The sequence below is a fragment of the Lederbergia sp. B243.17 genome (assembly GCF_057657925.1).
Map to the genome: position 1 here is coordinate 173,015 of NZ_JBWBKF010000085.1, position 57,671 is coordinate 230,685.

The 57,671-nt window shown below is 40.0% G+C and carries 56 protein-coding genes (1 of these 56 cut by a window edge); 16 read left to right on the forward strand and 40 right to left on the reverse strand.

Features of this window, described 5'->3' with window-relative positions; all coding sequences use genetic code 11:
• Together AC0TWI_RS17425 and AC0TWI_RS17430 are read left to right on the forward strand one after the other, a co-directional pair.
• Positions 1-827 carry the 3' portion of a FecCD family ABC transporter permease gene (locus AC0TWI_RS17425; RefSeq protein WP_488127614.1) on the forward strand. 187 nt of this gene lie to the left of the window's left edge, so 827 of the gene's 1,014 nt are visible here — the last part of the coding sequence; the start codon falls outside the window, past its left edge; the stop codon is at positions 825-827.
• Positions 824-1,834 (forward strand): FecCD family ABC transporter permease, encoded by a 1,011-nt coding sequence (locus tag AC0TWI_RS17430; protein ID WP_488127615.1) that lies wholly within the window; start codon positions 824-826, stop codon positions 1,832-1,834. The genes AC0TWI_RS17425 and AC0TWI_RS17430 overlap by 4 nt, the downstream gene beginning before the upstream one ends.
• A 61-nt stretch (positions 1,835-1,895) precedes the next feature.
• On the opposite strand, the gene AC0TWI_RS17435 is transcribed toward AC0TWI_RS17430, so the two are convergent.
• The 3 genes from AC0TWI_RS17435 to AC0TWI_RS17445 all read right to left on the reverse strand — a co-directional run bounded on the left by AC0TWI_RS17435 (position 1,896) and on the right by AC0TWI_RS17445 (position 4,711).
• On the reverse strand, positions 1,896-2,813 hold the full coding sequence (locus AC0TWI_RS17435; protein ID WP_488127616.1) for an FAD:protein FMN transferase: 918 nt from the start codon (positions 2,811-2,813) through the stop codon (positions 1,896-1,898).
• Between the two features lie 80 nt (positions 2,814-2,893).
• Entirely contained in the window at positions 2,894-4,084 is a 1,191-nt protein-coding gene (locus AC0TWI_RS17440) for an NAD(P)H-dependent oxidoreductase (protein ID WP_488127617.1), read from the reverse strand.
• 18 nt (positions 4,085-4,102) lie between these two features.
• Positions 4,103-4,711 carry an NADPH-dependent FMN reductase gene (locus AC0TWI_RS17445; protein WP_488127618.1) on the reverse strand — a complete coding sequence of 203 codons (609 nt, stop codon included), beginning with the start codon at positions 4,709-4,711 and terminating at the stop codon, positions 4,103-4,105.
• A 236-nt stretch (positions 4,712-4,947) separates the two neighbouring features.
• Between AC0TWI_RS17445 and AC0TWI_RS17450 the strand changes: the two genes are divergently transcribed.
• Complete coding sequence (locus tag AC0TWI_RS17450) at positions 4,948-5,697, forward strand: class I SAM-dependent methyltransferase (RefSeq protein WP_488127619.1); 750 nt, start codon at positions 4,948-4,950, stop codon at positions 5,695-5,697.
• Between the two features lie 113 nt (positions 5,698-5,810).
• On the opposite strand, the gene AC0TWI_RS17455 is transcribed toward AC0TWI_RS17450, so the two are convergent.
• The 3 genes from AC0TWI_RS17455 to AC0TWI_RS17465 form a co-directional block, all read right to left on the reverse strand.
• Positions 5,811-6,554 carry an SDR family NAD(P)-dependent oxidoreductase gene (locus AC0TWI_RS17455; RefSeq protein WP_488127620.1) on the reverse strand — a complete coding sequence of 248 codons (744 nt, stop codon included), beginning with the start codon at positions 6,552-6,554 and terminating at the stop codon, positions 5,811-5,813.
• A gap of 228 nt (positions 6,555-6,782) precedes the next feature.
• Positions 6,783-8,273: a serine hydrolase domain-containing protein gene (locus tag AC0TWI_RS17460; protein ID WP_488127621.1), complete on the reverse strand. Its 1,491-nt coding sequence runs from the start codon at positions 8,271-8,273 to the stop codon at positions 6,783-6,785.
• 155 nt (positions 8,274-8,428) lie between these two features.
• Entirely contained in the window at positions 8,429-8,920 is a 492-nt protein-coding gene (locus tag AC0TWI_RS17465; protein ID WP_488127622.1) for a methylated-DNA--[protein]-cysteine S-methyltransferase, read from the reverse strand.
• Between the two features lie 323 nt (positions 8,921-9,243).
• Here AC0TWI_RS17465 and AC0TWI_RS17470 point away from each other — a divergent pair, with 323 nt between their 5' ends.
• Positions 9,244-10,728: an alanine/glycine:cation symporter family protein gene (locus tag AC0TWI_RS17470; RefSeq protein WP_488127623.1), complete on the forward strand. Its 1,485-nt coding sequence runs from the start codon at positions 9,244-9,246 to the stop codon at positions 10,726-10,728.
• Between the two features lie 366 nt (positions 10,729-11,094).
• Here the strand turns inward: AC0TWI_RS17470 and pflA are convergent, their stop codons facing one another.
• The 9 genes from pflA to AC0TWI_RS17515 all read right to left on the reverse strand — a co-directional run bounded on the left by pflA (position 11,095) and on the right by AC0TWI_RS17515 (position 23,078).
• On the reverse strand, positions 11,095-11,823 hold the full coding sequence (gene pflA / locus AC0TWI_RS17475) for a pyruvate formate-lyase-activating protein (RefSeq protein ID WP_488127624.1): 729 nt from the start codon (positions 11,821-11,823) through the stop codon (positions 11,095-11,097).
• 40 nt (positions 11,824-11,863) lie between these two features.
• The gene (gene pflB / locus AC0TWI_RS17480) at positions 11,864-14,092 is read right to left on the reverse strand and encodes a formate C-acetyltransferase (protein WP_488127625.1); all 2,229 of its coding nucleotides are present in this window, start codon (positions 14,090-14,092) and stop codon (positions 11,864-11,866) included.
• Between the two features lie 298 nt (positions 14,093-14,390).
• On the reverse strand, positions 14,391-15,254 hold the full coding sequence (locus tag AC0TWI_RS17485; RefSeq protein WP_488127626.1) for a methyl-accepting chemotaxis protein: 864 nt from the start codon (positions 15,252-15,254) through the stop codon (positions 14,391-14,393).
• A 564-nt stretch (positions 15,255-15,818) separates the two neighbouring features.
• Positions 15,819-17,327: a DUF1846 domain-containing protein gene (locus AC0TWI_RS17490; RefSeq protein ID WP_488127627.1), complete on the reverse strand. Its 1,509-nt coding sequence runs from the start codon at positions 17,325-17,327 to the stop codon at positions 15,819-15,821.
• A gap of 259 nt (positions 17,328-17,586) precedes the next feature.
• Entirely contained in the window at positions 17,587-18,855 is a 1,269-nt protein-coding gene (locus AC0TWI_RS17495; RefSeq protein ID WP_488127628.1) for a cytosine deaminase, read from the reverse strand.
• Positions 18,830-20,119, reverse strand: a complete 1,290-nt coding sequence (codB, locus tag AC0TWI_RS17500; protein ID WP_488127629.1) for a cytosine permease — start codon at positions 20,117-20,119, stop codon at positions 18,830-18,832. Before codB ends, AC0TWI_RS17495 begins: the two co-directional genes overlap by 26 nt.
• 384 nt (positions 20,120-20,503) lie before the next feature.
• Positions 20,504-21,139, reverse strand: a complete 636-nt coding sequence (locus AC0TWI_RS17505; protein ID WP_488127630.1) for a hypothetical protein — start codon at positions 21,137-21,139, stop codon at positions 20,504-20,506.
• Positions 21,139-22,218, reverse strand: coding sequence for an ankyrin repeat domain-containing protein (locus AC0TWI_RS17510; RefSeq protein WP_488127631.1), 1,080 nt, complete (start codon positions 22,216-22,218; stop codon positions 21,139-21,141). The genes AC0TWI_RS17505 and AC0TWI_RS17510 overlap by 1 nt, the downstream gene beginning before the upstream one ends.
• 251 nt (positions 22,219-22,469) lie before the next feature.
• Entirely contained in the window at positions 22,470-23,078 is a 609-nt protein-coding gene (locus AC0TWI_RS17515) for a TetR/AcrR family transcriptional regulator (RefSeq protein WP_488127632.1), read from the reverse strand.
• A 175-nt stretch (positions 23,079-23,253) separates the two neighbouring features.
• Here AC0TWI_RS17515 and AC0TWI_RS17520 point away from each other — a divergent pair, with 175 nt between their 5' ends.
• On the forward strand, positions 23,254-23,658 hold the full coding sequence (locus AC0TWI_RS17520) for a VOC family protein (protein ID WP_488127633.1): 405 nt from the start codon (positions 23,254-23,256) through the stop codon (positions 23,656-23,658).
• A gap of 187 nt (positions 23,659-23,845) precedes the next feature.
• Here the strand turns inward: AC0TWI_RS17520 and AC0TWI_RS17525 are convergent, their stop codons facing one another.
• Positions 23,846-24,808 (reverse strand): helix-turn-helix transcriptional regulator, encoded by a 963-nt coding sequence (locus tag AC0TWI_RS17525; RefSeq protein WP_488127634.1) that lies wholly within the window; start codon positions 24,806-24,808, stop codon positions 23,846-23,848.
• A 94-nt stretch (positions 24,809-24,902) separates the two neighbouring features.
• Here AC0TWI_RS17525 and AC0TWI_RS17530 point away from each other — a divergent pair, with 94 nt between their 5' ends.
• The 3 genes from AC0TWI_RS17530 to AC0TWI_RS17540 all read left to right on the forward strand — a co-directional run bounded on the left by AC0TWI_RS17530 (position 24,903) and on the right by AC0TWI_RS17540 (position 26,577).
• Entirely contained in the window at positions 24,903-25,382 is a 480-nt protein-coding gene (locus tag AC0TWI_RS17530) for a GyrI-like domain-containing protein (RefSeq protein WP_488127635.1), read from the forward strand.
• A 14-nt stretch (positions 25,383-25,396) separates the two neighbouring features.
• Positions 25,397-25,861 carry a phage tail protein gene (locus tag AC0TWI_RS17535; RefSeq protein WP_488127636.1) on the forward strand — a complete coding sequence of 155 codons (465 nt, stop codon included), beginning with the start codon at positions 25,397-25,399 and terminating at the stop codon, positions 25,859-25,861.
• 260 nt (positions 25,862-26,121) lie between these two features.
• Positions 26,122-26,577: a staygreen family protein gene (locus AC0TWI_RS17540; RefSeq protein ID WP_488127637.1), complete on the forward strand. Its 456-nt coding sequence runs from the start codon at positions 26,122-26,124 to the stop codon at positions 26,575-26,577.
• A 342-nt stretch (positions 26,578-26,919) separates the two neighbouring features.
• Here AC0TWI_RS17540 and AC0TWI_RS17545 read toward each other — a convergent pair whose 3' ends face one another.
• Positions 26,920-27,393, reverse strand: coding sequence for an NUDIX hydrolase (locus AC0TWI_RS17545; RefSeq protein WP_488127638.1), 474 nt, complete (start codon positions 27,391-27,393; stop codon positions 26,920-26,922).
• A gap of 174 nt (positions 27,394-27,567) precedes the next feature.
• Here AC0TWI_RS17545 and AC0TWI_RS17550 point away from each other — a divergent pair, with 174 nt between their 5' ends.
• On the forward strand, positions 27,568-27,990 hold the full coding sequence (locus AC0TWI_RS17550; protein WP_488127639.1) for a hypothetical protein: 423 nt from the start codon (positions 27,568-27,570) through the stop codon (positions 27,988-27,990).
• 126 nt (positions 27,991-28,116) lie between these two features.
• On the opposite strand, the gene AC0TWI_RS17555 is transcribed toward AC0TWI_RS17550, so the two are convergent.
• The 4 genes from AC0TWI_RS17555 to AC0TWI_RS17570 all read right to left on the reverse strand — a co-directional run bounded on the left by AC0TWI_RS17555 (position 28,117) and on the right by AC0TWI_RS17570 (position 30,383).
• Positions 28,117-28,617 (reverse strand): hypothetical protein, encoded by a 501-nt coding sequence (locus tag AC0TWI_RS17555; RefSeq protein ID WP_488127640.1) that lies wholly within the window; start codon positions 28,615-28,617, stop codon positions 28,117-28,119.
• 258 nt (positions 28,618-28,875) lie between these two features.
• Positions 28,876-29,616 (reverse strand): YwqG family protein, encoded by a 741-nt coding sequence (locus AC0TWI_RS17560; protein WP_488127641.1) that lies wholly within the window; start codon positions 29,614-29,616, stop codon positions 28,876-28,878.
• A gap of 39 nt (positions 29,617-29,655) precedes the next feature.
• A complete protein-coding gene (locus AC0TWI_RS17565) occupies positions 29,656-30,054 on the reverse strand; it encodes a helix-turn-helix domain-containing protein (protein ID WP_488127642.1) in 399 nt (132 codons plus the stop codon).
• A gap of 11 nt (positions 30,055-30,065) precedes the next feature.
• Positions 30,066-30,383 carry a hypothetical protein gene (locus AC0TWI_RS17570; RefSeq protein ID WP_488127643.1) on the reverse strand — a complete coding sequence of 106 codons (318 nt, stop codon included), beginning with the start codon at positions 30,381-30,383 and terminating at the stop codon, positions 30,066-30,068.
• A gap of 104 nt (positions 30,384-30,487) precedes the next feature.
• Here AC0TWI_RS17570 and AC0TWI_RS17575 point away from each other — a divergent pair, with 104 nt between their 5' ends.
• Entirely contained in the window at positions 30,488-31,216 is a 729-nt protein-coding gene (locus AC0TWI_RS17575) for a DUF981 family protein (RefSeq protein WP_488127644.1), read from the forward strand.
• A gap of 174 nt (positions 31,217-31,390) precedes the next feature.
• Here AC0TWI_RS17575 and AC0TWI_RS17580 read toward each other — a convergent pair whose 3' ends face one another.
• Positions 31,391-32,275, reverse strand: coding sequence for a LysR family transcriptional regulator (locus AC0TWI_RS17580; RefSeq protein WP_488127645.1), 885 nt, complete (start codon positions 32,273-32,275; stop codon positions 31,391-31,393).
• Between the two features lie 136 nt (positions 32,276-32,411).
• Between AC0TWI_RS17580 and AC0TWI_RS17585 the strand changes: the two genes are divergently transcribed.
• Positions 32,412-33,602, forward strand: a complete 1,191-nt coding sequence (locus AC0TWI_RS17585; protein ID WP_488127646.1) for a coenzyme F420-0:L-glutamate ligase — start codon at positions 32,412-32,414, stop codon at positions 33,600-33,602.
• A 229-nt stretch (positions 33,603-33,831) separates the two neighbouring features.
• On the opposite strand, the gene AC0TWI_RS17590 is transcribed toward AC0TWI_RS17585, so the two are convergent.
• Entirely contained in the window at positions 33,832-34,875 is a 1,044-nt protein-coding gene (locus AC0TWI_RS17590) for a hypothetical protein (protein ID WP_488127647.1), read from the reverse strand.
• Between the two features lie 64 nt (positions 34,876-34,939).
• Complete coding sequence (locus AC0TWI_RS17595) at positions 34,940-35,419, reverse strand: Hsp20/alpha crystallin family protein (protein ID WP_488127648.1); 480 nt, start codon at positions 35,417-35,419, stop codon at positions 34,940-34,942.
• A gap of 234 nt (positions 35,420-35,653) precedes the next feature.
• Here AC0TWI_RS17595 and AC0TWI_RS17600 point away from each other — a divergent pair, with 234 nt between their 5' ends.
• The 3 genes from AC0TWI_RS17600 to AC0TWI_RS17610 all read left to right on the forward strand — a co-directional run bounded on the left by AC0TWI_RS17600 (position 35,654) and on the right by AC0TWI_RS17610 (position 36,693).
• On the forward strand, positions 35,654-35,920 hold the full coding sequence (locus AC0TWI_RS17600) for a hypothetical protein (RefSeq protein WP_488127649.1): 267 nt from the start codon (positions 35,654-35,656) through the stop codon (positions 35,918-35,920).
• A complete protein-coding gene (locus tag AC0TWI_RS17605; protein ID WP_488127650.1) occupies positions 35,913-36,167 on the forward strand; it encodes a hypothetical protein in 255 nt (84 codons plus the stop codon). The genes AC0TWI_RS17600 and AC0TWI_RS17605 overlap by 8 nt, the downstream gene beginning before the upstream one ends.
• 289 nt (positions 36,168-36,456) lie before the next feature.
• On the forward strand, positions 36,457-36,693 hold the full coding sequence (locus AC0TWI_RS17610) for a hypothetical protein (protein ID WP_488127651.1): 237 nt from the start codon (positions 36,457-36,459) through the stop codon (positions 36,691-36,693).
• A gap of 245 nt (positions 36,694-36,938) precedes the next feature.
• Here the strand turns inward: AC0TWI_RS17610 and AC0TWI_RS17615 are convergent, their stop codons facing one another.
• The gene (locus tag AC0TWI_RS17615) at positions 36,939-37,394 is read right to left on the reverse strand and encodes a hypothetical protein (protein WP_488127652.1); all 456 of its coding nucleotides are present in this window, start codon (positions 37,392-37,394) and stop codon (positions 36,939-36,941) included.
• A gap of 119 nt (positions 37,395-37,513) precedes the next feature.
• Positions 37,514-38,005, reverse strand: coding sequence for a magnesium transporter (locus AC0TWI_RS17620; RefSeq protein ID WP_488127653.1), 492 nt, complete (start codon positions 38,003-38,005; stop codon positions 37,514-37,516).
• A 224-nt stretch (positions 38,006-38,229) separates the two neighbouring features.
• On the opposite strand from AC0TWI_RS17620, the gene AC0TWI_RS17625 reads away from it, so the two are divergent.
• Positions 38,230-38,766 carry a phosphoribulokinase gene (locus tag AC0TWI_RS17625; protein WP_488127712.1) on the forward strand — a complete coding sequence of 179 codons (537 nt, stop codon included), beginning with the start codon at positions 38,230-38,232 and terminating at the stop codon, positions 38,764-38,766.
• A gap of 179 nt (positions 38,767-38,945) precedes the next feature.
• On the opposite strand, the gene AC0TWI_RS17630 is transcribed toward AC0TWI_RS17625, so the two are convergent.
• The 3 genes from AC0TWI_RS17630 to AC0TWI_RS17640 all read right to left on the reverse strand — a co-directional run bounded on the left by AC0TWI_RS17630 (position 38,946) and on the right by AC0TWI_RS17640 (position 41,982).
• Positions 38,946-39,932, reverse strand: a complete 987-nt coding sequence (locus AC0TWI_RS17630; protein WP_488127654.1) for an integrase — start codon at positions 39,930-39,932, stop codon at positions 38,946-38,948.
• Positions 39,933-40,036: 104 nt separating this feature from the next.
• Positions 40,037-41,389 (reverse strand): nucleotide-binding domain-containing protein, encoded by a 1,353-nt coding sequence (locus AC0TWI_RS17635; protein WP_488127655.1) that lies wholly within the window; start codon positions 41,387-41,389, stop codon positions 40,037-40,039.
• Entirely contained in the window at positions 41,383-41,982 is a 600-nt protein-coding gene (locus AC0TWI_RS17640) for an SLATT domain-containing protein (RefSeq protein WP_488127656.1), read from the reverse strand. Before AC0TWI_RS17640 ends, AC0TWI_RS17635 begins: the two co-directional genes overlap by 7 nt.
• 96 nt (positions 41,983-42,078) lie before the next feature.
• On the opposite strand from AC0TWI_RS17640, the gene AC0TWI_RS17645 reads away from it, so the two are divergent.
• The gene (locus AC0TWI_RS17645; protein ID WP_286108616.1) at positions 42,079-42,573 is read left to right on the forward strand and encodes a hypothetical protein; all 495 of its coding nucleotides are present in this window, start codon (positions 42,079-42,081) and stop codon (positions 42,571-42,573) included.
• Between the two features lie 84 nt (positions 42,574-42,657).
• On the opposite strand, the gene AC0TWI_RS17650 is transcribed toward AC0TWI_RS17645, so the two are convergent.
• The 11 genes from AC0TWI_RS17650 to AC0TWI_RS17700 form a co-directional block, all read right to left on the reverse strand.
• On the reverse strand, positions 42,658-43,572 hold the full coding sequence (locus tag AC0TWI_RS17650) for a hypothetical protein (RefSeq protein WP_488127657.1): 915 nt from the start codon (positions 43,570-43,572) through the stop codon (positions 42,658-42,660).
• Between the two features lie 89 nt (positions 43,573-43,661).
• Positions 43,662-44,387, reverse strand: a complete 726-nt coding sequence (locus AC0TWI_RS17655; protein ID WP_488127658.1) for a M48 family metallopeptidase — start codon at positions 44,385-44,387, stop codon at positions 43,662-43,664.
• 14 nt (positions 44,388-44,401) lie between these two features.
• Complete coding sequence (locus AC0TWI_RS17660) at positions 44,402-47,509, reverse strand: type I restriction endonuclease subunit R (RefSeq protein ID WP_488127659.1); 3,108 nt, start codon at positions 47,507-47,509, stop codon at positions 44,402-44,404.
• 44 nt (positions 47,510-47,553) lie between these two features.
• Positions 47,554-48,810 (reverse strand): restriction endonuclease subunit S, encoded by a 1,257-nt coding sequence (locus AC0TWI_RS17665; protein WP_488127660.1) that lies wholly within the window; start codon positions 48,808-48,810, stop codon positions 47,554-47,556.
• A gap of 80 nt (positions 48,811-48,890) precedes the next feature.
• Positions 48,891-49,883: a virulence RhuM family protein gene (locus tag AC0TWI_RS17670; protein WP_488127661.1), complete on the reverse strand. Its 993-nt coding sequence runs from the start codon at positions 49,881-49,883 to the stop codon at positions 48,891-48,893.
• 114 nt (positions 49,884-49,997) lie between these two features.
• On the reverse strand, positions 49,998-51,527 hold the full coding sequence (locus AC0TWI_RS17675; RefSeq protein ID WP_205180322.1) for a type I restriction-modification system subunit M: 1,530 nt from the start codon (positions 51,525-51,527) through the stop codon (positions 49,998-50,000).
• Positions 51,524-52,120 carry a restriction endonuclease subunit S domain-containing protein gene (locus tag AC0TWI_RS17680; protein WP_488127662.1) on the reverse strand — a complete coding sequence of 199 codons (597 nt, stop codon included), beginning with the start codon at positions 52,118-52,120 and terminating at the stop codon, positions 51,524-51,526. Before AC0TWI_RS17680 ends, AC0TWI_RS17675 begins: the two co-directional genes overlap by 4 nt.
• Positions 52,121-52,254: 134 nt before the next feature.
• Positions 52,255-53,346, reverse strand: coding sequence for a hypothetical protein (locus tag AC0TWI_RS17685; protein ID WP_488127663.1), 1,092 nt, complete (start codon positions 53,344-53,346; stop codon positions 52,255-52,257).
• Positions 53,347-53,727: 381 nt separating this feature from the next.
• Entirely contained in the window at positions 53,728-54,162 is a 435-nt protein-coding gene (locus AC0TWI_RS17690) for a helix-turn-helix domain-containing protein (protein ID WP_205180078.1), read from the reverse strand.
• A 204-nt stretch (positions 54,163-54,366) separates the two neighbouring features.
• Complete coding sequence (locus tag AC0TWI_RS17695; RefSeq protein WP_205180077.1) at positions 54,367-55,761, reverse strand: DUF2971 domain-containing protein; 1,395 nt, start codon at positions 55,759-55,761, stop codon at positions 54,367-54,369.
• 285 nt (positions 55,762-56,046) lie between these two features.
• Entirely contained in the window at positions 56,047-57,036 is a 990-nt protein-coding gene (locus tag AC0TWI_RS17700) for a hypothetical protein (RefSeq protein ID WP_488127664.1), read from the reverse strand.
• Between the last annotated feature and the right edge of the window lie 635 nt (positions 57,037-57,671).

The window sequence follows — 57,671 nt, forward strand, 5'->3', positions numbered from 1 at the left end:
GCTTTCCTCGGGAAGTCGCGGCCGTCTTTGTTGGTGCTGCTCTGTCCGTATCCGGTGCGATCATGCAGGGGCTGACGCGGAATCCGCTCGCAGATCCCGGCCTCCTCGGCTTGACGGCGGGAGCAAGTGCAGCCCTCGCCTTAACCGGGGCCATCCTCCAGGATGCAAACTATATTGCCATCACCATCGCCTGCTTTATCGGTGCTGCCGTCGGTACACTGATGGTTTTCGGCATCAGCGCCATGAAAAGAGGCGGCTTCTCACCGTTTCGGATCGTTTTGGCAGGTGCAGCAGTCTCCGCCTTTCTCTATGCCATTTCAGACGGCATCGGCATTTATTTTAAACTATCGAAAAACGTCACGATGTGGACAGCCGGCGGTATGATTGGCACCACATGGGGCCAGCTCCAATTCATCGCACCGGTGATTATGGGCGGCATCCTGGTCTCCCTCCTGCTATCAAGACAGCTGACCATCCTTAGCTTAAACGAGGAAGTGGCGGTTGGACTTGGACAGAAAACCGCAAGGATCAAGGCCATTCTCTTTGTCGTCATCATACTTCTGGCAGGTGCTTCTGTCGCCCTTGTCGGAAACATGGCATTCATCGGACTGATGGTGCCGCATATCGTCCGCTCACTCGTCGGTACAGATTACCGGTTCATACTCCCGATGTCAGCGGTTGTTGGAGCTGTCTTCATGCTGTTCGCCGACACGCTTGGACGGGTCATCAATGCTCCGTATGAAACGCCGGTCGTCGCCATCGTCGCCATCATCGGCCTGCCGTTTTTCCTGATTATCGTTAGTAAAGGAGGAAGCATTTTCTCATGATCCCTTCGTCTTTACTGAAAAAACAGCGCTTCCTCCTTTGTCTTTTCTCCGTGCTGATTGTCGCGACCGTCGTCATTGGAATGGGAATCGGAGACGCACCCTTGTCTTATGACAGACTGATTCCGACACTGATCGGCCAGGGATCGTTCAAAGAGAATTTCATTCTGTTTTCAATCCGGCTGCCGCGGCTGATCATCACCTTGCTCGCCGGAATGGCGCTCGCCCTTTCCGGTTCGATATTGCAGGGAATTACAAGAAATGATCTGGCTGACCCTGGAATTATCGGCATAAACTCAGGGGCTGGGGTGGCCGTAGCCGTGTTCTTTCTCTTTGTTCCAATCGAACCCGGTTCCTTTGTCTACATGATTCCTGCCGTCGCCTTTATTGGTGCGCTGCTTACAGCCGCTTTGATCTACCTGTTTTCCTATAGCAGGACATCAGGTCTCGCTCCAGTCAGACTTGTGCTCGTCGGCATCGGGTTTGCCATGGCTTTGTCAGGAGCGATGATTGTCCTGATCTCTTCCGCCGAGCGGGAAAAAGTCGACTTCATCGCCAAATGGCTCGCAGGGAATATATGGGGCACCGACTGGCCTTTCATCTGGGCACTGCTCCCTTGGCTTATCGTCCTGATCCCGTTCACACTCTACAAAGCCAACCGGCTGAACCTGCTGGGACTGAGCGAACCCGTCGCAATCGGCGTTGGCGTCTCGATGGAAAAAGAACGGGTTGTCCTGCTGCTGACAGCTGTTGCGCTAGCTGCCTCCGCCGTTTCCGTCACAGGGGGAATTTCTTTCATCGGTTTGATTGCCCCGCATATGGCAAAAGCTTTGGTCGGACCGCGGAATCAACTCTTCATCCCGATCGCCCTTCTGATCGGCGGCTGGTTCCTGCTGCTTGCCGACACGATAGGCCATAATCTGATAGAACCGAACGGAATTCCAGCCGGGATCATGGTGGCACTGATCGGGGCTCCGTATTTTATGTATTTACTATTGAGGAAATCATAAAGAAGAGGCCGCCGGGAAAACCAAAAATTTTCCTGGTAGCCTCTTCCACTTGATTGACTGCTCAGACGATTGATATTGAATCGACGATAGAAGGTTCAAGAGACTCCGTATAATAGATTTCACCTTTTTTTGTGATGACTAACCCTTCTGTATCCTCTACCTCGTCCAATGTACGGATAATCTCTTGCGGCGGCTTGCCGAATAGACGGCCGGTCCATATTTCACCGTCGACTGATTTTTTCGATACGACGGTCAAGCCGGCAATTTCCGATTCAACCGGATATCCAGTAGCAGGATCCAATATATGATGGTACGTCTCGTTATTGACGGTGAACTTTCTTTCGTATATTCCTGAGGTAACAACAGATTGATTCAACGCCTTTACAACGACAACATATTGTCCGCGGGGCTGAAAGGGATGTTGAATCCCGATTCGCCAATAGCCGTCCTCATGATTAGGAGATGATCCATAAGCCATCACATTCCCGCCCAAATTGAGCAAGGCCGACTGGACATTCATCGATTGCAGGTCATTGATCAAGAGATCCGCTATATACCCTTTCGCTAAAGCCCCCAGATCGATAAACATCCCGGTATGACGCAAAAAAACTGTCCCTTCCCGGTCATCCAGTATGATATCGCTCGCGTCTGTCCTCTTGAGCAAGGATTGAATTGTTTTTTCCGATGGAACATGTGCATCTTTAAATCCGATACGCCATGCCTGAACAAGGGGGCCAATCGTTATATTCAAAGAACTGTTGGCCGCCATGCTATGTTCCTTGCCAATCTTGATCAATCCATACAGGTCCGGATGCACCTTCACCGGGCTGACCCCTGCATGTTTGTTCACTTCCATCAGCTCGGAGCTGGGATCATGTGCACTGAAACGTTTCTCGAATTCTTGCAATCGAATCACCAATTCATCCAAAATCCAGCTGGCATACTCATGCTCCAGCGATAATTGAATAACGGTCCCCATCATATGTACTTCCCGGGTTTGCATGGTGACAAGATCACCCTTTCAAATAAGATTGAAAAAGAGGTCATAACGACCTCTTTTTACTCTTTGACAGTTGCGCCTGATACAGTATCCACTTTGGAGGTGGCCCCGGATATCGCATCCACTTTGGCGCCGGTCAACTGCTGTCCCGTCTGTTCCAAATACCAGTCAACTAATGGTTTTATATCTTGGACATATTCATTGATGCCCATATAATTGCCGTCTTGATCCCGGACCGCCTGGTAGTTATGGACAACAAACTTATCCGGTCCGTGTGTCGGCACATGAGTTTTGACGACGTCCTGCTTGCCGCTGCGCAGCTGCTGAATGACCCAGGCAACGCCGCTGTATGCTTTTTCCGGGTGGCAGTCGGCCAGCGGATTTCCCACCTGCTGCGGCCTGCGGGGTGCCAGCATTTCCGATGGGTCATATTTATGGTTGTAGTAGAGGAATTGGTTGTTGCTATCCGCAAAAGTCAGTTCCGCCGGCATCGAATCAAGAAACCGATTTAACTGATTTACAGTCAATAAGCCGCGGTTCAGTTTGACGTACGTATTTCCGTCCACGGCACCTGTTGCTTCGGCCGCTTGCTCGAGCCAGTCATCCGCCAGCATGTCGATACCCTCGACTGTCGTATCGATCTTTCCAGTTGCATGCAGATCCTCCGTGCTTGAGAGGTCCTTCATTCCTTCCGGCGGGGCATCGAGGATGTTGACGACATTGATGAAGCGGATGAACTTCTTGATGCAGCCTTCCAGGAATTGAACTGTGCCGCCGTCCTTCAGTTCTCCATTGTCATCAAATGCTTCCTGTACCCTTCCAAGGAGGAACTCATTCCCCGGCATTACGACCGCATTCACACCGGGTGCATCGAGGATTTGCCGTAAATGCAGCTGGGATCGTGAAGACCCTTGTACATCATACGAAGCCCCGACAATCATCACCGGCTTTCCATCGAGCGGATGGATTTTGAACGACAGCCATTCAATCACACTTTGCAGCGCAGATGGAATCGAGTGGTTATACTCAGGCGTGGCGATGATCACACCGTCCGCCCCGCTGATCTTCCTATTTAGCCTTTGGATCGGCTCACTATTCGTCTGGTCATCCGACTGGTTGAACATCGGCACATCCTTGATATCCAACACTTCTATATCTACTAAACTATTGAATTTCCTCGCGATAAAGTTTAACAATTGATGGTTATATGAAAAGTCAGCGTTCGATCCGACAATTCCAACGATCTTCATCTATATACCTCCTTGTTATTAATTGTCCTCCCAGGAAAACTTCTTTGCCTGTTTCTTTTGGGATGAATCCGAATTGATCAATTGATTCGTAATCTGGACAAATTGCAGAAAGTCATCAAAAATCTCATCGAGCTCTTCGACTTTTCCCTGATCCTTCAGGTTGCCTTCTTTATCAAATGCCTGCAGCGAAAAACCGACCAAAAACTCTGAGCTGGGCATGATACGCGCTTTTAATTCCGGGGCATCGAGAATCTGGCGCAAATGTGCCTGTGCCCGGGAAGACCCGAGTTTTCCGTAGGAGGCTCCTGTAATCATGACCGGTTTATCTATCAATGGCTGTGAGGTATAAGACAGCCATTCCAACGTGCTTTTTAAGATGGCAGGAACGGAATGATTGTATTCCGGCGTGCTGATGATAACCCCGTCCGCCTCTCGAATCTTATTTGCCAGCGTTTGCACTTCCTCAGGTGCATCCGTACCTTTCGGCTTATTAAACGCGGGCAAATCTTTAATTTCACACACTTCAATATTGGCCTTATCAGCAAAATACTTCTTAATAAATTGCAGCAAGAGTCGGTTCGTAGAATGGTCGGAATTCGTTCCTACGATTCCTAACAGATTCAACATTTTATTGCTCCTTTCCCGTGAAAAATAAATAGCCCTCTATGGCTTATACCCCGCGAGAGCCCATCTAACCTACGTTTTTGGGCTACTTACAAAATAATCAGTCTTCTGCGCCCATTTCATCTTCTTGTATAGTAAAATAGCCATACTGGCGATTATGAGGGCTGATTTCCCTTGCGATATTCCCTTATCTTCTTTTAAAAACTTGAATGACTTTTATGTTGGGGAGGTGGAAAGAAATGAAGAAATTCGTCAGTGAGGACTTCTATGATAAGGTTGGCAAGACCAACGGTTGGAATTTTAGTGCAGTCAGGTCAATCTCCGAAGGCGTTGAATGGGACTTTTACGAGGAAGTAGTCAAAAAGTGTAAACCGACGGATGTGCTGCTGGATATTGGCACGGGCGGCGGCGAAAATCTTATGAGAATTTCCCCTTCACTCCTTTTCTTGGTTGGCATTGATATATCCAGCGGCATGCTGGAAACAGCCCATGCGAATTTGAAAGCATCCCAGGGCTCCAATATAAAGTTCTTCCAAATGTCATCTGACTCTTTGCAATTCCCCGCTGGTTTTTTTGATATCGTTTCGTGCTGTCACGCGCCTTTCTCTCCTTTGGAAGTCTATAAGGTTCTGAAGGAGGACGGCTGGTTTATGACACAGCAGGTGGGCGAAGCCGATAAAATCAATATGAAAAAAGCTTTCAAACGGGGGCAAGCCTACGGCAAGACGGATGGGGAATTGCAAGACACCTACATTAAGGAATTGAAGGACGCAGGTTTCTCCGAAATCACAGCGTTTGAATACAATGCGACCGATTATTACGAAAGACCTGAGGATCTTCTTTTTTTGCTCACCCACACCCCTATCATCCCTAACTTTGGCGAAGACAAAAAAGACTATGAAATATTGTACCGGTTCATCCAAAACAACAGCACCGAAAAAGGGATTAAAACAAACTCTAAAAGATTTCTCATCACAGCGAAAAAGTAACTTTCTCGCCTTTAATAAAAAATCAGGCAAGCTGAGAATTACGTGATCCCCAGCCTGCCTGATTCGTTTATTATATGGTTTTAATCGAGAATGGCCTATGCGTTTGCACCATTTTAATGTGCAGTATAGCCGCCATCCACAAGGAGAGTGGTGCCATTAACGAAACTTGCATCGTCACTCGCCAGGAAAAGAACGGCCTTTGCTATTTCTTCAGGCTTACCAAGCCGGCCTTGCGGGTGAAGAGATGCCAAATACTCTTTCGTTTTAGGATCCACTTCTGAAAGTAAAGGAGTGTCAATATAACCAGGGCAGACTGCATTCACACGAATACCGTCTTTTGCGTATGCCGTGCATAAGTTTTGGGTTAATAATTTCACGCCGCCCTTTGCAGAGGAGTATGCTGTTGGGTTTGGCAAGGAGACAAAACTATGTATAGACCCGGCGTTGACGATAACACCGCCTGTTCCTTGCTTAAGAAACTGCTCAATGGCATATTTATCAGAAAGGAAAACCCCTGACAGGTTAATATCAATCGTCCGTTTCCATTTCTCATAAGACAATTCATGTGCCGGTGCATCATCAGCCACTCCAGCATTTGCATACATAATATCCAGCTTTCCGTATCGATTCACCGTTTCGCCTATCACATTTTTAATATCTTCCTCTTGCGTTACATCTGTTTTAACAAATAATGTATCGTATCCTTTTCCATTCATTTCTTCCGAAAGGTTCATTCCCCGCTCGGAAAAGTCAGCAATGACAACCTTAGCCCCTTCTTCTGCAAAAAGGCGGACAGTCGCTTCCCCAATCCCGCTTGCTCCACCTGTTACGATTGCCACTTTGTCTTTTAATTTCATATCCATCACTCCATCCATAAAGAATTTAATTTTACTCGTGCTTCGAATACGCACCTTATACTAGGATGTGTTTTTACACTAAAAACATACAAGTACTTATCAAGTATAGACCTATCAGCTACTCATGAACAAAAAAACGACCATCACTTTACGATGATGGTCGTTTTTTATATGCACTTTAAAGTGATACATAAAGCTTTCAGCCATCCGTCGAATGTGAAAGCTTTTTTATGAAGAATAATGTGAAACGACATTATTTGCCCGCACTTTATCAAGCACCCGTTTACCAATAGTAATGATTCCAATTGTGATCAGGATTAACGGGATGATGAATAAAGCATGCCCAATACCTGGGGAAAATAGCATGGCCACTGACAAAGGTACTATTTGAGTGACAAAATACAATAGGAAAAATGGTAGTAAGAAGTTAAAAACAAGTACGGATGCAACATTTAAAAACAGTCTTAATGGTGTTGCTTTACGTTTTTGACGGTTCAATAGTTTATAAATGGTAAAGAATATGTAGGCTATTCCGATAGCAATTATTGAATCAAATATAATATAAATCATAAAGGGGTTCTCTTCACCGACTTTAAAAGGCTCCTCATGTTTAATAAATTCATATAGATTCGCCGCAATCTCATCATACCGATTGCTATTATAATAATCGAATGCATTTATCAGTAAGGTCACTCCATACTCTTCATCCAAAATGACTCTTGAATAGGTATTCTCCGTCCAGCCATTATGGGTTATGACATCCTTTTCTACTTCCCATCCCATCCCGTAATAAATATCATTTCCAATGAAGGATGATGGTTGATGCATTTGATTTATACTTTTCTTTGAAACAACACTTTCGCCTTTAAACTCTCCTTTTTTTATAATGGCAATCATGTAATTTGCCATGTCTTCGGCACTGGAAATGAGATAACCATGAGGAACATTCGCTTCATGATTTAATTGTTCTGTCGGCCTTTTAAATCCAAACATCGTTTGATACCCGACAGCTGTCGTATTGTTTTTATCTTCTTTCGGATCTGTATAACTATTTTTCATCTGAAGCTGTTTAAATATATTGCTGCGTATATAGTCAGCATAAGGAGTCTTGGTAACTTCTTCGATGACCAAACCTAAAATACTGTAATTGAGATTGGAATATTGGTATGCTTCACCTACCTCTTTTGTTAGGCGGACATCCCTTAAGCTTTCTACAAGTTTTTTAATCGATTGATTGCCTTGAGAAATAGCAACTTGTCCATCATATTCAGAAATTCCGCTCGTATGGTTTAATAAATGCTGGATTGTCACTTTTTTCGTTGCTTCCTCATCAGCCAAAGTAAACCAGGGTATATATTGTTGTACCGGATCATCCAATTGGATCATCCCCTGGTCTACTAATTGCATAATGGCCAGCGCAGTAAATGATTTACTGACGGACCCCAGGACAACAGGCGTCTGTGGCGTCATTTCCTTTCCATGAGGACCCGATACTCCGTAACCTTTGAGATACTGTATTTTTTCATCCTTTACTATCGCTATTGAAGCACCAGGAATAGCAAGTCTCTCGAGTTCTTTATTCATGTAGTCATCAATTTTAGAAATATCCACATCATTATGCTTTTCAGCTGCCAAAACCTTTTCACTTATTAAAGCAGTAAAAAGGAAAAGAAAAAGCAGTACTAGCTTTCCAATTTTTGATACTTTCAAACTTTTCATAGCATAAGAACCCCCAAATCCCGAACGATATATTAATCTATTTCTCTATTCCAATCTATGTTTTTAAATCCACTTGAAACTCCACCATTAAGAAATCCCATTAATCTTATTGGCTATACCAGTTTGCTTTGAAACTTCTCGGTGGTCAGCAGATATCATTGATCCGCAGGCATGCGGTACGCTTTTTCATGGTTCAGCAGCCATTCCTTCCTCCATAGCCCGCCTGCATATCCCGTCAATTTACCTGAAGAACCGATAATCCGATGGCAAGGGATGACAATGCTTAATTTATTCTTTCCATTGGCGCTCCCTACGGCCCTGATGGCCTTTTCGTTTCCGATTGAAAGCGCAATATCCTTGTATGACCCTGTTGCCGCATAAGGAATTTCAGTTAAAGCGTTCCATACGGACTTCTGGAAGTCCGTCCCCTCCATTCGGTACGGGAAGGTAAATTCTTGTCGTTCGCCCTTAAAATATTCATCAAGCTGCTGATAACACTCTGCCAAAACCGCAGGAGTGTCTTCTTTTAATCGGTTGGCTGCTTTTTCGTCTTCTGAAAAAAGGATAGAGTTGATGGCATCGTCTGTGCCGATGATTTCGATCACACCAAGCGGCGATTGATAATCCAGCTTATATACTTCAGTCATATAGAGACCTCCATTAGATAGGGATAGATGGCAGCATATGCTAGCGAACCCTCCCATTTTGTTTTGTATGGCTTATTTCATTGTAACAGTATGGCCATGCTCCCGAAAGTACGTTCTGCGTTCTCCTCCTAATTTAAACGGTATCTTTTCAACAAGGGCTCCATCTCCAGTTCGTCCTCAACCTTATCCTTATGGTCAGGAGGAGAAGCATTTTCGTTTTACGCTAAATGAATAAGGGTAAAGACCAACAATCGTTTTAGACATTGATTCTGGCTATTGTCTACTTTTTATTCACATAAAAGCTGCAGCAAAGGTGGGTCTACATGGAATTTGTAAATTGGTTGAACGGGTATGTGTGGAGTTCTGGTTTGGTTTTTGCCTTTTTAGCAATGGGGTTGCTTTATACCATTCTCACGCGATTTGTCCAGGTAAGATACTTCAAAGATATGGTAAAGCTTACGTTCGATGGAGGAAGTTCGAAAGCCGGTGTATCCTCGTTCCAAGCATTGGCGATGTCATTAGGCAGCCGGGTCGGGACAGGCAATATCGCGGGCGTTGCGACTGCAATTGCTTTCGGGGGGCCGGGGGCTGTTTTTTGGATGTGGGTGGCAGCTCTCTTAGGAAGTGCTACCTCCTTCATTGAAATCACCCTCACGCAAGTATACAAACGGAAAATTGATGGCCAATACCGGGGAGGTACCCCTTTTTATATTGAAAAAGGGCTAAAAGCGAAGTGGTTCGCTGTATTCTCTGCGTTGCTAACATTGGTGGTCATGAGCTGTTTATGGCCAGGGGTTCAAGCGAACACCGTGGCTTTAACGATGAACAATACATTCGGCATATCGCCAGCAGCAACGGGGACGGTTATGATCCTTTTACTGGCACTGATCATTTTCGGCGGCGTTAAACGCATCGCCAAAGCGGCGGAGGTCATGGTTCCTTTCATGGCAATCGGGTACATATTGCTTTGCATCATCATCCTGAGTTTAAATATTTCTCAGATTCCCGATGTGATTTCGCTTATCCTCACGAGTGCGTTTAACTTGAATTCCACCTTTGGAGGATTGATGGGATCTGCGATTGCCTGGGGCGTACAAAGAGGTGTTTATTCGAACGGAGCCGGATTAGGAAGTGAGACGTTCGAAGCCGGGGCAGCGGAAGTATCACACCCTGCCAAGCAGGGCTTAGTCCAGGCCTTCTCCGTTTACATCGACACGTTGATCATTTGTCCCGCTACCGCTTTCATGATTCTCATCACAGGGATGTATGATGTGAAGCCGGAGGGAATGTCTCCTATTACCAACAAGCTCGGCAGTGCGGAGCCTTCCACGTATACACAGCTGGCCGTCGATGCGGCCTTATCAAGATTCGGATTAATCTTTCTGGCCATTTCCTTATTCTTTTTCTGTTTCACTACCCTGCTGTCTTATTACTACAAAGCAGAAACCAACCTTGCGTTCCTTACTAGCAAGCAAAGAATAAAGGCTGCCTGGCCAAACACGGTCCTAAAAGTGGTTTTATTGGCGGCTGCCTTTTATGGAAGTGTGAAATCGGCATCCTTTGTCTGGGCGATGGGGGACTTAGGAATGGGAGCGATGGCCTGGGTGAACTTGACTGTTATTTTCCTTCTGACCAAGCCGGCATTGCGGGTATTTAGGGATTACGTAAGACAAAGAAAAGCCGGGAAAGACCCTGTCTTCAAGCCCGCAAAACTGGGGATTGAAGGAGCAGATTTCTGGGAGGAAAAAACCAGAACCTCCGCGAAGAAACAAATGGCACGGCAGCCACAGCAACAGATTCGAGCATAAAGATCAATGGTACCCATCATAGAGAGTTGATGGGTACCGTTTTTACATTTAGAACGATTGTTACAGCGCTATACACCAATAATGCGGCCACAAAGACATTGAACGGTTTGCGGTACCGCTAAAAATAGAGTTTTATATTTGGATCACCACCGCAGGAGGACAGATGAATCTGTTTTTAATGGGGAAGTCGCCTTTTTGATAAATGACTATTTATACAAACTGAAAAGCACACAGGCTACACACCTATCACAATCCCGGAACTACCCTCACCCGGTTAAGCATGACAATTTATTACCCTCATTAAAATAGAAAATGGCTCAGCTTAGGCAACTGAGCCATTTTATTTATGGATTCTCTACTCTCTTTTTATGCCCCTCTTAAAATCCGCTCAGCATTTTTCACCCGTTCTGCTGTAGGCGGTTCGACCCCCTTCAGTTTGTACTCCAGCCCAAGGCTCTCCCATTTGTAGATTCCCAGCTTATGATAAGGAAGGACCTCTATCTTTTCTACATTGCCAAGTGTTTGGATAAACTCCGCAAGCTTTGTAAGGTCCTCATCATTGTCGCTGATCGTCGGGACGAGTACGTGGCGGATCCATACAGGTATCCTTTTGTCTGATAAATAGTAAGCGAAGTCCAGAATATGCTCATTTCCCATACCTGTCAGACCCTTATGCTTCACCGTGTCAATTTCCTTAAGATCCAACAGAATCAAGTCTGTTAACGTAAGAAGTTCTTCCAAGCGTTCCATAAAGTGCGGAGTGCGGGTAAAGCATCCGCCAGAGCTGTCAATGGTCGTATGGATCCCCAATTTTTTGCACTCCTTAAAAAGCTCAATCAGGAAATCCATTTGGAGCAACGGTTCACCGCCGCTTACCGTTACCCCGCCATTTGATGCTTGGAAAAAAGGCAGATAGGTTTTGATGTCATTAATGATCTCATCAACACTCATTTCCTTGCCCTTTTTCAATTTCCAAGTATCGGGGTTGTGACAAAACTGGCAGCGGAGCAAACACCCCTGCGTAAAAATCACGTAACGTAAGCCTGGACCGTCTAGTGTTCCACACGTCTCAATGGAATGTATGCGTCCATTCATGCTTTGCGCCCTCCTTACTTTCTCGTACATCTTAAACGATTTACATGCTTTCGTGGAATGTCCGGTTGATTACATCAATTTGCTGCTCTCTCGTCAGTTTAATGAAGTTGACAGCATACCCGGATACACGGATTGTCAACTGCGGGTATAGTTCCGGATGCTCCATCGCATCTAACAAGGTTTCTCTATCAAACACGTTCACATTTAAATGGTGGCCTTTCTTCATGGCGTATCCATCAAGCAGGCCGGCGAGATTGGCGATCCTTGTTTCCTCTTCCCTGCCAAGCGCTTTCGGTACGATCGAGAAGGTATTTGAAATTCCATCAAGTGCATATTCATATGGCAGCTTTGCAACAGAGCTCAGAGATGCCAATGTTCCCTTCGTATCACGGCCATGCAATGGGTTCGCACCTGGAGCGAATGGTTCGCCCGCTTTGCGTCCGTCCGGTGTATTGCCTGTTTTCTTTCCGTATACGACGTTCGATGTGATCGTCAATACAGATTGTGTGTGGACGGCATTGCGGTAGGTTTTATGTTTTTTGATTTTGTTCATGAAGCGTTTGACGAGCTCCACTGCAATCTCATCGACCCGGTCATCATTGTTGCCGTATTTCGGGAAGTCCCCTTCAATCTCGTAATCTACGACAATTCCGTTTTCATCACGGATTGTTTTTACATTCGCATATTTGATGGCACTCAGAGAGTCGGCGACAACAGACAATCCGGCGATTCCACAAGCCATCGTACGCATGATTTCCCGGTCGTGAAGCGCCATTTCGAGACGTTCATAGCTGTATTTATCATGCATATAGTGGATGATGTTCAGTGTGTTTACATACAATCCGGCTAGCCAGTCAAGGACGACATCGTATTTCTTGAGAACCTCTTCATACTCAAGGCATTCAGAAGTGATCGGTGCATACGCCGGGGCGACTTGGATTTTCAGTTTTTCATCGACACCACCATTGACTGCGTACAGCAAGGCTTTTGCGAGATTCGCCCTCGCACCGAAGAACTGCATTTGCTTGCCGATCGCCATCGCAGATACACAACACGCAATCCCGTAGTCATCTCCATATGTTTCCCGCATGATATCATCGTTCTCGTATTGGATCGAGCTTGTTTTTATTGACATTTTCGCACAATACTTTTTATAGTTATCCGGCAGTTTGACAGACCATAGGACTGTTAAATTCGGTTCTGGCGCTGGCCCCAGGTTATCCAATGTGTGCAGGAAGCGGTACGAGTTCTTTGTCACCAGCGGACGGCCATCCTGCGCCACACCCCCCAGTGATTCTGTTACCCATGTTGGGTCCCCGCTGAACAATTCATTGTAATCAGGGGTTCTTGCGAATTTGACCAGGCGCAGCTTCATGACAAAATGGTCGACGATTTCTTGCGCTTCCTCTTCGGTTAAGAAGCCGTTTTCCAGATCCCTTTCGATATAGACATCAAGGAAGGTCGATACACGGCCGAGACTCATCGCTGCCCCATTTTGCTCTTTAATCGCAGCCAAGTAAGCGAAATACAACCATTGGAACGCCTCTCTTGCATTGGCAGCAGGCCCGGAAATGTCATACCCGTACGATACGGCAAGCTGCTTCAACTCCTGCAGCGCACGGATTTGCTCAGACGTTTCTTCCCGGTCACGGATTACATCATCAGACATCGTGCCGTTGCCGATCAGATCCAGATCCTTCTTCTTGTCTTCGATGAGACGGTCCACCCCATACAGCGCCACTCGGCGGTAGTCGCCAATGATCCTTCCGCGTCCATACGCATCAGGAAGCCCTGTAATGATTCCCGCTTTCCTTGCCATCCTCATTTCCGGAGTGTAAGCATCAAATACGCCTTGGTTATGTGTTTTGCGGTATTCCGTAAAGATCTTGACGATATCCTCTTCTACTTGAAACCCATATGCTTCAGCAGCATCCATCGCCATCCGAATTCCGCCGAATGGCTGGAGCGAACGTTTAAACGGCCGGTCCGTCTGAAAACCTACTACCTGTTCTTTTTCTTTATCTAAATAACCTGGTCCGTGAGAGGTAATCGTAGACACGACCTTCGTATCCAGATCCAGCACCCCGCCGTTTTCACGTTCCTGCTTCGTCAGCTCCATCACTTGATCCCATAAACCCAATGTCCGTTCTGTCGGACCCGCTAAAAATTCATCGTTGCCAGTATACGAAGTGAAATTGGCCAAAATGAAATCCCGTACATCAATTTCCTTCTGCCATTTGCCATCGTTGAACCCGTTCCATGCTTTCATTTTACTAACCTCCATGTAAAAAGATTGTACATGCGACTGTTTGCTCACTACTGAGCAAACTTCCTTATACCAACAGTATACACCTTTGCCGGAAAATTACTATGTGAATCTATTCACATAGAGAAGAAAAAATATTGACTGTAACAAATTATTCAAAAATACACATAGAAAAACATCCCTCTGCACACGCAAAAGGATGTCTTTATGCTACCATATGTACTCTTGCCGATCCGGCTGCTGGATAGATTTTTTCAAAGCCGGCAAATCGGTCCTTTAATTGCAGTAGCCGTCTCCCGGCCTAGAGGATACTCGCCAGCTTCTCCGCTGTTTGTATAACTTGATCATGTGCCTTCTTCAGCTCCTCGACAGAGAACGAGTTCTGGCTTATATTCTCTTTCACTTTGTTTACTGCCTCTGTCATGGATGAGACGGAGCTTGCAATCTGTTCCAGCTGCTGTGAAATTTCTTCCGCGGAACCCTTGCTCGTATCCGCCATTTTCCGCACTTCACCTGCGACTACAGAGAAGCCCCTTCCATACTCGCCTGCCCGTGCTGCTTCAATGCTCGCATTCAACCCAAGTAGGTTTGATTGCGAGGCAATGTTCTTAACAGTTTGGGCCATGAGTCCAATCTTCTCCACATGCTCCTCTACGTATTCGGATTCCTCTTTTAGCTTGGCGATATTGCTGACGGCCAGCTGTGTTGCCTGATGGACCACTTTCGTACTTGTGCTCATTTCCTCCACCAATGCCATTAGCTCATCGGAACTTTCCTTGATCACCGTTTCTTGGTTGGTAATGTCCGTTGCAATCTTAATCACACCGATTACCCCTCCCGTTTCTCCGACGACCGGGGTATACATCGCATCGAGCCAAAGGGGTTCCCCGTTTCTCCGGACACGTTCCACCTTATCGTGGAATGCCTCGCTGTTCCGTAGGCTATTCCAAAACGATGTGTACTCAGAACTGCCGGCAAACTCCTTTGCACATAGTTCACTATGATGCATCTTGGCAAGCTCTTTCTCCGTATAGCCAACAACTTGGGCAAATTTATCATTCGCCCACATAATCTTCCCGTTTGGGTCAAATAAAATCATCGCCAAAGATTGCTTAATCGCTGTAAATAAACTTTCCGGACTTAACTCTAGTTGTGCAACAGTCATCAAGCCATCCCCCAATTTTATTTGTTCTCTATTGTTTAAAATTATATCAAATAATCCAGCAGGATTTTAAAATTTTTCCGGGATTCAGTGGTCAGATCCACAAAAAAACTTTGCACTGGACACAGCGCAAAGTTTTTTTGTTCATCGAGCCTGACTGCTTGCCGTGGACGCGGTTTCTCTTGTCAGGGACAGGAAAATAGGGTCACTAAAGATGATCGAGGCATCCATTGTTTTAGGGGAAGGCATAGGGGCTGACCTATGGAATCGGCCAGACACCTTCCGGACTTCCGTGCTGATCGGTGCCTGGCCCCTGCTTGTCGAAAGGTTAATTTCTACCGCCGCTGGAATTCGACTTCGCTTTCCCTCTTTGCTGTTCAACCGGTATTTTAGGCGTCTCGGTTCTTTTCTTCTTAGGCGCTTTTGAGTCTTTAACCATAATACCCCTCCTCAGTTCATTGTTAGAGCAGTATTAGAGTTGCCCATACCGTTTTGTTTATTCGCTTCCCATTAAAAAACGCCTTGCCCAGACTTCCATATAAGAAGGATAGGCAGGCGTTTTCTTTATTAATTGTAGTAAAGGTTCTCAGTCGGGTATACAGGGTCGTTTGTGATGTCGATGCCAAGCTTCTTAAAGGTCTGTTCGTTGTCCCTGTTCAGTACAACCGTAGAGTGAGCTTGAGTGTCTTTCAAATTTGGCAATTGCTTGTAAGCAAGCTCAGAGGTAGGATTTGTAACAGCACTTATCGCCAGGGCAATTAGCACCTCATTGGCGCTTAGTGTCGGGACTTTGCTGTTTAAATCATCGGTTTTCAGGCGTTGAATCGTCTGTAGAATCATCGGTGACAACAGATCGATTTCGTCTGCGACATTGGCCAATTTCTTCAATGCGTTCAAAATCGCGGCTGCCGATGCATCCATCAATGTTGTCGTCCTGCCGGTGATCATCTCACCATTTGGCAGTTCAATCGCGATAACCGCCTGCAAATTTGTGCTGCCTATCCTTTCTTCCACTGCCTTTGCATAATTGCGGGCAGGCAAAACAGGCGCACGGTCTTCTTTCTTTAAGTCCGTCTCTTCAAGAATCACCTGCATATGGCGCACGCTTTCCTCGTCGGCAATTCCTTTTTTATAGTCATTTTCCACGACAAAGCTGCGCCGGATGATTTCCTGTTTAGCCGCTTCCTGAACAATAGCATCATCGGTGATGCCTGTCTTCAGGCGGTTGACGCCCATATCAGTCGGGGAACGGTATACAGAATCCTTTCCGGTGATTCTTTCAATGATCCGCTTGATGACAGGGAACGTCTCCATATCACGGTTGTAATTAATCGCCACTTCCCCGTACGCTTCAAAGTGGTAATTGTCAATCATATTCACGTCTTTCAAATCGACGGTTGCTGCTTCATAAGCGATGTTCACCGGGTGCTTCAACGGCAAATTCCAAACAGGGAACGTCTCAAACTTCGCATAGCCGGCTTTATTGCCCAATTTATTCTCATGGTACATTTGGTTCAGGCAAGTCGCTAGCTTTCCGCTTGCCGGACCGGGTGCAGTCACCACTACGATCGGCTTCGTCGTTTCGATATAAGGATTCACGGCAAATCCTTCCTCGCCGATGACCGCTTCCACATTTGTCGGATATCCTTTGATCTCCTTATGAGTGTAAACATTAATGCCGCTTCTCTCCAGCTTGGTCATGAAGACTTTGGCAGTTGGCTGCTCTTGATAACGAGTGATCAGGACACTGTTGACGGAAATGCCATATGCCCGGTATTCATCGATTAACCGCAATACATCCTGGTCATATGTGATGCCGTAATCTTCACGGACTTTGTTCCGCTCGATGTCTCCGGCATACACACAGATAATAATTTCTGCGTTGTCCTTCAGCGTGTGCAGTAGTTTTATCTTGGCATCTTCGTCAAATCCAGGCAGAACACGCTTCGCATGCTTGTCCCCGATCAATTTTCCGCCAAATTCCAAGTATAGCTTGTCATATTGCCGCACCCGTTCCAGGATATAGGCAGATTGCTCTTGCAAATATTTCTCCGAATCGAATCCAATTTTTCTCATTTAATCCGCCCACTTTCTATACATCAAGCTTACCACTAAAACTGGAGAATAAGCCGCCTTGAGAGAGAATAACAACAAAAATAAATCCTATCTCATTATAAGGCATTTTAGCAAATAGACAAATGAAAACTGACCCAATCTGCAGATCAGTTCAGTTAAAGGACAGTTACCTTTCCCTTTGCATTTTCCCAGGCACAGAGAACCCGTCCCTTTCCCTACAAAAAAGCACAACCCTTTATAAGTTGTGCCCAAAAGTCTGCTATTTATTAAAGTTGACCTTCTCTTCATGGCCGCCCAAGGTGATGCTTGCTTCGCTTGGCTTTGTTTCAGCAATCATTTTTCCGTTTCTGAACGAATACCGGACCGCCGCTTGCTTGCGGATCACCTCATATTCATTCTCTGCGGACATGACGATGAAGTTAGCCGGCTTTCCTTCTTCGATTCCATACTTCTCTTCGATGTGCAGCGTTTTGGCGCTGTTTTTTGTAATCAAATCGATGGAATTAACAATTTGATCATAGCCCATCAGCTGTGAAGCATGGATGCCCATGTGCAGTACTTGAAGCATGTTGCCTGTTCCCAGTGGATACCATGGGTCAAAGATGTCATCATGGCCGAAGCATACGTTCAGGCCTGCTTCCTGCAGTTCTTTCACGCGTGTTAACCCTCTACGCTTCGGATACGTATCAAACCTGCCTTGAAGATGAATGTTCACGAGCGGATTGGAGACGAAGTTAATCGAAGACATCTTCAAGAGGCGGAACAATTTATACGTGTATGCATGATTATAAGAGCCCATCGCGGTTGTATGGCTCGCGGTTGTACGGGTTCCCAATCCGCGCTCATACGCCTCTTTTGCTACCACTTCTACAAAACGTGACTGTTCATCATCGATTTCATCACAATGGATGTCTACGAGCCGATCATATTTTTCAGCAAGATCAAAAGCGACCTTTAATGATTCCACTCCATATTCTCTTGTGAATTCAAAATGAGGAATACCGCCTACTACATCGGCGCCCATTTTTATGGATTCCTCAAGCAGCTCTACTCCGTTCGGGTAGGAGAGAATTCCTTCTTGCGGGAAAGCGACAAGCTGGATGTCCACATAAGGAGCCATTTCCTCTTTTACCTCAAGCATAGCTTTTAAAGCTGTTAAGTCTGGATCTGTCACATCAACGTGAGTGCGGACATGCTGGATCCCTTGAGCGATTTGCCATTTCAAAGCGGTTTTCGATCTCGTTTTTACATCTTCCGCCGTGAGCGTTTCTTTTCTTTGCGACCATCTTTGGATACCTTCGAACAAGGTACCGCTTATATTCCACTCCGGTTCACCTGCTGTCAGGGTTGTATCCAAATGAATATGAGGTTCGATAAATGGCGGCAGGACAAGCGAACCGTCCACATCGAGAATTTCCTTTCCATCTGCAGCTTCCAGAGTTTGCGTGATTTTTTCAATCTTGCCGTCTTCTATGATTAAATGCCAAAGTCCATCTTTACCTCTAAGCTTCGCGTTTGTAATGATCACTGATTATCGCACCCTTATCGTTTATTGTACTGACTGATACTTCTGTTTGTGGCACAAGTTTCATTAAAACATAGTAAATCGCTGCAGCGCCTGCCAATCCATTGATTGGAGGAATGCCAGGTGCGAAATTGGCGATTGCCACCCCGCCTGCCCAAGCTGCTATCGCCATCCAATTGACCGTTTTAAATTTCATCGTTTCAAACGGTTGATAGTTTCTGCGCTTCAATATAAAGTAATCCACTAATATAATCGCTCCGATCGACGGAAGCATGGAACCTAAAATATTCAAAAAACCTACAAAGTTGTTATACAGCCACATTGCTGACAGAGTTCCAACAATTCCATTGAAAACTACAATCTTCTGTTTTGGCAGCTTAGTAATATTGGAGAACCCTAGACCTGATGCATAAAGAGCACTGTCATTGGTTGTCCAGATATTCAGCCCGAGAACAATGATGGCCGGAATCATTAACCCTTGCAAAAACATTACTTCAGATATATCTGCTTTATTGTAAACCATCGCTCCCACCGCACCAAACAAAAACATGAGAGAATTCCCGAGGAAAAAAGCTATGATGTTGGCAGATACAGCGGAGCGTGATGTTTTAGCGAAACGCGTGAAATCGGGCGTAAGTGTACCCGCGCTGATGAAAGAGCCGACACAAACCGTTAATGCCGCTGCGATGCTCATCGTCTGTGTTGGTTCATAAGCAAACAGCTCGCTGAATCCCCCAGCTGTATTCGCTGCGTCAAACATCGAATAGCTGCCAAAAATGATGATGGCCGGTACAGCCACAATTCCTAAAATCGTTAACGTCTTCATTCCAAAAATCGCCGACGCTGTCATCGCTAAACCAAAAATTGCTGTCAGGAGATAGACGTTTATGCCCGTCGCTTTCGCAACAGGGATTGCAAACATCGCAACGCCGACACCGAACCAGCCTACTTGAGTGGTCGCCAGCAAAAAGGAAGAGAGGTAAGATCCTTTTTCTCCAAAAGCATATCGAGCCAGCAAATGGGTGGATAGCCCTGTTCTTGCTGCGATAAAAGCCAAGGAACCCGTATACAAGCCGAGCATAAGATTACCGGCCAGCACAATCCAGATAAACCGGGTAAACGGCAATCCTGTTCCTAATGTTCCGCCTGACAGCATGCTCGCCGAGAAAAAACTAAGCGAAAGCATGACCGCAAGGATTTTCCAAAACCCGTTCCGACTTGCTTGAGGGACTGCTTGCAAAGCGAATTCTTTATCTACCTTCGACATACCCATTCCTCCAATAAAATAAGTTGTACCTGGTACCGAAGATGACTTCGATTGTTATAGGAGTGCTGGGAATGAAAAAAGCTCCTTGCCATTTCTGACAAAGAGCTTTTCACACAATGAACCTATAGATATAGATAGACATCTATATCGTAGATTATCGTTTCCGCTGTCCTTGTCAGTCTCACGGGACTGAATTAAAGGTACCAGTATTTGATTGAATACATTTTCTCAAAAAAATAATAGGTTGTCAACCTGAAGTGCGAGTTAGTCAATCTTGTTTTATAGAATCCGACTAAGCTGGAGAAGAGCACTTACTCAAAAGCCACATGGAAAAGTGTTTCAAAAAGAATAACGTTCTGGAAGCTCGTAATGTTATCAGTTAGATCAAGAGAATTGCCAAAAACCCGCTACTGGATTTTGTATATCATCCGTCCCGATATCAGCAAAGATATAGAGGGACCCAAAACCAAAAGGATAGCTATAGTCGTCTCGAAGAAACGCTTCTGGGTAACCATCCTCATCCACCTGAAAGAAAAAAGAAAAGGATTCCTCCTCCAGCTTCGTAAAATAATCGTCATCATTTTGAATCATTCTTGGGTTTCCGCCCAGTTTAATTAAAAAAGGCTGATCCACGGCTTTTTTGTCATTGCATATTTCCCCACTTGAAATTGCATGCCTAATAAGACCAGGATGAGCAAACAGTTCTTTGACGCTTTCCGTTGATACAGGATGCTCCATCACCTTTATCGAGCAATTCGGATAGATATTGTTATCTAAGTATTCATCATAGTCCTCTGGGATGAAGATGGAAATCATGCTCTCACGTTTAAAGGGATGAGTGAGGCTCAAGTAAAAGTGGTATTTTTGGGTACCTTCATAGATAAGGTCCGTTCGATCATCAAAATAATCAGGTGCGTTCCCGCCGATCCAGCCTACTCCATATTCGTTCGATCGACCAGGTTCCGCATAATAGAGCATACAGTCTGTTCTCTCAACTAAAATATTCTCGTGTCCCTTCATTACAACTCTTCCTCAAGAAACTTAATGAGGTACATTTCAGGCTGTGCAACGAAATCTGTAAAGCTGCATAAATCCGCATAAACCTGATGCTCCACATCATAACAGCCAATCAGCCCAGTTTTCTTCGGATTCCAAACGAGCTGCAGGTCAGAGTAATTGTCGATATCAGCTGATAGGCGCAACAGCTTTTGCCTGCCAAGTTTCATCTCAAACGTATCGGTCAATGTAAAAAAGTCGATATGCCCGATGTCATATTCATTTTGTGCCAGCTCAAGACGGAGCTTGTCTCCGGTAAGCAAGGTGACCAGTTCATCGGGCAATTTATATTTTTTCAGCTCGTGCTTTTTGTTTTCTAGATTATGTAATTCAGCCGGCTCCAGCGATTTTAAATAGTCGGCCAAGGCTAAATTCTTATTGCTGACGGCAATCGTATAAGGTCTCTCGCCGTTCGATTCCGCTAAAGTAACGTCCGCCCCGTGTTCAACCAAAAATTTGACCATGGCCAAATTCCCCATACGTGCGGCAACGGTTAACGGAGTCGCTTGATAAGGATAGACCATATCCGGTTTATTGTAATTGATGTCCACTCCTTGCTCAAGTAAATACGTGAGTGTTTTAAGGTCGTGGTCCGATGCGGCTTGGCGCAATACGTCGCCGCCATGCAGCTTGATATCCAATCCCAGCTCATGAATAAGCGGGATATTGTTTTTATTGCCATAGTAGGCCTCTGAATATGCGCCTGAACCTGTTTGATTGAGCATGTCCAACTTGGCTCCTTGCGCTGCAATATAGCGGACGGTGTCTTCCTTGCAATAGCGGACTGCTCGCAAAAATGCCGGATTTTGCTCGACATTCAGGTTGGCTCCGTGCTCCACCAGCAGCTTTACAACCTCCCCCCGCTGCGATACAAGCGCCAAATCCAACGGACTTAATGTGATATGCTTGCTAAGTACAATGCCTTCCCCAATATCCCAGCCTGCTGTAATGGCAGCGTTCAATGCTGGAATATTTCCTTCATAAATATGCATGGCGATTGCCGGCAGTTCCTTAAACCTCCCGATATCTTTTAAAACGATCATCCCAAACCACTCCTACATTGCAAGATTGATGGTGTCACTTATTCAATATATTCATTATATGAATTGTTTGTCTTGAATCCTATGAGGATATGGATCCATTCTACTTCAACCGTCCTGCGTCTCTTCTGATATTGTAAAGCGGTGCAGTTGTTGATCTAACAACCGCTGGTCCACGGCATTAACGTAAAAAAAACAGTCCCCCTCTTTTTCAGTCAAAGGGAGCTGTGATTTTTTATACTGTTGTTTTATAATCAAATCTTCTCTTCCGCTTGTTTGAAAATTCTTTCGCTAACCTGATGGAGAAAATGCGCCCATTTTTTTTGAAATTCCGGTTCCTCCAGCGTGTGCCCGGTTATCATTTGTGTAACATTATTAAATAAGAGCGGATAGATCGTAAGACTGGACATCATTAATGTAATAAGGGTTGGATCAAGCTCCTTAGGTACGAGTCCTTTTTCTTGTTTTTTTGCCATGTCAGCATTGTAGGACTGAAGCACCTTCTGCCGCGTCTCTTCGCCGTTCGAATTCTTTGGAAACTCTTCAATAGCCTCCCAGGCTGTATACTTCAGGAACTCCTTTAAATAGCCTGTATTTATTTTTAAGCGGAATTCTGCTATGTCCGCAGGATCTTCAGGCAATGTTAAATTTTCTGTAGGAACCGCTGCAATGAAACTATTAATCGTTTGATTAATAAGATCATCTTTTCCTTTAAAATAGTGATAAATAAGTTGCTTTTTCACTCCCGCCCGCTTGGCGATCGATTCGATTCTCGCACCACTATATCCCTTTTCAAAAAACTCTTTCTTCGCTGCCTCAATAATTTTTTTTCGGGTACGTTCAGCATTTCTAATCTGGCCCATTGTTGTCAACCACCACCCAAATTTCCTTACTATAATGCCATCGTAATCGCCCGCTCCCCATAAGTCAAACTTAACTGAACAATTGGCAAGTATTACTTGACAATAGGTAAGTTAAATTTTATTATTAGTTTAACTTAACAGTTGTTAAGTTAATAACTTTAGGAGTGAGGAAAAAATGACGTTTAAGCCAAGTATGACCTTTATTAACCTTTCTGTTGAGAATTTGGAAAAGTCAATGAGTTTCTTCAGTCAAATCGGATTTTCGTTTAACGAGCAATTCACAAATGAAGACGCTGCCTGTATGGTTATAAACGATCATACCTTTTCAATGCTCTTGACGAAAGAACACTTTAAGAACTTTACAAATAAGGAAATTGTGGATGCAACAAAACAAACCGAGTCCTTGGTTTCTTTTGCTGTAGAAAGCAGGGAACAGGTCGATGCCATCGTAGAAAAAGCGATTGCAGCCGGTGGCAGCTATGCTTCTGAACCGCGTGATTATGGACATATGTATCAAGTTGGCTTCCAGGACCTTGACGGTCATATTTGGGAAGTGTTTCATATGGAACTAGGGCAATGAATAAATTCCAATTGGAGACGAATACAAGCCGACCTCCTTATTACAGATAAATATTCGTTTCTAATGTTTAGAATTCCTCTTATTCTAAAAACAAAAAGGCATAGATACTGTCTTAATTAGACTGTAACTACTGCCTTTATTTTGGTGTATTAAAGATGCACCAAAAACTTGTTTAGATTGAACTTCCCTATGGGCAGAATAGAGATGCCCTTTTTTGTAATTTGGCTACTACCTCTTCAGGCATTTCCATGATGGCAAGATCCTCACCTAGAAAATACAGCCAATTGGTTATCTCGATCAACTCTTCTGCATTCCCAACATTTACAAACGTTTTTAGAACAGCTGTCGTTTGATATGGGTTGGTGTAGGAAATGGAAACGTTTAATGGATGGTACTTCTTGAACTGGGCGATCGCCTTTGGGCCGAGATCGAGGACAAGATTGATCGCTTCTTCCTGCTCGCTTAGTTTTTCTAAAATCTTTTTCCAGCTAACCCTTTTTTTCGGTGTGTACGGTTGGACCTCGGTGAGATTATCGACAGGGAAAATATTTCTCTTTTCCTCTTTTAAGTCAATACCTTCGATCAGCCAAACACTTTTCTCACGATAAAGGTGCAAAAGAAAAATGGGATATGTCTTCAGTTCCTTCTCTTCTTGGACTGTGATCAATACATAACTGTCCAAAAGAATAAGTTGAATGAGCTTTTCCAACATCGGGTGGGGAAGGTCAGACAGATCAAGCAGGTCCGGATTATTCGGATTGGTCCCTTCGAATAGGAGGATTTGATTTAAATGGACAAGTTCATCTTGCTGGCTTGTTGAAAGCAGGCCGATTAATTTTTCGGCTAAAGACTGCCGGCTTTTTAAATACGGGAGCTGTTGGTTTCTTGTGGCCATAAAGGCAATAAAAAGAGCTTTGATTTCATTATCAGTAAAGCGGACAGTTGGCAGAACCGAATTGTTCAGGACAAAATATCCCCCACTCCTTCCGACTTCTGCGACAAGCGGCATCCCCATCGCTTCAATTTCTTTAATGTCTCGAATAGCTGTCGAACGGGAGATGTTAAATTCCTGCATCAGTTCCGAAATGGTGAAATGAGTTCGATTGTTGATATACCGCATAATGATGTTGATCCGTTCAACTTTTTTCATTAGGGCCTCCTAAACGGTATCACTTTTTGACACCATTAAGGATTATTATAAATTTATCAAGTAAAAAAACAAATCACCAAAAGGAGAGTTGAAGATGGAAAATTATACTCTTGAAGAAAAAGACAGCTTTACTGTTTTAGCATTTGGAACTGAGTTAAAGAGCGATTACAGAGACTTCGCCGGCATAAACAAGGAGAAGTCGGATTTTTGGAGCGAAGTCCATGAAGATGGAAGGCTGGACAGATTAAAAGCCGTTGCAGCGAATGACTACATTTTTGCGGTGAATGAAGCGGTGAATAACAAAATGATGCATTACGCCGGCGTCATGACAGATGAAACATTACCAGATGCATCGAGAGTGATCCAATTTCCTAAGAGCGAATACCTCGTTGTAAAGGGAGAAGCCGGGACTGCTGAGGAATTAAGCAACAAGCTTACCGGCATTGCCTTCGGCCAAGCCTTGCCGGAAGCAAAGGAGGTTGCCTATGTTGGCGGGCCAAATACGACAGTTGAGATGGGGCAAAGAAACGGCCTGGTTTTCGGTGAAATGTGGATACCTGTTGTTAGGAAATAAAAGGAGGAATGGCTTTGTCCTATGTCGTTGATTTTAAAAATGTATCTACGGTTGGTCTAGAGTCTTCACCTGTAGCCCAATCACTTGCTGGTTTGCGAGCCAATGAAGCCCGATACTTTATGAACAAATATAAGCATGAATTTACGGTTGTACCCGCTAGTGAGAGCCCGGATTCCCTTGATTATGTAAACCGAATCTTGAAAGAAGAACGTGATATTGAATTTGCGGCCAAACCTTTAGAAACATCGCAATTCCAAGTGGAAAACATCAAATTCACGTATGTCATTTATGAGGACGGCCTTGTCCTCAACGTCATGTACACGGTTGATGATCCTAAGAAGCGAGCTGTTGGTTTTAAGCTTTCTGAGGAGATGGAGATACCAAAGGAGTTAGAAGAGAAGTTTAAGTTTGCCAGGCAAAAATCTAAACTGGCAGGAACGATCCGCGGCTCGTTTTTTGTAATCAAGGGAGAATATTAATCGTTTCATTACTTCATTTGGACTAAGGTCATTTACATTAAAAGCAGCACCTCCTCTCCATCAGATAGAGGGTGCTGTTATTTTTTTCTCTTTACTTAGCCCGAAGACAATGGGAATCGTTTAATTAAGCAGGTGCTGTGACCGTGAATAGTCTACATCCGATTTTCTGTACATAATTATATAAGGCTTGCCGGCAAGCGCGAGCTGACGGGTGAGCGCATTTAATCCATGACTAAAAAAACAGGATTGGAGCTAATGGCATGAGCAATTTCAATGCAGAAAAACTATCTGTTGAATACAGGGATGGTGTGGGGGCAAAGGGCCAGGTTGTACCGAGAAAATACACACTTACTCACTCTGATGCCACCGGGGAACTATTCTTAACAATTGGAACAACGTTTGCCTGGGACAAAGTTAACCCTGACATGAGAGATGAGGTATTGGGTGAATGGAAAACGGACCAAGGTTGTGTATATTACAATGTATATCTTTATATAGATCAGGGTGAACATCCCATCGCCTCAGCAGCAAAGAGGAATGAAATTTTCCGGCGCGAACTCCCGCTTGCATTAACAGCGATTCGATACGGTGATCGGTTTTTATTCGCCCACAACCCGAATTTGGATCATGCATTCATAATCGTAAACTTCGTGTCTACGTATCCTCTGTTTGCTAGACAGGAGAGCTGGGGACCTTTCAAAGGTTTTTCCAAATAATATCTGCGACACTATACCGTGAAGATTGTTAAGGTTAGCTTTCATCGGCCTGTCATTGTACTCAGGGGCTTTTACTAATATTGAAAAACTAGCAGCACTTCTGGCCGGATGATGTAGGCGATTGTAAAAATCACTGACAATAACCCGACAAACATAAACCCAATACCAACATACCTGACTTGTTTTAAAAGATATACGTTTGAGGCTCTTATGTATGTAATAGAATAAAAGGCTGGAGATTTAACGAATTTGAATTCTCCCCCTGTCACATCCGGTCTACGCCACATCCATAAACTACAAAGCAGAAAAACTAGTGAGAGGACAGAAAACAGGATGATATTTTCAACATTCATTTTTGCTTTTCCCTTTCGTTAGATGATCTATGTACTCCTCAATAAAGCCTCTGTACTCATCTGTTAATTCACTTGGTAATTCACCCAAAGGGAAATACTGCACCGTTTCTGACTCACTATAATCAATTTTTATGACACCATTTACATCACTTGTATAATAAACAGCTGTTGCCGAATACAACTCATCTCCATTTGGAACTTTCAAGTAATATTCTGAACCAGAGAACACATTGAGTAATTTTAAGTTTTCAACGATTAATCCGGTTTCTTCAAAAACCTCTCTTTTTGCTACCTCTTCAAAGCTTTCTCCTAAGTCCATTAAACCACCTGGTAACCCCCAGTACCCATCGCGTCTTTTTTGCAATAGAACTTCATTTTGTTCATTTAAAATGATCACAACGGAACCAGGTAAAATGATTGGTCTATGTCCAACATACTGTCTTAGGTATTTATAGTATTCCACTTTTCTCATCCCCTTAGATATCCATACTTTTGAACCAGATGGTTGCATGTCTGCCACTTATGAGTGATGTACTTTTAATCCATTTATTAGGATAAATGATTCGATTGGTACTGGCATAAACTACCGGATAGGATTAAAATGGTATATCTATGTAGACAACTGGGAGGAATCAGCTTGAATGACTTTGGTGGACTTTTGTATGCTGGGAAAAGCGACAGCAACAAAAACGGTATTGTATTTATTATACTAGGAATTTTATGCATTGTCGGTGCGAATTTCATCTACGCTAAAATGATGTTGATTGTAATTGGCATAGTGATTTTACTCGCCGGAGTATACCTGCTTCTATTTAAACGAAGCGACAAAATTTCAATCTATGAAAAGGCGATTGTTCTGACTTCAAAAGGTCAGGAGCTTGTCATTCCGAAAGAACAGATTAGCCAAATCGAATATAAGAAGATTAAAGCCCGAAAAAGTCCGGTAGTGAGTTATTATCCAATCCTTATCTTAAACAATCAGGAAAAATTATTACTCAATAAGGCATTTAATAAGATGATCAATCAAGATTTCAAGGAAGTTATCGAATCATACCTTTAAGGAGCACAGTTCTAAAAATGCTTAGCCGGCTGGCACCGATACACAATCGATGCCAGCCGCTTATTTTTTGGGGAACGCAAATAGAAATAACATAGTGACGTGCCTAATAAATAGTCGGATTGGCATTTAAACCCTGTCAGTAAAAATGGGAGCACTGCTCTTCCGTATCAACTTTCCATTGTGATAAAACCTGCCGTATTTCTTTACTAAATCATAGGCTTCAGTACTTGTCGGTATAGAACCATTATTTTTGTATGATAAAAAATAAGCATGTGCGTTTCCACTATAAAAAACCCAGCTAAAAAAGCGCATTGCCAATTTATGTGCACCTTTATCTCTGAATTGCTTCATTGCATTCGGCTCCCATACTGTCATGGTAAGTCCGTAGCCTTGCTTTATATCCCCCTTCAATTCAGCATAAAGCAATTTAGGAGATTTCTTCATTTGTTTCATAACAAATTGACTTACAATACCGTTGACTATTGTTCTCCAAACAGAAAATTTTTCTCCTAAAGTTATAGATATAAGCGCACCTTCAGGCAACGAGATGTCTCTACTGCGATATGTAAGGAGTCCTCCGAATTTGTTAGCTGGATTTTCATGGGCAACAAACGCGTTTTCTTTCATTAACCTTCCTCCTCAATCAACTTGTTTTGTTATATATATGAGGAGGAATAATCGATAGAAGTCAAAAGCCGTCACATATCATTGGCATTTCTTCGACCGGAAACCATCGTATCCAGCTCCCGGTATTTCCCTTTTAAAATGTTAGGAACAAGACTCCACTCTACATGATCCTGGCATTTCCTTTTCACCAGGTTTTCCATCATGTTAGGAGTAGCGACCAAGATAAATGGTCCTGTGCCATTAAGTAATCCTAACCCACTAGCAGCATTGCCAATCATACACAACCTTTGAAAAGTCCCTTCTTTTTAAGGCATCCTTTGGGATAGAAAAAACACAATTCCCGGAATCCCCGAACATAATATCGCATTCATCATCAATATCCAGCTGCAGCAACAGGAAGTCCTCCTCATCAAAGCCTAAATCGTCATTTTGGACAAAATAAGGATAACCGCCAATTCTGCTGCCACTGCCATCGCAAACCTCACTCAGCTGCTCGTAATCCGCTTCTGAAAGCCCGTTGTTAAAAATTTTATGGAACATATCTAAGGAAGAAGACATGGGCATTTCCCTCGTTTGAAAATACATTTTACCGCTATGGGAAAAAGGAAGATTCGGCTCATATTCTTCATCATCTTCATAAGGATGTTTGTTCAGTAAACGCTCCTCATTTTCCTCATAATCTTCGATATACTTTACGAGAACAGGATCTTCAAGACCATAAATATCATCATTTACTACGTAAAATTGGAGCAATCCCTTGTCTGGTAACTCATCAAGTTTTTCAAGGTCTTTTAGATTGATTTGCGCTAAAAACAACATCGGATTTCCTGCTTCATCGGCTGGGTATTCTTCAATATTCTTTAAATAAGGACATCCACCCAGTTTGCTCTCCCAAGGCTTTGTTTCTTCACGTTTAAAATCTATCTCATTGCTATGCCTAAACGTGCCTTTGATTACGTCCTCATGCGCCTTAAACATTTCAGGAATCTCGAATTTCATCATTTTAGGCTCCCCATTCCACTTATCAGTAAATTTCCGTTAAACCCTCTGCCCTGTGTTTCTCTTTACAAGCTGCTCAATTTTTTCATCAGCTTTTCGTAATACTTGCTTTACTTGTTTGATATCATTTTCTCTTTGTACCATTTGTTCATATTTTTTCTGGAACAGCTCTTTTATCTGAAGAACATTTTTTACTTCTTCCTCTGTCAGCCGTTTGTTTTGGTCCGTATTTTTCGACCAATCAAAGAGCATTTTGATCTCTTGAAGTGAAAAACCAGTTTGTTTCAGTTTAAGAATGATTTCAATGATCTCAATATCAGTATGGCTATAATCACGATGTGTATTTTTCATTGCTGGATGCAATAAATCCATCTTCTCATAATAACGAAGCGTATCTTTGCTAATACCGGTCCTTTCCGCAAACTCGCCAATCTTCATGTGACCACCCGCTATTTTAGAAATTTATAAACCATTAGCACAATTATACAATGGAAAAGGAAACGAACGATATGGTGACTGTATGTAAGCCTGCCGTTTTTTACGATTCCTTGGACAATCGCCAATATATGCAGCAGAACAAATTCAAGAATCAACAATACAAAAAGCCAGTCATTATTTGGTATGAATAAGGTTACGAGCATACATACTGATACAGTAACAAATAATAAAGCACGTATATGATGTCCCTCTTCTTTCCATTGCTGTATACCTGCGATTCCTGTTAAACATGCATACAACCCGATTAATAGATACGTCATAATCGCCATTTATGTCCCTCCAGCCTTTGAATACATTTACTTTAAAAGATGGAGTTAACTCCATGTCAATAATAAAAAAACCTCGAATTTGAGGCACTTTAGGAGGAATTTTTTTGGTTATCGATTGGTCAGTAACAGCAGTCTACAACACAATCATGGCGGTTTCGGTTGGAATCGGGTTATTATTAATTCTTCGATTCGGTTCCCACTTGGCTAAAGAAAAAGTTGGGCAATTAGAAGGCTGGGCAATAGGATTTGGAATACCAGGGTTTATCTTAACGGTAACCGGGACTCATATGACCCTTACGTGGCCCTTGTCAAAGATTGGCTTCCCTTTTGATGATATTATTTTCGGAGAGACTTCACTGGCATTCGGGGTTATGCTTCTCGCTGCTACCGTCCTTCTATGGAGAAAATCTAATCTCTATTTAAAACAAGGAATTAATATGAATGATACGAAATTGGTTTCCAATACTTTACTGAATGAGTTGCCATACTTGTTAAAGCCTCTATCTTATTTTGCTGCAGCAATGGGGCTCGCACTCATTGCCATCGCATTTGCAGGTGTAGGATTCAAATTATTCGCTGCGCCACCGGAAGAACCAATATCAGGAGCTTTTGCTAATTATCCAATGGTGGAAGCTACATTTATGTCAGCTTTGTTCGCGATTATCGGAATTGGAGCCTTATTACTTCCATTTGCCTTAAACAAAGACGCAAATCCAAACTTTGCAAAGGTGATTAACATCCTTTGGAAAGTTGCAGGCATCGCCTTTGTTCTCTTTGGAGCAATGAATTACTTTACTCATATTGGTTTGATCGTTAACACAATGGCCAAATAAGATTGCATGTAAACAATGCCTGTCCTACCAGTTCGACACATACTGGTGGGACAGGCATATTCAATTACATATGAGACGTTTCTTCGGAAGTGTAATTCTCTGTAAATAAAACCGCCTGCACTTTTTGCAGACTGATTCAGCCAAGCACGGTACTGCATCAATGATGATTCCTGCTTAGATATTATTTATTGTTTCTACGAACTTCTTGGCAGCACGTGATAATGGGATATTTTTTAAATGGCAAATGCCAATACTCCTTTTTGGGATATCCTCTTCCAAAGTTATCTCGTATAAATCTCCTCTTTGTAAATAATCCTTTGAAAACTCTTTAATGACGCATGATATGCCTAAGTTTATTTTTGTGAATTCCAAAACCAAATCATAAGACCCAAGTTCAAATGCGGGAGAAACTTGTAGGCCCTTCTCTTTAAAGAAATTTTCCACAAACATGCGTGAGTTTGATTTTTTTTCTAAAAAAATGAGCGGCAACCCCATTAAATATTCTAAACTAACCGGTTTCGTTGTTAAATTTTTATATTTCTCTCCGCAGACAAAAATATCTTGAATTTCCTTACACGGAAGTACTTGAAGATGTTTATCCTGAACCGGCAAGTTACATATCCCCACATCCGCCTTTCCGGATTTGATAAAATCGCATATTTCGGTTGTCGTGCCATTCAATATATTAAATTTGATGTCCGGGTATTTTTTGTGGAATGATTCCAAGTAAGGTAACAAAAAGTGGCGGGAGATCGTATCTCCAACCCCGATCCGTAATTGTCCGGTCTTTAATGATTTGAATTCCATTATTTTATCTTCTGCGACATGAATGATTCCTAAAGCGGAGTCAATATGCTCATTCAACAGCTTGCCTTCATTGGTCAATACGACTCCCTTCGAAGTTCGGTAGAAAAGCTGTATTTCCAATTCCTTCTCCAGCTTCGAAATAGCCTGGCTTACTGCTGATTGTGTCATGAATAGCTCCTGCGCCGCCTTCGAGAAGCTTTTATTTTGGCTGACAATATTAAATATACGGTACAAATCCAAATTCCCGATCATGTAAGCACTCCTTATATCACATATAATAAATATTAATTTCACTTATATCATGTAAAAGGGGTATAGTAAACGTATAGGGTTTAAACCCAGTTTATAATTCATAATACAATGTACTCGATTAAGAGGAGAGATCATATTGACTAGAACAGTTGGAACAGTCGTACGCGGACTTCGTGGTCCCATTATCAACCAAGGAGACGACATTGAACAAATCGTAGTTGATACGGTTTTAAATGCAGCGAAAAGTGAAGGTTATTCAATCGAGGATCGTGACATCGTCACAATTACTGAATCCATTGTCGCCCGCGCACAAGGGAACTATGCGTCTATAGATGATATCGCAGCGGATGTTAAAGGAAAATTCGGTGACGATACAGTTGGCGTCATCTTCCCGATTCTTAGCCGTAACCGATTTGCAAACTGCCTGCGGGGAATTGCAAAAGGAGCGAAGAAGATCGTCTTAATGTTAAGCTATCCATCTGATGAAGTGGGGAACCACCTTGTAGACATCGACGAACTGGATATTAAAGGTGTAAATCCATGGGCAGATGTATTATCAGAAGCTCAGTTCCGTGAGCATTTTGGATACAAAAAACATACCTTTACGGGTGTTGACTATATCGAATACTATAAAAGTTTAATTGAAGCTGAAGGTGCAAGCTGTGAAGTCATCTTCTCCAACAATCCAAAAACCATTTTAGATTATACGAAGAGTGTATTGACTTGTGATATTCACTCACGCTTCAGAACAAAACGCATTTTAACAAACAACGGTGCTGAAAAGGTATATGGCCTTGATAATATTCTTTCAGAATCAATCAACGGCAGCGGCTTTAACGAAGCGTATGGTCTACTTGGATCAAACAAAGCAACTGAAGACAGCGTGAAGCTATTTCCAAACAACTGCCAGCCGCTCGTCGATGGCATTCAAGCAAAACTTAAAGAAGTAACAGGGAAAACCGTTGAAGTAATGGTATATGGCGATGGCGCCTTCAAAGACCCAGTCGGAAAGATCTGGGAGCTTGCAGACCCTGTTGTATCACCTGCTTATACTCCAGGACTGGATGGCACTCCAAACGAAGTGAAACTAAAATACTTGGCAGATAACAACTTCTCTCATCTTCGTGGAGAAGAGCTGAAACAAGCGATTTCCGAATACATCCAGAACAAAAATGAAGACCTTGTTGGTGCGATGGAAGCACAAGGTACTACACCTCGTAAACTGACGGACCTAATCGGATCACTGTCTGATTTGACTTCCGGCAGCGGGGACAAAGGAACACCAATGATCTATATCCAAGGGTACTTCGATAACTATACAAAATAAAATTCCGTACAAAAAGGATGTCTCTTCAATCGAGACATCCTTTTTTACCCTTTAGCATTACTCGAAATTATTGTGCTGTTGCCCCGCCATTTAGATACAGTCCACCGTGATGTATCCAAATCAGGTTTTTTATATATTCCATACTTTAGACAATAAAGATCAAATTACCATTTTCTGGTTGTCTATTGCTAACCTGGTTCAAGTTCCAGGTATCAATCTTCTTATACCCTTATTCGAGTTTAAAAGAACTATCATCAGAATCGTCATCTTCAATTAAGATGTCTACGTAGCCTTCCACCTCATCAGAAGATTCAGATTCAAATTCGGATGAAAACTCCTCCTCTTGGATCTCTGTTTCCTCTATATCTTGCTCCGTTTCTGTTTCCTCTTCGTCGTTAAATTTCTTTAACTTTTCCATTTCCTCTTTCACTTTCTTTAATTTTTCCATTTCCACTTTAACATCCTCTGATACCTTTTTTGGGATAACATCTTTCCCATAAGTTGCTCCAATATTTAAGGCACCACTCAATTCCTTAATACCAAGCTGTTCAAAGTTATTGTTTTGCTCATATTTTTCTAAATAAAGCTTATCTATGTATAGTGTCTCATAAATCGGATTTTGCTTGCTTGCGTATTTTTCCACATTCTTCAACTTTTTCAGCAGCTCATTATGCTTTTCTACCAATTCATCTGTTATTCTTACCAACTCTGCTTGGACTTCGTTCATCTTTTCATATTTGCTTTCCAAAATCAGAAATCTCTCATCTACTGATTCTCTAAATTGTTTAGCTTCATTGGTATCTAAATGTAAGACAGCATGTTCAAGCGTTTGTATTCTTTCCATCATCTTTTGTTCTTTGTCGTGATAAAATGCCAATTTTTCCGAAACAAGCTGATCGATAAATCGTCTTATTTGTTTTTCGCCGATGCCCGGATTCATTGAAGACGAAGACTCGTTCGTTTTATTGTATTGCAACAATTCGATTTCCTGATGCTTCTTCTCCAGGTCGTTGATTCTACGAGAAAGCTCGTTTACTTTTTGTTTATAAAGGTTGATTTCTGTTGCATCTACACCTTTATCTATAACATCTTGATTAGAAGCCTTTTCTTCGGCCTTTCCATATACATTTACTTTAAGTGGTTTTTCTGAGTCTCGTAATTTATTTATTTGTACTTCGAGTGCATCAATCCTAAGAATTTGCTTATGAAGTTCATCTTTATAGCTTATTGAATCGCCATTAAAATTATTTCGATTGAAAACTCCTTTAAGCATAATAAATCCCCACAACCGTATTTTATTTTCCTTTTAATGATGCTTCAATAAACAATAGTGGCAACTAATCTATCGGCACATGTTCTTCCTTGCTAAATTGTCTATTATAAGAGACTATGAGCAAACCATTCTCAAGTTTTGCCGCCACCTGGCCAGGATAGGCCGGCTCAGGAAGGATAATTATTCGTTTAAAATCCGCATGATATCTTTCTTTTTGTATAGGTTCACCGTGCGCAAAATTTTTTCCATACCCTTTTATTAAGAGTTTTGTGCCCGACACTGACAACGTAATGTCTTCCTTTTTATATCCGGGTAAATCTACTATGATATATACTACCTTCTCTGCAAGATAAACATCGAGTGGCGGAAATTGTTTTGCCTGCCATTTTTCTGTTTTTGCATCACTTTCGTGCCCCTGACCAAATCCCATATTGCCTTTCAAAAAATCTTCCAAAGAGGATTCATCAAAAATTCCATTCCAAAGTTCACTGGATTGATATTTTTTCGCTACCTCCATCCATTGTAATAATTTATTTATATCCATGAATGGATCCTCCTTAACATGCTGGGAATAAGTAGCTGACCAAATCAAGTCTATAATTATACTAATATCCATCATATTTTTGAATCAGTAAATCATGCAATAAAAATGGAATTTGTCCAAAGATCACATTGAAAAATCATAGTAAAAGCAAGGCACGTTATTTGACATAAGTTTTTTGTACTGGACATAGGCTGTGAGTATCCCGGAATATCCAAAGAAAGGGGATTTTACTTTATGAACTTTTTACCGAGCAGGGTAAATATAAAAGAAATAAAGGTAAATGGTGCAGACCATTTAGGTGTATTATCGTTAGACTCAACCATGATAATGAACAGGAATGTAAAGGCAAAGAAAAACCAGGGGTTTGGCCAGCAGATGGCAGATGATACCCTTATTGCTTTTTCGATTGCTTCAACATTCGATAATGAGTTTCAAGACAGTCTTTCACAAAAAATTTATCGCACTAATGGAAAAAAATGCAGGGGGGAGTTTTATGGTTGATTCGGTGCCTTATATTAATATTAAAATAAACATTATTAAAGTGAACTCTTTTGAGAATGCCTCAGCCATAAATGTGGGGCAAAACTTATTGGCTGATTGGCATAATTCAGACAAAAAAAATCAGGGGTATGGCCAAAATTTTGGAGACGACAGCAGCTTTCTAGGAACTAAAAGTTATGTTGACGATCGAGATCAGCTTGATTCCAACTCTTCTTTTGAATCGACGGCCAGACTGCCAAGACTATAAGGAGTGATATAGTGAGATTTGCACCTTCAGCACTTAACATACTAGGAATTAAAATTAATTCTGTTGACAATGGTGCAGTTGTGAACCTAGGACCAAGCCAGCATTTAGATCTGTTTGTTTCCTATAAGCGAAACCAAGGATTTGGAGAACATATCGGAGACATATCTCCTATACTATTATCTACTTCTTGGGTATCAGACATGGATGTAGTCGACTCTCCATCTCTTAAATCGAGCGTCTTATAATCTTTTGTTTCGGCTTTTAAATCTGATCATTTGGGAGTGTTTACATGATATTCGTTTCTCCAATGGCGATCAATGTCTTTGGTGTTAAAATAAATTCCATCGATAACGGATCGATAGGAAACATGGGCACATTACAATCCATTGATAAATTCGTGAATTATAAGAGAAATCAAGGTTTTGGAGAGCAAATAGGTGACTTATCCCCTGTCAACCTTCCAGGCAATACTGTAATCGATCCAGATGTGACTGATGGTAACTCCATAAAAAATAGCGGTATATAATGCCAGCCTTCACAACCATATGAATAAGAGCGTGTCCTTTATTTTTATGGGGCTAGGTTAAAGTTCTTAATAAAATGGCAGGCTGTGTGAAATGCCATTTCAGGGAGACCCACAGGTGTTTAACATGCTGTGGGTCTGCCCCAAATCGCCGAAGGAAGGAAACAGCACTCAACATTCACCTTTCGAATGTCCTGACAAATGGAGCAGTTTACAAATGAGATATCCTTTTTACTTTTATCCATTTTTTATATCGTCACAGACGAATCTGTCAGTTCAAAGTACCATTCCAGGAAGGAGTTAAAGCTTTTCCATTGCGGTTTCAATTTACCTGCAAAAAAATCCTCCATCGGCTGGCCCAAGCCTAACCCTAAAACTTCATCCGTGTTCTTGTTATAGAAAAAGCCGAACTCCCCTACAAAGTTATCCAACGGAATATATTCTTCAGGCAGTTTCAAAACGGCATGAGTTCTCTCCATGCCTAACCTATAATCAGAAGAATTGATCATAAACCAACAGATCTGATAGATTTCACGCCGTCTACTAATGAAAGTCGGTCCATCCTCTGCATGCAAGTAAAACGCAGCAAAATCCGAGTCCAGATCGATGCCTAACTTTGCTAACGCGTGCTCATACTCCTCAGTACTGTCTTCAAACCACCAGCTTTTGCTTTTGCAATAATTGATCACTTTTTCCGATAACATTCCGGCTGCTCCTTCGATGTCTAAATTTTTCCCTGAGTATATCATCTCTCTTTTCATCTGATTTAGATTCAACATCAAGGAACATCTTTAAAAGATCATACATCTACCAATCATCTGCTTTATCTTTCTATCACTAAACAACTTTGCTCTTTAAACTTTGCGTGTTTCCGGTTATACAATGAAGACAGATGATTAAGGGATAATTCTTCATAAGTACACTTGATATACGGTATATTAGCTGCATCATCGTCATCACCAATCCATACCCTCCAAATTTCTACTATTTGCCCTTCCCTAATATTTTCTTTTAGGTACTCCAGCAACTTCTGTATCCTTACCTCTGAATAGTCAAAACTCACTTCATATACGAATGGATAACTGGTGTACCCACAATCATCATAAGATGCTTCTTTTGAGATGACCAATTCCTTTACATCCTCTTCGTTCTCAATAAATAGGATTTGGCCATTAGGGTCCATATCCTCCCAAGGCAGCATTTCATGCGGTTTTATTCCCAAATCAATTGCCTCTTGCACAGTAATATACTTCGCCTTTGTATTATCCATTTCCGGAATTTCATAGTTTGTTGCTATGAATGAATAAAAACTCAATTTAATCACGTCCTAAGTAGAATTTTTTCATTACTGTGAGGCTGACGATATGTATAGACTTTAGGTATCATTACTAGTATTGTTGTACTCAAAAATGAAGGGCGATTACGATGGATACATTAATTCAAGAAATCAGAAGTTGGGTCCATAATTCAGACAGAAAACTGATCATTGGCATTTCCGGTCATGGTGCTGCCGGAAAAACAACCTTCACTCATCAATTAATGAAAGAGTTGCAGTCAAATGTTAACTATTTGAATACAGACCCATATATAGTAAGTTCAGCAATTCGAAAATACGCAGTGATTCATTATACATATAAAGGAGCATCGCATCGTTTTAAAATGACAGCCTGCCACCCTTCAGCACATCATATATCTTCGTTAGAAAGAGATATACATATGTTAAAAGAAGGTATGGAGTTATGCACCATTGATACCCATTATTTAAACAGTAAAATTCTCTCCCCGCAACACAAATTATCTATTGTAGAAGGTATGAGTGTTGCCTTTGCCAACCCTGAACTATTTGATCTTCTAATTTATTTTTATACAGATGGCGATACAGAACTTGAAAGAAGACTCGGCCGAGATATACAGGAGAGAGGGACGGATATAAATTATTTAAAGCAATCTCACAATGAGCGACGTATTCAGTATGAGGTCTTCATGCACCCATACAGTAAAAACTTTGACATTATTATTAATAGCACTAACGAGACCATTACTATTGAGGAAAATACGTTTGATTATAAGTTTTAAAAACGATGTTGCATATAATCAATCCCAGTTAGAACGTTATTCTAACTGGGGGGTGTTCATAAACCGCTCTTATTTATGATACGGTTCACCGTAGTTATTTAAGAGGCAAAAAACAGCTTTGGGAAGGTCTATCCCAAGGCTGTTTTCATTTTAATTAAAATACTGTTAGCCTCTATTTTTTATATATAGCTATAATATGGAATCCCTGCTATTCCTTCATTTATTAATTTATTTAATTCCCCAGAATCATAAGATTTAACCTTGTAATATCTATTTTCTAAGGTTGAAATAGAAACTCCACTCACTTTAGAGATAAGGGCCAAATCGAATCCTTTTAAAATTAATTCCACAATTACAGAGTTTCTAATGGTTTCAACAGGATAAGTAGATTTATCTTCTGAGATATCAATAATATTAAATTCCCTTAATAAATTACAAAACCATGAATTCAAATCCTCTGGTCGGAATGAGCTTTCATTCAAGAAATAAAATAGTCGGTCAGAATTATCCATTTTTTTATCCTTTAGCTTTTCCGCCAATTTAATATTTAAGATGATCTCTCTTCTTAAACCATTTGGTATATTTATCTGCACATCATTTATAGTAAGTGTTCTATAGTCTGTTGAAAAATCCGCCTTTTTTATATTACATATAATAGCTCTTTTAGCAGGTGCAATTAAGTTAAGTTTAATAAATAGCATCAATAAAACATAGCTCATATACCGTTTTCTTTTTTGACCTGATAAGTCCGCTAAAATTCTTGAATCAAAATAATCATCTAAACAACTGATAATCTTTTTTATAACATCCTGATCAAAAAATTCCCTTTCTCTTGTTTCCTCTAAGTTAAACTTATCTGTTAAATATTTCTTATAGCCCTGATAATCATACAATTCAACAAATATATCGGTTGTCCATGCTTTACTAACAAGAAATTTATAAAATGATTTAATGCTTTCTAAATGATTTCCCATAGAACTTACCGTATTAATTTGTCCCAATTCATTGTAATAACCTATACAATCTTCTACATCATTAATATTGATTTTAGTTGGCTTATCAGCTTTATTTATTTGTTTAATAAAATTCACAAATTTATTAATATGATTTTCATAGCTTGCATCCATTTCGAGATATTCCTTGCTCCAACTTTCTATTAAAGTCATCAGCGACCTCCTGTTCTCCATAAAAGTTACTTTTCTATCGTTTATCTTTTATTTCATTTTTTAAAGGAATGTACAAAAACAATTAATTGCACATTCCTCAATCATCAATTAATTGTAGATATAGGAACACTTATCCTGTCTTTAGCAACGCAAACATTTTTATATACAATATAGCATTCTACGTAATGTTCGCCTTTAAAGTTAGTAGACTCAAATTTTTTGTGTGTACCCTTGTCTCTTACAATTTGTCCTCTTATACAGTCTCTTCTGATCGCTTCATCTCCACGATTAAGAACTTTCCAATACACTTCATAATAAAGATTATCTTCATCATCTTTAGACAATGTTTCGAATTCATTTTCTGTTATGAAAAACTCTAAGCTCTTATCCGCCTTTAACGGTAACTTATCACGTAATATGTTTCTTAGAAACTTATTTCTAAATCCATCTTGTTTTACTATACAGTCAATTTTTAGATGATAACGAATATCAACATCAAACTTATGTTCAATAAATTCTTCTGTTTGTCGAACATTTCTACCAAATAATGCACTCTTTTCAATCACATTACTCTCTTGTATTTCTTCAGGTACAGGAAACGCTTTTCCAAAAATGTCCTGTAATGTATCATATAAATCTTCGCTATCTTCTGTCTTATCTTTGATTTTTTCATATGCCTTTTTGGCTTGATTAACGAACGCTCCTCCTTTGTTATAAACCTTTTGATTACTACCCAAAGCGAACCAATACTTTTGATCCTTATTTCGAGTTTTCAAGTAATAGAAGAGATCCTTTAACAAAGAAAGGTAATCATCAAAAGTTGAATTTTTATAGTTTTCATTTTCATCGAAGAAATTATAAACTAATGTATCTATTAATAACCCACCAAATTTAAACCCCTTATTATTCTTCCAAGCTCTAACTAAATTACAAACATATTTATAATTCGAGTTCGTCTCATCTATAACTTTTATACTCTCATCAATTTCTGGCATGGGGTCAGTTTTCTTCCAAGAACCCCCATTATTTGAATCGGGATAATCATATGCCCCATCCGTTCTCTCAAAGCATGGACATACTTCAACTGTTTTGTTTATACTTTCAAAACTAACGACAACAACTTGTCCATCGCCTCTAACAATAGTTTTCGGGTATCGTTTTTTAATTTCCTTTTTAACCTTTTGCAATAGCTTCGATTGACCATTACCCTCATGTTCATCGTACTGTTTTTTTAGTTCCTTTGGTAGTACATAAAGCATATCAACATCGCTGAATGTTTTTATTGCAGTGTCTCTTCCTAATGAACCCACTATATGACTGTTTTCTATTTCCTCATTATCTAAATCTCGAAATGATTTATTTAACCTTTTGGTAATTTCCTTTACCCTTTTTGTTTCTTCCTCTGTTGACTCTATTTGTAATCCATTGACAAATTCCTCAAACTTTTCTCCTAACATATAATCCCCCTATAATACATGATTAATAGTATGACAAACACAATGAAACCAATTACTGTTATTCTGAAGGAGAGAGGAACTTTATCCTTCCATGTGAAATTCTTTTGCTCGTCAATCCATTCATACTGACTTTGGAAAAAAAGTTTATAATGAGCAATCCAATCACTCAGAAATATCTGCTTTGAAATACTTATTTCATAGTATTCATCCAACAATTCATTCATTTTTACTGATTCATATGAATCATTGCTGAAAACTTCGTCTTCTGAACTCTTAGTTCGATAATATAGCTCACGAAGTTCATTGTGAATCTGAATTAACTGATTACCCACCACTCTATATCTATCTTTTTCGCTATTGTATTGACTAATTGTTAAAGCAATAATACTTGCAATTATTAATAGTAGGGATATTTCCGTATTATACAGGAAGCTTGGCCTGTATATCTGCCAAATACCAATTGCAAGAGTAATAAACGCTATTCTTCCAGGCATTTTTACAACTGTGTCATAGGTTGAAAAATGCTTTTTAGCCCCATATATTACGTTATAACCATTCTCTGCAAGTTGTCTTAAAAACAAATCCCTTTCCAATTGTAATCCCTCCTTTCAAAATTTCTTTAGCTACTCATGGAATTAATTTGATCCGTACATCTATAATATAAAAACAATTGCAAAGGAGGTGTACCCATGAATAAGGACAAATTCCACACAGCAAATAGCAAAAATCGTGTAGCCATCGTAAACGAGTTGCTAAAACGGGATGGTTTTGATTTACAAAAAGTAGCGGATGCTCTTGAAATGAACTATTCCACCTTTACAAAACTAATGCAAGAAGACGATTATGTTTATATTAAACGGGAAAATCAGTATTACAAATTTGTTCGTGATGAGAGTCAGGTTTCCACTATTTCTGACCAAACCGATTCCGAAATGGACTATATTAAGAAGAACTTTTCCCTTTTGAAGAGTTTAATAGAACGATATAAACACAACGGCGACTTCATCATTGACAAGCGTATTTTCCGTTCCACCTCTAAAATCTCCAGTAAAAACTTCCGTATGCCTGATGACCTCTATCAAAACTTTGTAGCTACTTGTGAGAATGAATTTCCTCATCTGAAAATCCAAGACATAATTGCACAGCTTCTTCTTGATTTCACAGATAAATACTCCGACAAGTAAGAAGACAATTGAAAGATAAGGCAGTGCCAATAGCAATACTCGAATGGAACTGCCTTATTTAAAGGATCAATATTTTAAAATTAATTATCCAAGTACCTTTTTTACTTTTCCTTTCCAATCATTCCGATGAATAAGCCGCCATTCATGAAGATTATTTTGAATAATTTCTGCCTTGCTCATTTTAGACACGCTCTCCCAATCGACTCTTACTATATAGGTTGCGTTTCCTACATTTGCACTTTCAAACACATATAATCCCTTATCTTTAAAACCAAATATGACATATCCAGAAAAACCGTTTTGTCCTATCGCTTCGAAATCTGGATTATAGTTAGCAATCGTTTCGAGTCTTTCCCAGATAACCATTTGTTTTGATTTCTTTCCTGACTCAACGATTTTCTTAAAACGTTCCTTCCTTTCTTCCCATGGCCATCCATTACTCTCTAAAAAGACCCAATTGTATCGCTTCAACTGTGAAGGTTTATAATAGGTATCCAATTGTTCCGAAAAAACTTCGCAATATCCAACTAACTCTAAAATAATATTTGCTCCAACTACAGCTTTCTCCAAGTCCGTTTCTTTGTTAAAAGTTGCGTTAATCAATAAAAACAAATCGTCATCTTTTGCTTCTATTACAACTTCAAATCCTGTCCCAGCCATAATCTCCTTTTTATACACTTGTCGAGGAATATCAACAAAATCAGTTACTTCCTCCGTTTGATCTCTCCCTCTGAACTCCCTACGTGTAGAATACATAGAAACATAGATAGTTTCTTTAGGAAGATCTCTCCTTGTAATTTCCTTACCCTCTACATTAAACCGAGTGAATCTTCCAACTACAGGCGGGAACATTGCTTGTCCAACTTCTAAAGATGGAAAACCTATCTTTCCTATTTGCTCTTTATTTTCTTTCGTAATTTTTACTCCCAACCTAAAAACTTCGTCAACTGACTTAACATATTTTTCAATAGATCTAATATAACTTTTTCCTTGAATCATTTTGCACATTCTCCTCTCAATAAAAAAAAGACAGCTCTAATCCAATTAGAAACTGCCTTTCCTTCTTATCTTGTTGTGAGTTCGTGTTGTTAAAGTTCTTGGACAATCTCTTCGTCGAGTATGGCTTTCCGCTTCTGCCAGTCAGGCATAAGCGTGAACAGCATGTTGTAGAAGTTATCGCTGTGATCGTTATATTTAAAATGAATCAGCTCATGTAAAACAACATAGTCAATACAATGCTTAGGAGCTTTTATCAGCTCTATATTAAGAAGTATGGTGTTTTTTTCAATTAACGCTGATCCCCAGCGTGCTTTCATTGTTCGAAAGTCCAAAGATGGCTTTCCTACCCCGTATTTCTGCATACTCTCACTCATTTTATCGAGGGACTGCTGAAATATTATTTGTGCTTTTTCACGATACCAGTCAGCCATCAGCTTTTCTTTTCGTTGAAAGTTTTGCAGGTCTTTCACATATAAGTAAATAAAACCTCGAAAATACTTGACCATTTCCTCTTCTGCCGTCTTTTCGACCCGCAGGCGGTATTGCTTCCCTAAATAGCGAAAAGATTCTCCGCTTACATATTCCCGTTCACTTCGCTTATGTGGCATGACTTCCTCGAAAGTTTTTACGTTCTTAACAATCCATGCCCCTTTGCTTTTCACAAAATCATAGATAAAGTCAAGTGGCACTTTTTCATTCGCTGATACTTGAATCGTCATATCAGGCTTGATGTTTAAATTGATATTTTTTACGTTTTTCCGTTCGATAGTAAAGTCAATTCGTTTATTGCTGTAGGAGATTTGATGTCTTTCCATGTTGTTCACAACCCTTAGTAACGTCTGATCGCTACTGTTTTGATTTGTTCAATCACCTTATCAATCGTATCATAATCAAGCTTGACACCCTGTTCTTTTGAAAAGTCGTATAAAAGGTCATCCAAGTCTTGTGCGATCCGATTGTGTATTTGCAGGTTATTGTGCCAATCTACCTTTTGATGTTGTTTGATAATTTCATCCATCTTCAAAGCTAATTCGCCAAGAAGGTCCTCTCCGTAACTTGCGGGTGTTTCCTTCGTTTCAGATAATATCTCTTTAGTCACGCCGTAAAAAGCTTGTGCATCTATATTTTCTTTAATGACGCTTGGATAGTCCTCTTTAGATTCACCAGTCCGATAATCATTCATAATATCTTTCATCTTGTTTAAGTATTCCGCTTCGGAAATCCGCTTATCCTTATACTCCTGAATCGCTTCCTGAATCCGCTCAGAAAACTTCTTATAATAAGCGGGGTTTTCATCCCATTTTGCATGGACACTTTTCGTTAGACGGGTCCGTATTGCATCTGCTTTAGCACGTTTCGATTCCAAACGCTCCAGTTCCTCCTCAAACTGCTTTTCATTGAGGATATCAACTGGGTTTGTTATACGAATGACTTGTTCAGCAGAGATATATTGATCCATTAGTTTTTGCATTTTCGCTTCATATTCTTTATGATCAATCGTATCCGAATAACGTAACTTCACGCTTTTTCGTAGTTCTTGAAAAAACTTCAAGTCCCTTTTGTATGTGGTAAGTTCTTCTGGCTGTAATGCATTATAGATTCGTTCGGATTCCAATGCGATAGCAAGGTTGCGGCCGAACTGGCTTAGTGTATCATAAAACGTTTCTCTTTTTTCCTCGTCTTCTAACAATACCTCATACTCTTCTACATCTCGTTTATTTCTAATAGAAGAGAAGAGTTGTATTAAGTCAGAATGGTGCTGTCTAAGTGAACCAATTACACTAATAACATCATGGATTGCACCTTTTAAATCAGATGGATCGAAGTTTTCCAAGCCTGCCCCTGAATACATTTGTAAAGCTTCATCCAGCTTAGATAAAAGCCCTCGGTAATCAATGATTAGACCGTAGTCTTTGCCTTCATACAAACGATTCACCCTGGCAATCGCCTGCAGTAGCGTGTGTTCTTTCATTGGCTTATCAATATATAAAATTGACGCTCGTGGTGCATCAAAACCAGTTAATAGCTTATCCACAACAATAAGTAAATCAATATCGTCACCATGTATAAACTCATCTTTGATTGCATCTTCATAGTCTTCTGCCGTTCCATAACGATTCATCATCCGTTGCCAGAAACGTTGGATTTTGTTATTTGATTCCTCATCTATCGCATCATGACCTTCCCTTTGGTCAGGAGGTGAGATAACGACAGCACAGTTTAAATCGCCCAGCTCTTCAAAAGCTTCCAAATAACGAATGGCTTCCATTTTGCTGTTGGTTGCAAGCATTGCTTTAAACTGTGAACCTTGTGTTTTGTAATTGCGATAAAAATGTTCATTAATATCAAAAGCAATCATACTAATGCGTTGATCAGATGAGGCAATTCGTTCAAAATGACTCCATTTCTTCATTACTTCATCCTTTTGTTTATCATTCAGATGACGAGTTATCATTGAAAGTCGGTTATCAATCGCTGTTTTGTTGACCGTTTGATCAACCATTTTCCCTTCATACAGCAACGGAACAATTGCACGATCTTTTACGCCATCTGCAATTGTGTATTTATGAATGAGCTTACCGAATTTAATCATTGTGCTTTTTTCTTTTATCATCAGGGGTGTTCCTGTAAAGCCTAAGTAGCAGGCATAAGGGAACACTTTTTTCATTTTAATGTGCAATTCTCCATATTGGCTTCTGTGCGATTCATCGACAAGTACAAAGATGTCTCTTGATTCAATTGGCTGTTGTTTTGTTGATGCCGTATCGAATTTATGCACTAATGTCGTGACTATATCAGCATTCCCATCTTTAATCAGCGAAACTAAATGACTTCCAGATGTGGCTCTACTTGCTTTTAATCTCGTGTGATTAAACGTTTTGTGAATTTGCTTATCCAGTTCTACCCTGTCTGTTACGACAATAATTTTAGGGTGGTAGTCATTTAATTCCGACAAAATATAACGAGCAAGCATGACCATTGTTAGCGATTTACCTGACCCCTGGGTGTGCCAGATAACCCCGCTCTGTCGATTACCGCTTTCATCTCGCTCCTGGATTGTTTTCAATATTTCCTTAATCGCAAAATATTGCTGATAACGAGTCACCTTTTTTATGTCTTTATCAAATAGCGTAAAGAAACAAGTCAATTCCAGCAGACGCTCTGGGTGAAACAAGGAAATGATGTTTTTGTCTTGCATCGTTGGTAAGCGACCTGAAACAGTCTGATCTAACCATTGGTCGAGCCATGTTTCCTGCTCTTCCTTCCAAACAGACCAGAATTTCTTCGGAGTTCCACAAGTCGCATATTTCGTTTCGTTTTTATTCGTCGACATGACAATCTGTATAAACTTAAACAATTGCGGGGCATAATCGTTTTTTTGGTTACGTATCATTTGGCTAATGCCTTGTTCCATCGAAATTGATGCTTTTTTGCACTCGATAACTGAAAAAGGTATACCATTGACAAATAAAACGATATCAGGGCGAACAGTCCCCCTACCATCAACCCGCTCTACAGAAAACTCCTCAACGATATGAAAATCATTGTTCTCGATATTTTCCCAATCAATGAATTGAATCGTAAATGACTTTTTAGAACCATCAGGCAGAAATTCGGTGTACGTTCTTCCTAACATCAATGTTTCATAAATGCTCTCATTCGCCTTTACAAGCCCGTTTGTCAGTGGTTCATCTAAATCACGCATAGCTTGTTGGATATTTGTATCGCTAAACTTATACGTGACACCTTTATACTGATAGGAGTTTAACTCTTTCAGTTTCTCTTCCAATACCGTTTTCAGCAAAACACTATAAAGATTCTCACGCATTGCTTCAGCTCGTTCTGCCTCTATGTATTGATATCCTAAGCCTTCCAATACCTCGATTGCAGGCTGTTGACTAATCGTACGTTCATCATAATTTTGTGGGATTGACATCTTTCCACCTCCATTTTTGGGAATTAAGGAACGGAGCAAAGGCATTACACCTTTACTCGGACTTTTCCTGTAAGAAGAAGTTGCATGAGACCTTGTTTTTGTTGTTTTAAATAAACTATTTCTTTCTCTTGTAAATTAATTGATCGGTCAATTTGATTCAATGTTTTTGATATTTTCTTTTGTTCATCTAAAGATGGTATTTTAAATTTAAAGTTTTCAATCTGCCTACTACTAATGTTTGGTTGTGCACCAGTTGCTAATTCTTCTTTTAACTGTAGTTTAAACATTGATGACATTATCAATTGATATAGAAAACTATAATCTAATTTACTTTTATCAAGGTTTACAAATTTCCCTACTCGTTGGTTCAGATATGCTATTTCTCTTTTTTTATAAAGTCCAACCTTTCCTGTTGTTGCTCCTGACATAGCAATTAATATATCTCCAAAGTTAACTTTGAAACTATCAGAAATTCCGATCTCATCATAGTATACAAAATCTTGATTAGTTTCTATTATCTCAGGGTCAATATTGGAAATTCGAATAATTGGTATACCTTGTTGCACAAATTCAGCAGATTTAAAAGCATATCCACCTTGGAGTTTAGTAAGATTTCCTAACCTAACCTGTTGCCATCTCCCTGCAAACCCAGGCAATCTCACTTCACCAGTCAGCAACTTCTGCATTAACCCTTTTTTCTGCTCTTTTTTCTGCTCGATTAGCTTTTCTTTTAGCTCAATTGCCTTATCCCAAGTGGAGAGGATGGAGGCGATTTTTTGTTGTTCAGTTTTTTTCGGTATTGGTATTTCGGTATTTCTCACCTGTTCCAAACTTATTTGAGGATATGCTAATCCAGTTTTTATTACATTATAGTAATTTCTTACGTTAATTTGATTCAGCCAGTGATAAATAAAGTCTCTACTTATTTCACCTTTTTTAACTCTTATTCTTGCAACGTGTTGATTGATATTACCTTCATCTATGGCCTCAGGTATGATTGCTACCTTTCCAACATCACCAGTAATGGAAATTAAAATATCACCTTTTTGAATTTTCGACCTATTTAATGCATCATGAGCCTCTTTACTAATATATTGAAAATCACCATATACAAATTTCCCTTCTTTAATGCAATCGCTCTTAAAGAAAGGTATGCCTTCTTCCTCCCACTGAAAACCATAAGTCGTAGGGGTTGTACCCTTTGTAATAAATTCAGTAATTCCACTTAGTTTTGTTACTTCCCAATCCAAAGGGATGGATCCTATACCTTTTATTTTTTTTTCTTTAGACGTTGTTAGCATTTTCTCACCTACAATTCATCTCTTTTTTACTTTGTAACACTTTTCTACTTCAAAATTTCTTACTCGAAATTTCCTCTTCTCTACAACCGCTTTTTTTGCTCCAAAAATTGATCAAAATCGTCTTTCTTCGGCTCTGCTAATCGCTGTTGATGAAACTCTTCATATTGTTCATTCGCAAATTTCTCTGCAACTTTTGCTTTAATCTTCCCAGCATTCGTTAAAATTTCATGCTCATTGAACTCTAAAAACGCATCTAATCTTTCTGCCCAGTCTTTCATATACATCGGCTTTTTCTTTTTCGCTTGAGATTCTGCATAATCTAAGTACATTGTCACGATGCGGTTTAAATCACTTAGTTCTTCCTGTGATAAATAGTTTTTCGCTACTACGACATCTTGCTTACGTACTTTATCGCCTTTCCAACTCGTTAACCCCATATTTGGTTTTGATGCATCTGCCCGCTTCATGATCAGTTCGGAAGCGGTATGCCCATGAATCGCAAAGTGTAACTTATTCTGAACGGTTGCAAAGAACTCTCTTGCAATAGGTGTACTTGGATCGTAATCAATAGATGTTGCATAAATATCTGTGATCTTTTGGTAGAAACGTCTTTCAGAAGCACGTATATCACGTATGCGTTCCAATAATTCATCAAAATAATCCGCACCGATATTCCGCATTTCCTTTAGGCGTTCATCATCCATTGTAAATCCTTTTACCATGTATTCATTTAGACGCTCTGTAGCCCATTGACGGAATTGTGTACCACGATGGGAACGAACACGATAACCTACTGCAATAATCATTTCAAGATTGTAAAACGCAACCTCTCGCTCCACTTCACGAGAACCTTCAACTTGAACTATTCGGTTTTTCCGAATAGTTGCCTCCTCTGTTAACTCACCTTCAGCATATATATTTTTTATATGCTCGTTAATGGTTGGGACACCCTTTTGAAAAAGCTCCGCCATTGCTTTTTGTGTCATCCAGACCGTTTCCCCTTCCAAACGTACCTGGATTTTTGTATCTCCATTTTCAGTTTGATACATTAAAAAATTCGATTCATTATTCATGTCAACACCTCGTTTCTTTAAAAGTAGGATGATGAATAAAGATTAAACACCCCTTGCCAGACCATTTTGCCAACATCAGCAAAATGGTCTAAACCTGTATAGGGGAAGCAAATTCTACAACCCTAACTCCTGCAAATACTTCTCCATCTGTTCTTCCACTTCTGCAAGCTCCTGTTTAATGTTCTGAATATTTTCTTTCACTTGTGCCATATCAACAGGCTCTTCTTCTTCAAATGTGTCCACGTAGCGAGGAATATTCAAGTTATAGTCATTTTCCTTAATTTCATCTAACGTAGCGACATACGAGTATTTATCAATTGTTTCCCAGTTGTCATATGTTTCTACAATTTTAGCAATATCCTGTTCTCTTAATTGGTTTTGGTTCTTTCCTTTTTCATAATTTCCTTCCGCAGACGCATCAATGAAAAGCACATCTTTGCGAGTACGGTTCTTTTTGAATACAAGAATACACGCAGGGATTCCAGTCCCATAGAACAACCCTTCTGGTAGTCCGATTACAGCATCCAGCAAGTTCATCTCAATGATTTGCTGACGGATTTTCCCTTCGCTTGCACCCCTGAACAATACTCCATGAGGCAATATCGTAGACATTCTGCCATTTTCCGCCAACGAATAGAGCATGTGCTGAACGAAAGCATAATCTCCTTTTGAACTTGGTGGAACACCCCATTCAAAACGTCTATGCGGATCTAAACTTGCATCCATTTTAAATTTACTGTCCGTATTGCCTTCACCTGCAAAGCCCATTGCCCACTTATCTAATGAAAATGGCGGATTTGCTACGATTGCTTGGAATTTCATCAACTTTCCATCCTCTAAATGAAGTGGATTTGCTAATGTATCACCCCACTCAATTTTTGCATCATCAATCCCATGCAAATACATATTCATCAATGCTAATGAATGTGTTGCCCCGTTGCGTTCTTGACCATAGATAGCCACTTTCTTATTCGGCACTTGGTTTGCGACACGTATAAGAAGAGAGCCAGATCCGCAGGTAGGGTCATAAATACGATCATTTTCTTCAGGTTTGACAAGGCGTGCTAACAATTCTGAAGCCATTGACGGCGTGTAAAATTCTCCGCCCTTCTTACCTGCATCTGATGCAAAACGTTCAATCATGTATTGGTAAGCATCACCAATGACATCTTCATTTCCTACGACTGATGGTTTTAATGTAAGCTTATTAAAATCCTCCAATAAGGAACGCAACATTGCATTACGTTCTGTTGCCCTACCGAGAACTGCTTCGCTGTTAAAATCAATATTACGGAACACGCCACGAAGTTTGCCTGTATTTTCGTTCTCAAGCCGTTCCAATGCTTTGTTGATGATTTCACCAATCTCAGCATCATTGCGTTTGCTATACAAGTAATCAAATGTAGACTGTTCATCTAACACAAATCGCTCTCTTGATAACGCACGCTGAATCCGTTGTTCATCACCATCATAACGCTTTGTATATTCTTCTAAATGCTCCTTATACGCATCACTCAGATACTTGATGAACAGCATTGTCAGTATATAATCTTTATATGTACTGGAATCTACCTTTCCTCTAAATGTATCGGCCGCTTGCCATAGTACACCGTTAATTTGGTCTTTTGTCACTTTTTCACTCATGATATATCCTCCTTCATTTCACCTTTTATCATTTTCTTTGTTAATGCTGTGAACCATTTCTCTTTTTCTTCAATCAGTTGTGAATACAATAGCTTTTCTTTTTGATGCAGATTATATAGATTCACTATTGCCTGTTGCTTTGTTAATGGGATTCCTACTATCGGGATCGCACTTAATGCTGTTTTATTTGTACTTGGAATACGGGTTCCCGCTTGTGAACGTTCCAGCTCTTTTTTGACTTCATCCGTATTCAAGTACCATGCGATATACTCTGGTAAAAACTTATGGGAATCTACTTTAATAATAGCAAAGTATGATGGGACTAACAGACCTGTCGTTGCCTCATTAATGTGAATCGCAGTATGGGGGAAGCTTAGCCTGATTAATACATCCCCGATCCCTGTGAAGTGTTGAGGATTTAATACATCATTGCTTTGGAATTCTTCAAACGGCTCATCATTCAATATTCCATTTTCAGTAATATTTTTTAACGTGATTAGTCGATAAGTAGCTTTCACATCTTTTGGAAACTCCGCCTTTTTCCTCGTTAATACCATACCTGTTTTGATTTCAGCAATCTCGCCAAGTAACATATTGCACCTCCGTTCATTTGTTAAATCCTTTATTTAAAATATGTTAAATTGAATATATAACAAAATGGATTTTAAATCAACCTTATTTTTCTTGAAAAAAAACCTCGTGTATTTCACACAAGGTTCTCTCCCAATTAGCAATATAAAAAGCAATCTGCCATGTCCTCTTGCTTTATTCGGTAGCTGTCTTCGGTTTCATATACGTCTTCAATCATTATCGGCTGTTGGTGGTGTAACTTTCTTTCTTCCTTAATTATATAGTGATCGGCTTCATATGATATTTCTTTTTTCCCATATGTGTAAGGGCAGAAAAACAAAATAAATTTCTCAAATACTTCGGCAATCATTTCAAAAGTTTCATATAATGAATCCATTGGTTCAAAGTAAATACCAATTTTTCTATTATCAAATTGAATATCAGGATGTACCTTATTTTGGATTGACGGCTTATGTTGTAAAAATGATTCGTACCAATCTATTCTTTGCTTTTCAAAATACAGCTCTACAAATGCAAGTGACTTTGCATTTTTCCATGAGCATCTAAATAGCAAACCACTTTGTCCTGCTCCGACTGTTAGCGTATAATCGTTTAAATTCATTTTCTTGTCGTAATGAAAGTTTAAATAGAATGGTATACGCTCACGAAGAACAACTAACATCGCTCTTTTAACGTCTTCCAGTCGTGACATATCGAATTGCGGTGCGAATGATAAAGCACGCCCAGCATGTAGCGGATGAATGTTTTCAACCGTATATTCCACAGTTAAAAGCTGTTTGATTTCGCTCAATTGCACCATGTTTTCATATACTTCAAGCTTGTACATTCGGTTTAACTGCTCTAAAACTTCAATAGCTAAAGGATTAATGGAAACTGCATAAAAATCTGTATAGTGGAAGTTATTGTTGTCGATCCAATTGGTAAGATCTTTTAATATTTCTTCATCGAATGATAACGCCAGCCATACGATGATCCCCTCTTGATTAGCCATTACCATCTTTTTGATTCTTTCCAAATAGGAACGGTTGGCTTTAGTTAATTGGATTTCCATATAAACAGGGATTCTTCGCTTTACATCTATCCCTATTAAATCAATGTTGCGATTGGCATGTCTTTGTTCCAATGAGATATAGCTTAATTCAAATCCTAATAGAGCTTGCCAGCCTTGATAGAAATCCTTTAAATAAATTGCAAAAATTGACTCCTTGTTGCTTCCGTTTTTGCTCATAATTCCATACCTCCTACATTTGTTTTATATTTTTGTCATTTATTTTTTACAAAAAAAAGCACCTACCATTTCTTCTCTGGTAAGTGCTGATTTTTTTCGTACATACTTTTCAAAGGTGATAAATGATCGTCTCATTTCCCATTCAACCCTTTCATTTAATCAGATTATAAAAGAGAATATTTATTCTTGTCAAACGAATTTGGTAGTTATATAACATGTATATATCAATTGCATATGTTATCTATAACCTTATAGACATTTATCCAATATTCTTGGTGTTATTGCCCTAACCGTATACATACATAATATTGATACTGTATTTACTTTATACATATACCATATGTACAACGGAAAACCATCACTGGCTCCGTTGATGATGAATCACGATTCTTTCAACTCGCAAATTAACATTCCAATTTTCTTCAATGAATCCATCAAAAGTTCAACTGGTGTTGCTTCTGTTTCTAATGCCTCCTGGATGATATCCAATAGCACTTCCTTTTGATCAGCAGTTAACTGTTTGCCTCCAAACTCTATTTCATTGGTAAAAAACAATTCTTCCAATGAAAGTGGTTCATTTGTATCCTTTGCATCTAATCCAAGCAGAACATTAACATCTACGTCAAGTCCTTCTGCAATGTGTTGAAGTACCGAGAATGTAGGTGTCTTTCGTTCACCACGCTCAAGCCTGTTTAAATATGAAGGCGTAACGTTACTTCGATCTGCTAATTGTTGCAATGAATAACCTTTAGCTAACCGAAGTTTTTTCAGCAACTTTGCAAAATCATCATTCAATTGTTTTCTACCTTTTCCCATTTCCATCTGCTCCTTTTTTGATTTTTTCCATCTGGAAATCCTCATTTATTGATCGGAAGATCTTTATCATTATAGATTGGGAAAAGGGTTTGATAACTTCACTTTGGGTAGTAGATTAAGAATCTGATACTCAAATTAAAAAGAAGTAGAGTGAATATAACTCGCCCAACTTCTTTTTAATGCATATTTTTATACTTGATAAAGTTATAGTTTTAAAGAGAGAATTTTCCTTGTATCCATTTCCTGTTTTATATTTGAATATGCCATTTCGTAAAAATCAAACTGTTTTCTACCTTCTTTTTTACACTTCTCATTTACTATCTCGATAATCTTTATTCTATCTTCTTTTGGTGTGTTAATTCCAAATATAATAGCTTCTAAATCTTCGAAGTTGTATTCGAGCAGTCTATCTTTTGATTCACTGAACATTTCAAGAACACTACTCAAGATTATACGATATTCCCTCTCATGTGACCACGCAGGTAACTTATTCAAATATGCTGTTTCGAAGGACTCCCAGTGCCTACCCCTCCATTCTTCTTTATTTGAAAACAAATGTTCACTACAAATACTTCGCTCCCCTTTTTCATTTGTATACCATTGTCTTTCTAAATGACCGACTGGTAGTCTTCCAATATTTCTAAAGAAATCTAATTCGTCAAATTCATTGGAGTAAATCATCTTTTTTAATGGAAATTCTACTGTTCCATATGTATTTCCTGATGATGAAAATCCTGTAATTGTTTTTAATTTTAGTGTAGGTTTTTCTTGGTCTTTTATTTTGTACTTTAAACAAACCCCCCTATGATTATCCCCATAAGTCCCCCAAATAGACGAATTTGTACAATTATCCATAAAGCAAGCTATATACGCTTCTGGATAAGTTAAGGCTTTTATCGCTTCTATATACATCTGTGGAAATTCAACATATATATTCTGCATTTTAATTGAACTATTTAATTTAATGATATGTTGAAAATCCATTTCTTTCATGACTTCATGCACTGCTTTCATTAAATGTTCATACATTTCTTGACCGTCAGGTAATTCACTTATTTTTTCCCAAATCGTAAAGAAAGCATCTGCCTGCTCATTATCACTTTTTAATTCATTAATATCTCCTGATGTTGGAATAAATCCATGTTTAGCATCTACTTCAAAAACAGCATTTAATGCGTATCTAAATAAAAATTTTAAATGAACATACAGCTCTTCCGAATAAATTTTGTATGGATTTTTGATGATAAAACTTAGATAGGATTGAACAAAACGATTGGAAAAGAATACTTCGTATACTTCCTGAATACGTTCCCTATATAAATCTGTTGGCAAATTTTCTAAACTTTTATAGATTGGAATGTCGTCTTTTGTTATCTGTTCATTTTCTTCAGTTAATCTTGCCAGTGTAACTACATGCTCTAAGCATAGAAGATAATGCTTTAGCAAATTTCTCCACACAATTTCGTCTCCCCGCCAGAAATATCGACGCATTCCTTCCATTGGATCATTTAGTTGTTCAGGGTGTGCAAAGTATATCTGCTGTTTTTGTAACTCTTGAAATTCCCCGATTAAGTTTGACACAGTTCTAAACCTATACATCACCATCCGCCTTTCCTTCACTTCTTAAAGTTGATCAATTATTATTGTTTTAACTATTATTTCTTCTATTATATTGAAACTTCAATGTTTGGATTTTTAAATAAAAAGAACCACCCGAAGCCTGGAAAGCGGAGTGGTTCTAACATGGATCTACTTATTGCCGTACTGAACTTCAAGTTCATGTTCAGCAATGTTACACGATACTCACAATATCGTGCTTACCTACTATTATAACCATGAGTGACCATACATCAACTATAACTCTCCAAAAAACTTGAAACTGTTTTACCATAAAATATTATCCAGGGGATTGCTTAAAGTTGTTGGTGCTTTTGGGTAATTTTTTGGGATGGGAATTGGATTGATGCCAAGTTGACTCAACTTTTTCAGGCGGTTTCGAAATGTGGAGTCTGTCATGGATTTTAACGGAGTATCAATGCTGTGAGAAGAGACTTGTTTCAAAAATCCAATCAGCTTATTTTTATTGGAATCAGTGAGGGGGGATTTTCGTATTCGTTTTCGTGCTTCCTCTAACTTATAAAAATCTCCAGCGTGGTAAATGGGAGACATATATTTACGGAAATAATCTCGATAAACTTCTTCTTTCATATATTCCTTTAATTTCTTAGGCCGACTATTCCCTTTGTCCTTTCTTGCCATATAATTAATATGATCTTGTAAAATCCGTACTTCAAATCTTAATACGTTTTTTTCATACTCCTGGATTTCTTCCTTTTTGAACATTCGTTCTTCTTCTTTAGAATAAACTACAGCTTGTACCGATTTAGATGAATGATAAACTGTCGTTTCATACTTTTGAAAGACACCTTCTGCATCAAGCTTACCTATATACTTTTTTTGATAACGATGTGATTTAGTAAGCTTCTGATACAAGTGGAGCAGAAGCTCTCGGTGGTGCTTTTCCTTTACAATCACATCGTATCGGTAATCAATTCTTTGCAAAATATGATGTTTGAAATGCGAAAAATGTCTAAAGAGAATCCAAAGAATATTTTTTATCTCTTGTTCTATTAAAGGATAGTCATCTTCCGTCAGATCAGACTTACCAAGAAGAAGAATCGCATCTATGAACATATATAATTTCCATTGTCCGTTCCCTTTGTTTGAAATATGAATAGTGACTCCTTTGAACCTACCGCCATAGTGATCAGCGAAGTAATCATTCAAATGCCTGTAGTAAATATTAAACCTCTTTTGTAAATCCATCACTTCATAGTATTCGATAGGGAAAAACAACTTAATTGTATGAATCACCTTCTCCACCTCCAAGTGAATCTTGGGAGGCTGGAACCCTTTGTACACCAAGGGTTTACTGTTACATTTTTGCACCCAGCCCCACTATATTTATCCTTCCTTGCCCCCAAAATCAAATGGGCTACTGACAATATAGCGAAGAAGTCAAGTTGAAATAAATAGGTTTTATGTTCGAGCTGGTTCGAGCTGTTGATTCCATTAATTGTTGTAACACTCAATTAACTATTGACATTAGGCAAAATATTTCTTATTATATTTTATAGAATTTTTTATATAACATATTTTGATAGATTATAGACTGTTTTACTTAGATACATGAACAATTCAATAGGTGTATTTGTTTCAAGGGGAGGAGTACGCCCTCTTGCTTAACTACCTATTGTGATTTTTTGTATATCTAAGTAATGCAGTCTTTTTGTTTTTATGCTGAAAGTGAATAATGTTAGTTTATTATCGCCTCCTCCTTACTTTAATACTTTAGCAAACGAAACCTCAGACACATTTGCTATTTACTTTTTTTCATAGACTCCTATAATCTGAGTTGTAAATGTCATAACCTCTTTGACGACGCACTATCCCCGAAACAAAACCCCGAAAGAAAGGAAGATTCATTTGCAAAACAACTATATCTTTGA

Coding starts and splice junctions, on each gene's coding strand:
- AC0TWI_RS17430 (WP_488127615.1), top strand. CDS start 824: ATGATCCCTTCGTCTTTACTGAAAAAACAGCGCTTCCTCCTTTGTCTT.
- AC0TWI_RS17435 (WP_488127616.1), bottom strand. CDS start 2,813: ATGGGGACCGTTATTCAATTATCGCTGGAGCATGAGTATGCCAGCTGG.
- AC0TWI_RS17440 (WP_488127617.1), bottom strand. CDS start 4,084: ATGAAGATCGTTGGAATTGTCGGATCGAACGCTGACTTTTCATATAAC.
- AC0TWI_RS17445 (WP_488127618.1), bottom strand. CDS start 4,711: ATGTTGAATCTGTTAGGAATCGTAGGAACGAATTCCGACCATTCTACG.
- AC0TWI_RS17450 (WP_488127619.1), top strand. CDS start 4,948: ATGAAGAAATTCGTCAGTGAGGACTTCTATGATAAGGTTGGCAAGACC.
- AC0TWI_RS17455 (WP_488127620.1), bottom strand. CDS start 6,554: ATGAAATTAAAAGACAAAGTGGCAATCGTAACAGGTGGAGCAAGCGGG.
- AC0TWI_RS17460 (WP_488127621.1), bottom strand. CDS start 8,273: ATGAAAAGTTTGAAAGTATCAAAAATTGGAAAGCTAGTACTGCTTTTT.
- AC0TWI_RS17465 (WP_488127622.1), bottom strand. CDS start 8,920: ATGACTGAAGTATATAAGCTGGATTATCAATCGCCGCTTGGTGTGATC.
- AC0TWI_RS17470 (WP_488127623.1), top strand. CDS start 9,244: ATGGAATTTGTAAATTGGTTGAACGGGTATGTGTGGAGTTCTGGTTTG.
- pflA (WP_488127624.1), bottom strand. CDS start 11,823: ATGAATGGACGCATACATTCCATTGAGACGTGTGGAACACTAGACGGT.
- pflB (WP_488127625.1), bottom strand. CDS start 14,092: ATGAAAGCATGGAACGGGTTCAACGATGGCAAATGGCAGAAGGAAATT.
- AC0TWI_RS17485 (WP_488127626.1), bottom strand. CDS start 15,254: ATGACTGTTGCACAACTAGAGTTAAGTCCGGAAAGTTTATTTACAGCG.
- AC0TWI_RS17490 (WP_488127627.1), bottom strand. CDS start 17,327: ATGAGAAAAATTGGATTCGATTCGGAGAAATATTTGCAAGAGCAATCT.
- codB (WP_488127629.1), bottom strand. CDS start 20,119: ATGTCGAAGGTAGATAAAGAATTCGCTTTGCAAGCAGTCCCTCAAGCA.
- AC0TWI_RS17505 (WP_488127630.1), bottom strand. CDS start 21,139: ATGAAGGGACACGAGAATATTTTAGTTGAGAGAACAGACTGTATGCTC.
- AC0TWI_RS17510 (WP_488127631.1), bottom strand. CDS start 22,218: ATGATCGTTTTAAAAGATATCGGGAGGTTTAAGGAACTGCCGGCAATC.
- AC0TWI_RS17515 (WP_488127632.1), bottom strand. CDS start 23,078: ATGGGCCAGATTAGAAATGCTGAACGTACCCGAAAAAAAATTATTGAG.
- AC0TWI_RS17520 (WP_488127633.1), top strand. CDS start 23,254: ATGACGTTTAAGCCAAGTATGACCTTTATTAACCTTTCTGTTGAGAAT.
- AC0TWI_RS17525 (WP_488127634.1), bottom strand. CDS start 24,808: ATGAAAAAAGTTGAACGGATCAACATCATTATGCGGTATATCAACAAT.
- AC0TWI_RS17530 (WP_488127635.1), top strand. CDS start 24,903: ATGGAAAATTATACTCTTGAAGAAAAAGACAGCTTTACTGTTTTAGCA.
- AC0TWI_RS17540 (WP_488127637.1), top strand. CDS start 26,122: ATGAGCAATTTCAATGCAGAAAAACTATCTGTTGAATACAGGGATGGT.
- AC0TWI_RS17555 (WP_488127640.1), bottom strand. CDS start 28,617: ATGAAAGAAAACGCGTTTGTTGCCCATGAAAATCCAGCTAACAAATTC.
- AC0TWI_RS17560 (WP_488127641.1), bottom strand. CDS start 29,616: ATGAAATTCGAGATTCCTGAAATGTTTAAGGCGCATGAGGACGTAATC.
- AC0TWI_RS17565 (WP_488127642.1), bottom strand. CDS start 30,054: ATGAAGATTGGCGAGTTTGCGGAAAGGACCGGTATTAGCAAAGATACG.
- AC0TWI_RS17570 (WP_488127643.1), bottom strand. CDS start 30,383: ATGGCGATTATGACGTATCTATTAATCGGGTTGTATGCATGTTTAACA.
- AC0TWI_RS17580 (WP_488127645.1), bottom strand. CDS start 32,275: ATGATCGGGAATTTGGATTTGTACCGTATATTTAATATTGTCAGCCAA.
- AC0TWI_RS17590 (WP_488127647.1), bottom strand. CDS start 34,875: ATGCTTAAAGGAGTTTTCAATCGAAATAATTTTAATGGCGATTCAATA.
- AC0TWI_RS17595 (WP_488127648.1), bottom strand. CDS start 35,419: ATGGATATAAATAAATTATTACAATGGATGGAGGTAGCGAAAAAATAT.
- AC0TWI_RS17600 (WP_488127649.1), top strand. CDS start 35,654: ATGAACTTTTTACCGAGCAGGGTAAATATAAAAGAAATAAAGGTAAAT.
- AC0TWI_RS17605 (WP_488127650.1), top strand. CDS start 35,913: ATGGTTGATTCGGTGCCTTATATTAATATTAAAATAAACATTATTAAA.
- AC0TWI_RS17610 (WP_488127651.1), top strand. CDS start 36,457: ATGATATTCGTTTCTCCAATGGCGATCAATGTCTTTGGTGTTAAAATA.
- AC0TWI_RS17615 (WP_488127652.1), bottom strand. CDS start 37,394: ATGTTATCGGAAAAAGTGATCAATTATTGCAAAAGCAAAAGCTGGTGG.
- AC0TWI_RS17625 (WP_488127712.1), top strand. CDS start 38,230: ATGAAAGAGTTGCAGTCAAATGTTAACTATTTGAATACAGACCCATAT.
- AC0TWI_RS17630 (WP_488127654.1), bottom strand. CDS start 39,932: ATGACTTTAATAGAAAGTTGGAGCAAGGAATATCTCGAAATGGATGCA.
- AC0TWI_RS17635 (WP_488127655.1), bottom strand. CDS start 41,389: ATGTTAGGAGAAAAGTTTGAGGAATTTGTCAATGGATTACAAATAGAG.
- AC0TWI_RS17645 (WP_286108616.1), top strand. CDS start 42,079: ATGAATAAGGACAAATTCCACACAGCAAATAGCAAAAATCGTGTAGCC.
- AC0TWI_RS17650 (WP_488127657.1), bottom strand. CDS start 43,572: ATGATTCAAGGAAAAAGTTATATTAGATCTATTGAAAAATATGTTAAG.
- AC0TWI_RS17655 (WP_488127658.1), bottom strand. CDS start 44,387: ATGGAAAGACATCAAATCTCCTACAGCAATAAACGAATTGACTTTACT.
- AC0TWI_RS17660 (WP_488127659.1), bottom strand. CDS start 47,509: ATGTCAATCCCACAAAATTATGATGAACGTACGATTAGTCAACAGCCT.
- AC0TWI_RS17665 (WP_488127660.1), bottom strand. CDS start 48,810: ATGCTAACAACGTCTAAAGAAAAAAAAATAAAAGGTATAGGATCCATC.
- AC0TWI_RS17670 (WP_488127661.1), bottom strand. CDS start 49,883: ATGAATAATGAATCGAATTTTTTAATGTATCAAACTGAAAATGGAGAT.
- AC0TWI_RS17675 (WP_205180322.1), bottom strand. CDS start 51,527: ATGAGTGAAAAAGTGACAAAAGACCAAATTAACGGTGTACTATGGCAA.
- AC0TWI_RS17680 (WP_488127662.1), bottom strand. CDS start 52,120: ATGTTACTTGGCGAGATTGCTGAAATCAAAACAGGTATGGTATTAACG.
- AC0TWI_RS17685 (WP_488127663.1), bottom strand. CDS start 53,346: ATGAGCAAAAACGGAAGCAACAAGGAGTCAATTTTTGCAATTTATTTA.
- AC0TWI_RS17690 (WP_205180078.1), bottom strand. CDS start 54,162: ATGGGAAAAGGTAGAAAACAATTGAATGATGATTTTGCAAAGTTGCTG.
- AC0TWI_RS17695 (WP_205180077.1), bottom strand. CDS start 55,761: ATGTATAGGTTTAGAACTGTGTCAAACTTAATCGGGGAATTTCAAGAG.